This is a genomic window from Acinetobacter sp. SCLZS86 (genome assembly GCF_021560715.1).
Lineage (GTDB): Bacteria > Pseudomonadota > Gammaproteobacteria > Pseudomonadales > Moraxellaceae > Acinetobacter > Acinetobacter towneri_A.
The window spans coordinates 1,614,802-1,670,726 of the sequence record NZ_CP090864.1 but is presented as its reverse complement, the minus strand read 5'-3'; the positions used below and the strand labels follow the sequence as shown (position 1 = coordinate 1,670,726).

65 protein-coding genes and 1 pseudogene (2 of these 66 only partly in view) are annotated in these 55,925 nt (G+C 39.7%); 21 read left to right on the top strand and 45 right to left on the bottom strand.

Annotation, left to right across the window (positions count from 1 at the left end; all coding sequences use genetic code 11):
• The 3 genes and pseudogenes from LZP46_RS08045 to LZP46_RS08035 form a co-directional block, all read left to right on the top strand.
• A protein-coding gene (locus LZP46_RS08045; RefSeq protein WP_096901595.1) for a DUF4298 domain-containing protein crosses the window boundary here: on the top strand, window positions 1-21 show its 3' end. The gene continues 285 nt to the left of window position 1, outside the view; 21 of the gene's 306 nt are visible here — the last part of the coding sequence; its start codon lies beyond the left edge, outside the window; it ends in the stop codon at window positions 19-21.
• Window positions 22-258: 237 nt separating this feature from the next.
• Window positions 259-459: pseudogene (locus LZP46_RS08040) on the top strand (I78 family peptidase inhibitor); the annotation flags it as partial.
• A 188-nt stretch (window positions 460-647) separates the two neighbouring features.
• Window positions 648-1,832: an MFS transporter gene (locus LZP46_RS08035; RefSeq protein ID WP_236093507.1), complete on the top strand. Its 1,185-nt coding sequence runs from the start codon at window positions 648-650 to the stop codon at window positions 1,830-1,832.
• 99 nt (window positions 1,833-1,931) lie between these two features.
• Here LZP46_RS08035 and LZP46_RS08030 read toward each other — a convergent pair whose 3' ends face one another.
• Both LZP46_RS08030 and LZP46_RS08025 read right to left on the bottom strand, forming a co-directional pair.
• Entirely contained in the window at window positions 1,932-3,422 is a 1,491-nt protein-coding gene (locus LZP46_RS08030; protein WP_236093506.1) for an amidase, read from the bottom strand.
• Window positions 3,423-3,473: 51 nt separating this feature from the next.
• Complete coding sequence (locus tag LZP46_RS08025) at window positions 3,474-4,700, bottom strand: GGDEF domain-containing protein (protein ID WP_236093505.1); 1,227 nt, start codon at window positions 4,698-4,700, stop codon at window positions 3,474-3,476.
• Window positions 4,701-5,134: 434 nt separating this feature from the next.
• Here LZP46_RS08025 and LZP46_RS08020 point away from each other — a divergent pair, with 434 nt between their 5' ends.
• Entirely contained in the window at window positions 5,135-5,617 is a 483-nt protein-coding gene (locus LZP46_RS08020) for a hypothetical protein (RefSeq protein WP_236093504.1), read from the top strand.
• Between the two features lie 324 nt (window positions 5,618-5,941).
• On the opposite strand, the gene LZP46_RS08015 is transcribed toward LZP46_RS08020, so the two are convergent.
• The 8 genes from LZP46_RS08015 to plsB all read right to left on the bottom strand — a co-directional run bounded on the left by LZP46_RS08015 (window position 5,942) and on the right by plsB (window position 16,156).
• The gene (locus LZP46_RS08015; protein ID WP_178319681.1) at window positions 5,942-6,805 is read right to left on the bottom strand and encodes an IS982 family transposase; all 864 of its coding nucleotides are present in this window, start codon (window positions 6,803-6,805) and stop codon (window positions 5,942-5,944) included.
• Window positions 6,806-7,090: 285 nt separating this feature from the next.
• Window positions 7,091-8,377, bottom strand: coding sequence for a mechanosensitive ion channel family protein (locus LZP46_RS08010; protein WP_236093503.1), 1,287 nt, complete (start codon window positions 8,375-8,377; stop codon window positions 7,091-7,093).
• Window positions 8,378-8,638: 261 nt separating this feature from the next.
• Window positions 8,639-9,172 (bottom strand): DUF2058 domain-containing protein, encoded by a 534-nt coding sequence (locus LZP46_RS08005; protein ID WP_019837323.1) that lies wholly within the window; start codon window positions 9,170-9,172, stop codon window positions 8,639-8,641.
• A gap of 15 nt (window positions 9,173-9,187) precedes the next feature.
• Complete coding sequence (locus tag LZP46_RS08000; protein WP_019837324.1) at window positions 9,188-9,862, bottom strand: YoaK family protein; 675 nt, start codon at window positions 9,860-9,862, stop codon at window positions 9,188-9,190.
• 37 nt (window positions 9,863-9,899) lie between these two features.
• Window positions 9,900-11,096: a serine/threonine transporter SstT gene (gene sstT / locus LZP46_RS07995; RefSeq protein ID WP_236093502.1), complete on the bottom strand. Its 1,197-nt coding sequence runs from the start codon at window positions 11,094-11,096 to the stop codon at window positions 9,900-9,902.
• 212 nt (window positions 11,097-11,308) lie between these two features.
• Window positions 11,309-13,033: a SulP family inorganic anion transporter gene (locus LZP46_RS07990; protein WP_236093501.1), complete on the bottom strand. Its 1,725-nt coding sequence runs from the start codon at window positions 13,031-13,033 to the stop codon at window positions 11,309-11,311.
• 118 nt (window positions 13,034-13,151) lie between these two features.
• Entirely contained in the window at window positions 13,152-13,463 is a 312-nt protein-coding gene (locus tag LZP46_RS07985) for an ArsR/SmtB family transcription factor (protein WP_236093500.1), read from the bottom strand.
• A 188-nt stretch (window positions 13,464-13,651) separates the two neighbouring features.
• A complete protein-coding gene (plsB, locus tag LZP46_RS07980; RefSeq protein WP_236093499.1) occupies window positions 13,652-16,156 on the bottom strand; it encodes a glycerol-3-phosphate 1-O-acyltransferase PlsB in 2,505 nt (834 codons plus the stop codon).
• A gap of 242 nt (window positions 16,157-16,398) precedes the next feature.
• Here plsB and cysK point away from each other — a divergent pair, with 242 nt between their 5' ends.
• The gene (cysK, locus tag LZP46_RS07975) at window positions 16,399-17,397 is read left to right on the top strand and encodes a cysteine synthase A (RefSeq protein ID WP_236093498.1); all 999 of its coding nucleotides are present in this window, start codon (window positions 16,399-16,401) and stop codon (window positions 17,395-17,397) included.
• 180 nt (window positions 17,398-17,577) lie between these two features.
• Here the strand turns inward: cysK and LZP46_RS07970 are convergent, their stop codons facing one another.
• Complete coding sequence (locus LZP46_RS07970) at window positions 17,578-18,186, bottom strand: TetR/AcrR family transcriptional regulator (protein ID WP_236093497.1); 609 nt, start codon at window positions 18,184-18,186, stop codon at window positions 17,578-17,580.
• A gap of 439 nt (window positions 18,187-18,625) precedes the next feature.
• Between LZP46_RS07970 and LZP46_RS07965 the strand changes: the two genes are divergently transcribed.
• Window positions 18,626-19,795 carry a thiolase family protein gene (locus tag LZP46_RS07965; protein ID WP_236093496.1) on the top strand — a complete coding sequence of 390 codons (1,170 nt, stop codon included), beginning with the start codon at window positions 18,626-18,628 and terminating at the stop codon, window positions 19,793-19,795.
• 99 nt (window positions 19,796-19,894) lie between these two features.
• Here LZP46_RS07965 and pcaD read toward each other — a convergent pair whose 3' ends face one another.
• From pcaD to LZP46_RS07905, 12 genes are all read right to left on the bottom strand, one after another.
• On the bottom strand, window positions 19,895-20,677 hold the full coding sequence (gene pcaD / locus LZP46_RS07960) for a 3-oxoadipate enol-lactonase (RefSeq protein ID WP_236093495.1): 783 nt from the start codon (window positions 20,675-20,677) through the stop codon (window positions 19,895-19,897).
• 71 nt (window positions 20,678-20,748) lie between these two features.
• Entirely contained in the window at window positions 20,749-21,954 is a 1,206-nt protein-coding gene (gene pcaF / locus LZP46_RS07955; protein WP_236093494.1) for a 3-oxoadipyl-CoA thiolase, read from the bottom strand.
• Window positions 21,955-22,092: 138 nt separating this feature from the next.
• Entirely contained in the window at window positions 22,093-22,746 is a 654-nt protein-coding gene (locus tag LZP46_RS07950) for a 3-oxoacid CoA-transferase subunit B (protein ID WP_236093493.1), read from the bottom strand.
• Between the two features lie 22 nt (window positions 22,747-22,768).
• On the bottom strand, window positions 22,769-23,455 hold the full coding sequence (locus LZP46_RS07945) for a 3-oxoacid CoA-transferase subunit A (protein ID WP_236093492.1): 687 nt from the start codon (window positions 23,453-23,455) through the stop codon (window positions 22,769-22,771).
• 27 nt (window positions 23,456-23,482) lie between these two features.
• On the bottom strand, window positions 23,483-24,703 hold the full coding sequence (gene benE, locus LZP46_RS07940; RefSeq protein WP_236093491.1) for a benzoate/H(+) symporter BenE: 1,221 nt from the start codon (window positions 24,701-24,703) through the stop codon (window positions 23,483-23,485).
• A gap of 59 nt (window positions 24,704-24,762) precedes the next feature.
• Complete coding sequence (gene benD / locus LZP46_RS07935) at window positions 24,763-25,548, bottom strand: benzoate diol dehydrogenase BenD (RefSeq protein ID WP_236093490.1); 786 nt, start codon at window positions 25,546-25,548, stop codon at window positions 24,763-24,765.
• 38 nt (window positions 25,549-25,586) lie between these two features.
• The gene (gene benC, locus LZP46_RS07930) at window positions 25,587-26,603 is read right to left on the bottom strand and encodes a benzoate 1,2-dioxygenase electron transfer component BenC (protein WP_236093489.1); all 1,017 of its coding nucleotides are present in this window, start codon (window positions 26,601-26,603) and stop codon (window positions 25,587-25,589) included.
• A gap of 95 nt (window positions 26,604-26,698) precedes the next feature.
• Window positions 26,699-27,190, bottom strand: coding sequence for a benzoate 1,2-dioxygenase small subunit (benB, locus tag LZP46_RS07925; RefSeq protein ID WP_236093488.1), 492 nt, complete (start codon window positions 27,188-27,190; stop codon window positions 26,699-26,701).
• Window positions 27,187-28,575: a benzoate 1,2-dioxygenase large subunit gene (benA, locus tag LZP46_RS07920; protein WP_180005949.1), complete on the bottom strand. Its 1,389-nt coding sequence runs from the start codon at window positions 28,573-28,575 to the stop codon at window positions 27,187-27,189. The genes benB and benA overlap by 4 nt, the downstream gene beginning before the upstream one ends.
• Before the next feature lie 72 nt (window positions 28,576-28,647).
• Window positions 28,648-29,568, bottom strand: coding sequence for a catechol 1,2-dioxygenase (gene catA, locus LZP46_RS07915; RefSeq protein ID WP_236093487.1), 921 nt, complete (start codon window positions 29,566-29,568; stop codon window positions 28,648-28,650).
• Window positions 29,569-29,715: 147 nt separating this feature from the next.
• Window positions 29,716-30,006 (bottom strand): muconolactone Delta-isomerase, encoded by a 291-nt coding sequence (gene catC, locus LZP46_RS07910; protein ID WP_096901615.1) that lies wholly within the window; start codon window positions 30,004-30,006, stop codon window positions 29,716-29,718.
• A 13-nt stretch (window positions 30,007-30,019) separates the two neighbouring features.
• Window positions 30,020-31,129, bottom strand: coding sequence for a muconate/chloromuconate family cycloisomerase (locus LZP46_RS07905; protein ID WP_236093486.1), 1,110 nt, complete (start codon window positions 31,127-31,129; stop codon window positions 30,020-30,022).
• 116 nt (window positions 31,130-31,245) lie between these two features.
• Here LZP46_RS07905 and LZP46_RS07900 point away from each other — a divergent pair, with 116 nt between their 5' ends.
• The 3 genes from LZP46_RS07900 to LZP46_RS07890 all read left to right on the top strand — a co-directional run bounded on the left by LZP46_RS07900 (window position 31,246) and on the right by LZP46_RS07890 (window position 35,256).
• Window positions 31,246-32,160, top strand: a complete 915-nt coding sequence (locus LZP46_RS07900; protein WP_236093485.1) for a LysR family transcriptional regulator — start codon at window positions 31,246-31,248, stop codon at window positions 32,158-32,160.
• Window positions 32,161-32,451: 291 nt separating this feature from the next.
• Window positions 32,452-33,825, top strand: a complete 1,374-nt coding sequence (locus LZP46_RS07895) for an MFS transporter (protein WP_236093484.1) — start codon at window positions 32,452-32,454, stop codon at window positions 33,823-33,825.
• Between the two features lie 108 nt (window positions 33,826-33,933).
• On the top strand, window positions 33,934-35,256 hold the full coding sequence (locus LZP46_RS07890; RefSeq protein ID WP_236093483.1) for a DcaP family trimeric outer membrane transporter: 1,323 nt from the start codon (window positions 33,934-33,936) through the stop codon (window positions 35,254-35,256).
• A 75-nt stretch (window positions 35,257-35,331) separates the two neighbouring features.
• On the opposite strand, the gene LZP46_RS07885 is transcribed toward LZP46_RS07890, so the two are convergent.
• Window positions 35,332-36,756 (bottom strand): aminotransferase-like domain-containing protein, encoded by a 1,425-nt coding sequence (locus LZP46_RS07885; RefSeq protein WP_236093482.1) that lies wholly within the window; start codon window positions 36,754-36,756, stop codon window positions 35,332-35,334.
• A gap of 207 nt (window positions 36,757-36,963) precedes the next feature.
• On the opposite strand from LZP46_RS07885, the gene LZP46_RS07880 reads away from it, so the two are divergent.
• From LZP46_RS07880 to LZP46_RS07860, 5 genes are all read left to right on the top strand, one after another.
• Window positions 36,964-37,113: a hypothetical protein gene (locus tag LZP46_RS07880; RefSeq protein WP_236093481.1), complete on the top strand. Its 150-nt coding sequence runs from the start codon at window positions 36,964-36,966 to the stop codon at window positions 37,111-37,113.
• Window positions 37,114-37,300: 187 nt separating this feature from the next.
• Window positions 37,301-38,188 carry a DMT family transporter gene (locus LZP46_RS07875; RefSeq protein WP_236093480.1) on the top strand — a complete coding sequence of 296 codons (888 nt, stop codon included), beginning with the start codon at window positions 37,301-37,303 and terminating at the stop codon, window positions 38,186-38,188.
• Between the two features lie 141 nt (window positions 38,189-38,329).
• The gene (locus LZP46_RS07870; protein WP_019837562.1) at window positions 38,330-38,707 is read left to right on the top strand and encodes an immunity protein Imm33 domain-containing protein; all 378 of its coding nucleotides are present in this window, start codon (window positions 38,330-38,332) and stop codon (window positions 38,705-38,707) included.
• On the top strand, window positions 38,697-39,155 hold the full coding sequence (locus tag LZP46_RS07865) for a hypothetical protein (RefSeq protein WP_236093479.1): 459 nt from the start codon (window positions 38,697-38,699) through the stop codon (window positions 39,153-39,155). The genes LZP46_RS07870 and LZP46_RS07865 overlap by 11 nt, the downstream gene beginning before the upstream one ends.
• A 198-nt stretch (window positions 39,156-39,353) precedes the next feature.
• Complete coding sequence (locus LZP46_RS07860) at window positions 39,354-39,842, top strand: winged helix-turn-helix transcriptional regulator (protein WP_019837560.1); 489 nt, start codon at window positions 39,354-39,356, stop codon at window positions 39,840-39,842.
• A 31-nt stretch (window positions 39,843-39,873) separates the two neighbouring features.
• On the opposite strand, the gene LZP46_RS07855 is transcribed toward LZP46_RS07860, so the two are convergent.
• The 4 genes from LZP46_RS07855 to tusD all read right to left on the bottom strand — a co-directional run bounded on the left by LZP46_RS07855 (window position 39,874) and on the right by tusD (window position 41,356).
• The gene (locus LZP46_RS07855) at window positions 39,874-40,185 is read right to left on the bottom strand and encodes a TusE/DsrC/DsvC family sulfur relay protein (protein WP_236093478.1); all 312 of its coding nucleotides are present in this window, start codon (window positions 40,183-40,185) and stop codon (window positions 39,874-39,876) included.
• 58 nt (window positions 40,186-40,243) lie between these two features.
• Window positions 40,244-40,528, bottom strand: a complete 285-nt coding sequence (locus tag LZP46_RS07850) for a DsrH/TusB family sulfur relay protein (RefSeq protein WP_236093477.1) — start codon at window positions 40,526-40,528, stop codon at window positions 40,244-40,246.
• Window positions 40,529-40,593: 65 nt separating this feature from the next.
• Window positions 40,594-40,944, bottom strand: a complete 351-nt coding sequence (locus tag LZP46_RS07845) for a hypothetical protein (protein WP_236093476.1) — start codon at window positions 40,942-40,944, stop codon at window positions 40,594-40,596.
• 43 nt (window positions 40,945-40,987) lie between these two features.
• A complete protein-coding gene (tusD, locus tag LZP46_RS07840) occupies window positions 40,988-41,356 on the bottom strand; it encodes a sulfurtransferase complex subunit TusD (RefSeq protein WP_236093475.1) in 369 nt (122 codons plus the stop codon).
• 60 nt (window positions 41,357-41,416) lie between these two features.
• Between tusD and LZP46_RS07835 the strand changes: the two genes are divergently transcribed.
• From LZP46_RS07835 to LZP46_RS07820, 4 genes are all read left to right on the top strand, one after another.
• Complete coding sequence (locus LZP46_RS07835) at window positions 41,417-42,421, top strand: SDR family NAD(P)-dependent oxidoreductase (protein WP_236093474.1); 1,005 nt, start codon at window positions 41,417-41,419, stop codon at window positions 42,419-42,421.
• Between the two features lie 173 nt (window positions 42,422-42,594).
• On the top strand, window positions 42,595-43,989 hold the full coding sequence (fumC, locus tag LZP46_RS07830; protein ID WP_236093473.1) for a class II fumarate hydratase: 1,395 nt from the start codon (window positions 42,595-42,597) through the stop codon (window positions 43,987-43,989).
• Between the two features lie 133 nt (window positions 43,990-44,122).
• A complete protein-coding gene (locus tag LZP46_RS07825) occupies window positions 44,123-44,311 on the top strand; it encodes a type II toxin-antitoxin system HicA family toxin (protein ID WP_004973562.1) in 189 nt (62 codons plus the stop codon).
• A 2-nt stretch (window positions 44,312-44,313) separates the two neighbouring features.
• Window positions 44,314-44,697: a type II toxin-antitoxin system HicB family antitoxin gene (locus LZP46_RS07820; RefSeq protein ID WP_236093472.1), complete on the top strand. Its 384-nt coding sequence runs from the start codon at window positions 44,314-44,316 to the stop codon at window positions 44,695-44,697.
• A gap of 567 nt (window positions 44,698-45,264) precedes the next feature.
• Here the strand turns inward: LZP46_RS07820 and LZP46_RS07815 are convergent.
• The 14 genes from LZP46_RS07815 to LZP46_RS07750 form a co-directional block, all read right to left on the bottom strand.
• Window positions 45,265-46,386 carry a phage integrase Arm DNA-binding domain-containing protein gene (locus LZP46_RS07815; RefSeq protein ID WP_236093471.1) on the bottom strand — a complete coding sequence of 374 codons (1,122 nt, stop codon included), beginning with the start codon at window positions 46,384-46,386 and terminating at the stop codon, window positions 45,265-45,267.
• Between the two features lie 3 nt (window positions 46,387-46,389).
• The gene (locus LZP46_RS07810; RefSeq protein WP_178866749.1) at window positions 46,390-46,593 is read right to left on the bottom strand and encodes a hypothetical protein; all 204 of its coding nucleotides are present in this window, start codon (window positions 46,591-46,593) and stop codon (window positions 46,390-46,392) included.
• Window positions 46,590-46,961 (bottom strand): hypothetical protein, encoded by a 372-nt coding sequence (locus LZP46_RS07805; protein WP_236093470.1) that lies wholly within the window; start codon window positions 46,959-46,961, stop codon window positions 46,590-46,592. The genes LZP46_RS07810 and LZP46_RS07805 overlap by 4 nt, the downstream gene beginning before the upstream one ends.
• Complete coding sequence (locus LZP46_RS07800; RefSeq protein WP_236093469.1) at window positions 46,961-47,308, bottom strand: hypothetical protein; 348 nt, start codon at window positions 47,306-47,308, stop codon at window positions 46,961-46,963. The genes LZP46_RS07805 and LZP46_RS07800 overlap by 1 nt, the downstream gene beginning before the upstream one ends.
• Window positions 47,308-47,652, bottom strand: coding sequence for a hypothetical protein (locus LZP46_RS07795; protein WP_236093468.1), 345 nt, complete (start codon window positions 47,650-47,652; stop codon window positions 47,308-47,310). Before LZP46_RS07795 ends, LZP46_RS07800 begins: the two co-directional genes overlap by 1 nt.
• Complete coding sequence (locus LZP46_RS07790) at window positions 47,652-47,882, bottom strand: hypothetical protein (protein WP_236093467.1); 231 nt, start codon at window positions 47,880-47,882, stop codon at window positions 47,652-47,654. Before LZP46_RS07790 ends, LZP46_RS07795 begins: the two co-directional genes overlap by 1 nt.
• Window positions 47,883-47,953: 71 nt before the next feature.
• A complete protein-coding gene (locus LZP46_RS07785; RefSeq protein WP_049044790.1) occupies window positions 47,954-49,447 on the bottom strand; it encodes a 3'-5' exonuclease in 1,494 nt (497 codons plus the stop codon).
• A 52-nt stretch (window positions 49,448-49,499) separates the two neighbouring features.
• Window positions 49,500-50,510: a RecT family recombinase gene (locus LZP46_RS07780; protein WP_236093466.1), complete on the bottom strand. Its 1,011-nt coding sequence runs from the start codon at window positions 50,508-50,510 to the stop codon at window positions 49,500-49,502.
• An 11-nt stretch (window positions 50,511-50,521) separates the two neighbouring features.
• Window positions 50,522-51,508 carry a YqaJ viral recombinase family nuclease gene (locus tag LZP46_RS07775; protein WP_236093465.1) on the bottom strand — a complete coding sequence of 329 codons (987 nt, stop codon included), beginning with the start codon at window positions 51,506-51,508 and terminating at the stop codon, window positions 50,522-50,524.
• Window positions 51,505-51,828: a hypothetical protein gene (locus LZP46_RS07770; RefSeq protein ID WP_070152224.1), complete on the bottom strand. Its 324-nt coding sequence runs from the start codon at window positions 51,826-51,828 to the stop codon at window positions 51,505-51,507. Before LZP46_RS07770 ends, LZP46_RS07775 begins: the two co-directional genes overlap by 4 nt.
• Before the next feature lie 2 nt (window positions 51,829-51,830).
• Window positions 51,831-52,088: a hypothetical protein gene (locus tag LZP46_RS07765; protein WP_236093464.1), complete on the bottom strand. Its 258-nt coding sequence runs from the start codon at window positions 52,086-52,088 to the stop codon at window positions 51,831-51,833.
• Window positions 52,085-52,309 carry a hypothetical protein gene (locus LZP46_RS07760; RefSeq protein ID WP_236093463.1) on the bottom strand — a complete coding sequence of 75 codons (225 nt, stop codon included), beginning with the start codon at window positions 52,307-52,309 and terminating at the stop codon, window positions 52,085-52,087. The genes LZP46_RS07765 and LZP46_RS07760 overlap by 4 nt, the downstream gene beginning before the upstream one ends.
• A 64-nt stretch (window positions 52,310-52,373) precedes the next feature.
• Window positions 52,374-53,198 (bottom strand): DUF2303 family protein, encoded by an 825-nt coding sequence (locus tag LZP46_RS07755; protein WP_236093462.1) that lies wholly within the window; start codon window positions 53,196-53,198, stop codon window positions 52,374-52,376.
• Window positions 53,199-53,251: 53 nt separating this feature from the next.
• Window positions 53,252-53,581 (bottom strand): hypothetical protein, encoded by a 330-nt coding sequence (locus LZP46_RS07750; RefSeq protein WP_010112842.1) that lies wholly within the window; start codon window positions 53,579-53,581, stop codon window positions 53,252-53,254.
• 147 nt (window positions 53,582-53,728) lie between these two features.
• Here LZP46_RS07750 and LZP46_RS07745 point away from each other — a divergent pair, with 147 nt between their 5' ends.
• The gene (locus tag LZP46_RS07745) at window positions 53,729-54,220 is read left to right on the top strand and encodes a hypothetical protein (RefSeq protein ID WP_236093461.1); all 492 of its coding nucleotides are present in this window, start codon (window positions 53,729-53,731) and stop codon (window positions 54,218-54,220) included.
• A 2-nt stretch (window positions 54,221-54,222) separates the two neighbouring features.
• Here the strand turns inward: LZP46_RS07745 and LZP46_RS07740 are convergent, their stop codons facing one another.
• From LZP46_RS07740 to LZP46_RS07730, 3 genes are read right to left on the bottom strand one after another with little or no spacing between them, the layout of a single operon-like run.
• Entirely contained in the window at window positions 54,223-54,426 is a 204-nt protein-coding gene (locus tag LZP46_RS07740) for a hypothetical protein (protein ID WP_236093460.1), read from the bottom strand.
• Between the two features lie 10 nt (window positions 54,427-54,436).
• Window positions 54,437-54,859, bottom strand: a complete 423-nt coding sequence (locus LZP46_RS07735; RefSeq protein WP_236093459.1) for a hypothetical protein — start codon at window positions 54,857-54,859, stop codon at window positions 54,437-54,439.
• Window positions 54,860-54,911: 52 nt separating this feature from the next.
• Complete coding sequence (locus LZP46_RS07730) at window positions 54,912-55,586, bottom strand: LexA family protein (RefSeq protein ID WP_236093458.1); 675 nt, start codon at window positions 55,584-55,586, stop codon at window positions 54,912-54,914.
• Window positions 55,587-55,661: 75 nt separating this feature from the next.
• Here LZP46_RS07730 and LZP46_RS07725 point away from each other — a divergent pair, with 75 nt between their 5' ends.
• Both LZP46_RS07725 and LZP46_RS07720 read left to right on the top strand, forming a co-directional pair.
• Window positions 55,662-55,859: a Cro/CI family transcriptional regulator gene (locus tag LZP46_RS07725; RefSeq protein ID WP_236093457.1), complete on the top strand. Its 198-nt coding sequence runs from the start codon at window positions 55,662-55,664 to the stop codon at window positions 55,857-55,859.
• Window positions 55,860-55,870: 11 nt separating this feature from the next.
• Window positions 55,871-55,925: the beginning of a hypothetical protein gene (locus LZP46_RS07720; protein ID WP_236093456.1), read on the top strand. The gene runs 266 nt beyond the window's last position; 55 of the gene's 321 nt are visible here — the first part of the coding sequence; it begins with the start codon at window positions 55,871-55,873; the stop codon falls past the right edge of the window.

Below are 55,925 nucleotides of genomic sequence, written 5' to 3'. Positions count from 1 at the left end.
TTAAGTGTGATTGAGAATTAAACTTAATCCAAACTTACATCTAATTTATTTTGATCAATAAAACTATCATCACAGTTTTATTCAGTAAATTTACTGCATATTTAATCAGTTATGTTATTTTGAGTTGGTTTGAAGAAATTAAAAACGAGTATCAATATGAAAAAGTTATATAGTATTCTGACTGTTTTAAGCGTGGTAACTTTAGCTGCGTGTAGCAATCAGCCTATCAATGAACAAACTCAGGTGCCACAGACCATGCAAAATTGTGTCCCAGAATCTGCTGCGCAATTAGTCGGCAAAACAGGCTTGTCTGAAGCACAAATTAAAGCGCTTACCCGAGCTGAAATTGTGAGAATGGTTGCACCAGGGCAGCCTGTAACAATGGATTATCGTATGAATCGCGTCACTGTGGTGGTCGATCCGAAAACTAAAATTATTCTACAAGCGTCTTGCGGCTAAACAATTGTAATAAATCTTCTCAATATCACCCTGAAAATTTGATCTGATTTTCAGGGTTTTTTTTCGTTTTAATCAGTCAATGACTCAAAATTAAAGTACTACAGTGTTAATATATCGGTGTCTTAAAATTTTAGATCAGGTTAGATAATGCACTTATTTATGTGTTTGAAAAATCAAGGAAATATACGTTGAAGCAAGCCTTGAATATATCGACACGTTTAGGTGGATTCTACTTTTTCTACTATGCAATTGTTGGGACATTTTTGCCTTTTTGGAGCCTGTATTTAGAAGATCAGGGCTTTAATTATAAAGAAATTGGTGTTTTATCTTCTATTGCTATTTTAACGCGCTTTTTTGCACCTTTTATTTGGGGATGGATTGCCGATAAATCAGGCAAACGGATGCTTCTAGTACGCATCGCAACTTGGATGGAAGCCAGCATTTGGTTACTGATTTTTATTATTCCGAATAGTTTTCAGTCTGTTGCATTGCTCATGCTGATTTTTAGCTTTTTCCAAAACGCGATTTTGGCACAATTTGAAGGTGTGACTTTGTTTTGGTTGGGCGAGCAACGTGCGGAACTCTATGGCAAAGTGCGTAAATGGGGCTCTATAGGTTTTATTGTCGGGGTTTTTGGCATTGGTGCTATTTTGGAAATTATTCCTATTTCCATGTTACCTATGTTGCTCCTCTGCATTTCTTTACTGGCATTTCTATGGTCGTTCAGTATTCAAGAACCGAGCACCGCACCCATTGCACAAAAACAACTTGAACCCTTATTGCCTATTTTAAAGCGCCCAGTGGTCTATTCATTTTTTATTATTGAATTGATTTTGCTGTTTTCGCATGCCCCATTTTATAGTTTCTATAGTAATTTTTTAAGTCAGGCAGGCTTTAGCACAAGTCAGATTGGCTTATTGTGGTCTGTTGGAGTGATTGCTGAAATTATTATGTTTGCCTACGCAAGTTTGTTTTTAAAGCGTTGGTCTTGGCGTTCACTGGTTGTTGTATGTTTAATTTTGACAGGCTTACGTTGGGTAATTGTCGGTTTATTTCCATCCATATTTTTTGCGCAATTTTTTGCACAAAGTGTTCATGCTTTTAGTTTTGGCTTATTTCATATCATTGCCATGCGGGTGATTTTTCAAAACTTTTCAGCAGGACAGCAAGGTCGTGGGCAAGCACTTTACAGTACCATGTGGGGTTTAGGTGTCGCACTGGGGAGTATTTTGGCAGGGTATTATTGGGATATTGTTTCAGGCGAATGGATTTTTATTTTTGCAGGATTATCTACACTGCTTGGTCTATGTTTTATTTGGGGATTGCCAAAGCAATTAGAATCGCAGTTAATGTCGAGCGATATGAAAGCCTAGATTGGTGATTTTGCAGTGATACCGTTCTTTTATCAAAAATAGAAGCAAGCAAAGTTGGATGGGTATAGTTTGCTTGCTTCTTACTAATTGATTGCTACATCAAATACGTATTTTAGCGTATTGATGCCACCACGGTTGAGCCGCTTCAAGTTGAGCCGCCAGTTGTAAAAGTAGATCTTCACGTGCAAAAGGCGCGACAAACTGTGAACCCAATGGTAAATTATCTTTATTCCAATATAACGGAACAGACATTGCAGGCAGCCCTGTAATATTCGCGAGTTGAGTAAACGGTACCCATTTTAGGTTTTCTTTGACAATGCGATCGACCAATTTACCTTGCGCTAACCAATGTGCTTTACCCGCATGCACTAGTGTTTTTAAAATTGGTTTTTGCCATGCAGGAGTTTTCACTTCGCCATTTTTCGGTGCAACTGAGGCAGTTGCAGGGATGAGGTATAAGTCATAACGCTCAAAAAATTCATTCATTTGCGCAACGTATACCCCCCAATTATTCAAATTGCGAATGTAATCTACTGACGTGGTTTTTGCGCCAAAGGCAGCCAAAGCCAAAGAATCTAGCTCAAAATTATCGGAATGATTTGGTAGGCGAGTTTGAATTTCAGCAATTAAATAAGCAAATTGGCTAAACCATGTGGTAATGAAATCTTTGGCCAATTGCATGCCATCAATAGTAGGACGGTCTTCAACAACTTCATGCCCTAAAGATTCTAAAAGCTGTACGGTTTTTTGAATGGCATTGATAGCATCTTGTGAAACAGCTGTACCAATTGGAGATTGGGTAGAATACGCGATTCTTAATTTTTTTGGTGCTTGCTGAATTACATCTAAATAACTGCGTTCAGGAGCTTCAATTTTGAAAAGTGAATGACCATCTGCACCATGTGTTGCGTCGAGCATTGCTGCGCTGTCACGTACACTTTTACTTAAAATATGTTGCATCGCTGCACCATGCATAGCTTCACTGAGTTGCGGCCCCCATGGTGTGCGTCCACGACTGGGCTTTAAACCAAACAAACCACAGTAAGATGCAGGAATACGAATAGAACCACCGCCATCACTTGCCCCTGCAATTGGGACAATACCTGCCGCAACTGCAGACGCAGAGCCACCTGAAGAACCACCGCTATTATGTTTCAAATTCCAAGGGTTTTTACATGCACCCCAAGCATCTGGCTCAGTAATGCCTTTAATCCCAAATTCAGGCGTATTGGTACGTCCAAAGGTAACAATGCCGCTATTTTCCCAACGATTTACAATTTCTGCATTTTGTTCTGCAAGATGATGCGCACGTTTTAAACCCTGACAGCCAAATGAAGTTGGATAGCCTGCATATTGTTGAAATAAGTCTTTGACTAAAAAGGGCACACCTGCAAATGGACCTGTTAATTGTGTTTGTGTGCGTTGACGTGCATGTTCATGCATAGGAATAATAATGGCATTTAATTGAGGATTCGTTTGTTCGGCACGTTGTAATGCAATATCTAATAATTCAGAAGCTTGAATATCCTTTTTGGCAACCAACTCTGCCAAGCCTAAAGCATCATATTGGAGGTATTCTGCAAGTTTCATTTCAATCCTGAAAATCTTTATTGTCAAATTTATGTTGTATGCTATTTTTGTTTAAGAAGCAAGAATGACCCGATTACGACCTTGCATCTTTGCCTGATATAGCGCCTGATCTGCTTGAATAATTAATTCTTGTAAAGGGAGATTGGTTGGCAAGTGTGTATGTAACACGCCCATGCTTACTGTAAAATGAATGGGTTCAAGGTTTTCTAAATGTAATGATTGATGTTCAATACACATACGAATACGTTCCGCAATACGTTGAGTTTCATTTAAGTTAATATTGTTTAGTAAAATAATGAATTCCTCACCGCCAATACGACAAAATAAATCATGATTACGTAAATTGCCTTTAACGATGTTAGAGAGATGTTGTAGAGCACAGTCACCCACATAATGTCCATATTGATCATTCAATTTTTTAAAATCGTCGATATCTAACATAATTAAAGACAATGAATGATTGTCTTTGTGCTTTAAAGCTTTTTCACTTAACTGGGTAAAACTGCGGCGGTTTAGTGTTTCAGTTAAACTGTCATGATTTGCCAGATACAATACTTCTCTATACAACTGATTTCGGTTTTGGTTAATCACACATAAAATTAACGTGGCAAGACCTAAAATAATTAAACCCACACGAATAGAAATAATGTTGATTAAATAACTCGAATTCACTTGATCTATAAACAAGCCTGTGACGCTATGATACAGAGTTAAACAGACCAAGCTATTGATCAGTGCCAAATTAAAAAGTTGATAGCTGGCAGCTGCCCAAATTAATGCAGCCAATGGATACAACAATGCACCTGGTCCATAAAAAATATGGGTGCAGGCGATAGAGATCAGCAATGCAAAAAAAGGCAAGATATCCTGAATTTGAGTTTCTTTAGCATATTGATTATTTATAAGTTTTTTGAATTTAGACCAGCGTGGGGCAGCCAAAATTAAAGGTAAGACAATTACCGCATTTAAAATTTCACCAGACCACCAAGTAAAAAAATCAATCCAACGATTTTCTGCCAACATAAAGGTGTGCGGCAAATTTGGCAGCAGAAGAATGGCAAATAAAGCCCCAAAGAAACAGCCTAAAGTTACAACAATAATATGTGGATATAGCTCTGACACATTATTATTGCTCGCTGGAAGTTTAGCGCGGGCATAATTAAAGAAAAACAACCCACTAAAAACAGCTACAAAGTTGGAAAGCGTTAAACCTAGCGTCATCAGGAAAGTATTGCCTGTGACCAAATCGGCGCCCATATAGCCAAAAAACGCACCCATAATTCCACCAAAACTTTTTAAAGATGGAAAGCAAATGAGTAGACCCAACAAGAGGGCGTTGCTTGGCCAAAAAAAAAAGTAGCTAAGCGGGCGAGTAAAAATACCCAATAAACAAGCAAAAAATACCACAACGGCTAGCAGCCCAAAGGCAAATATTTGCTTTTGAGCCGAAGATATAGTTTGTGGTATGCTAAAGTTTTGCAAGTATTAAACTCACTTTTGCAATGGGTTGATAATTAAGAAAAAAACTTGAATGAGTGTGACGTTCACAACAGAAAGGTGATCATATCAAATAACCATTACCTACAAAGTCGATTAAATGTAAACTAAGTCACACTTTCGTTAAATAAAATTGTTGTGTTATGTTTATGCTTGCAGATTTGGATTAAAAATATGCTAAGTTGTCTAAACGGTTTATATCTTTAAATAAATGTATGAAAAAAATATATCTAACCACAGTTTTGAGCTTATGTTCTGTCTGCGCGATTGCGAATGAAAATACAACAATAGATTCAGCCAAGTTAACGCCAGTAGCAGCAGAAACGACCAATAAATTTCGTGTGGTGACCCGTCCAGAAATTGTGGGGCTGTGGGGCATGCAAATCCCCAATAATCGTAAATGTATTGAATATTACAACTTTAAAAGTAATAGCGATGTGGTGATTAAAAGCGGTCAAGAATGGTCTGCGGGTGTATATGATTATCAACCTTCACAAGACCCTGTAAATTCGTTACCGGCTTTAATTTTGCAAGTTAAATATGACAATAATGAAGTGGATTGTTCTGGTTATCAGGAAGACCAAACAGGGGATATTTCACAATATTTTGTAAAATGGAAAAATGCACATACCATTAATTTCTGCAGTAATGAAAAAGCAGAACAATGTTTTGCGACGTTGTACCGCGTCCTGCCTTAAACTTTTCATTATTTGGTCTATTAGAGATCTTTTATAAACTCATATCCCTCATCCTCTAGCGAGTGTATTGATCATCTAGAGCGTTAAAGCACAAAAGTAGTGAATTTCAATATTTCATCAGACGCATTATTGATGATCATTTTTGGAATCCAGAATCAATTAACAAGAGCGACACATTTTAGTGAGTTGAAAAGTTAGGTGAACTCTTAGAATTATTAGACTTTTTCAACCGGCAATGACCTTATTACATAAATTTGGAGCAAGCTGTGATTTAAAGGTTTGAGGAAATTTAAATATAATTAACCTGAGTTCGATGAAATCCATTTAGCCTTTTAGCATATTTTGGAAAGTTGGCTTATTGGGATTCAAACAATAAGCCACTACAGCAGCCATGATATTCACCATGAAGTTATTTACCGAACGATGACGTGAATGTTCAAGTTGATGTAAATTTTTTAATTGATCATTCACTGTTTCGATCAATCCTCTTCTGCAAAGCAATTGTTTTTCTTCTTCTGTTTGGATAGGTTTGTTTTTCATATTTCGACGTGATGGGGTCAATATTTTCAGTCCTCTTGCTGCTAAAGCTTCGGCTTTGGCTTTGCTCAAATAGCCTTTGTCTCCGAGTAGGATCCCTTTTAAATCTTGAGTTAAAGAGTCCAATAGAGCAACATCATGAACATTTCCAGATGTCAGTTTGAGTTTAATAATTTCCCCCAAATTATTGATAACCAAATGTAATTTAAAACCATAAAACCACCCCGTACTACTTTTTCCTCGACCAGCCAAACCTTTAAATACACGATGTCTTTTAATCCGAAGATTATGGCAAACCACCAATTTAGTGGAGTCAATGATACTGATTCCCGTATCTTTTCCTTTCACTTGATGGAAGAAACTACTCAGCGCTTGCAAACAACGGGGCATGATTTCAATAAATCGGTTGTAGCTAAGCAGTTTAGGAAAAGCAGATTTCCAGAATGGAACGATCATTTGGCAATAAAAATATTTAAAGAATCTAAACCCAGATTGATGAAATAAAATGACAATGGTCATTGCTTCAGACAAGCTTAAAGCTGACTTTTTCAACCTAGTTTTTTGATCAGAAATTAAAGCTTTCTCTAAAGATTCATTAAATTTTTTGCAGAAATCATCCAAAATACAAAATAATTCGGTAATATGATCCATTGAAAAGCCTTGTTTTATAACATTTTGTCTTGAGAACCAATATGTTACAAATACAGGGCTTTTTTTCTACTCTTTTTTTATATCGAACTCAGGTTAATTAAAACATAGTGTTAGATATTTGTTTCAACAAAGCTCTTACAAATAAGACTTTATTTTCTCTTATTCATATACGAGTGTACGAGTGCATTTTAATTTAATGAAAATTTTATCGTCTTGCTGAAAATAAAAACGGCTACTGAGCCATGCAAGCATTTTGCGACACATGGCTCAGCAATAAATCCGTAATTATGCCTCGTCAATTTCTACAGGATTTAGACTTTTGGCAGAACTTGCTTTAAATGGTGCGCCAATTTGCTTTAAATCTGAACCCGATGGGGCTTGATACACTTTTAAGCCAAACTCAGGAATAATTGCCAGCAAATGATCAAAAATATCGGATTGAATACTTTCATATTCTTTCCATGCAGTGGTTTTGGTAAAAGCATAAATTTCTAGCGGTAAACCTTCACTGCTCGGCTGTAGTTGGCGAATAATCAATGACTGAGATTCATTAATACCTGGATGTTGTTTCAGATAAAACTCAACATAGGCGCGGAAAGTCCCTAAATTGGTTAAACGGCGATAGTTGTATTGAGATTGGTTTGCTAACTGTTGATTAAACTGTTCAATTTCTTCATTTTTACTATGCAAATATTGATCCAATAACAAGAATTCTTTCAGTTTGCTTTGTTCTTGTTCAGTCATAAAGTGCACAGAACTTTGATCAATTAAAATGGCACGTTTAATACGTCGGGCACCTGCTTCCTGCATGCCACGCCAGTTTTTAAAGGTATCGGTAATGAGTTTATTGGTAGGAATGGTGGTTAGAGTTTTATCCCAGTTTTGTACGGTAACAGTATGTAATGACATATCAATGACATCGCCATCGGCATTTAATGACGGCATTTCAATCCAGTCACCAATCCGTACCATATCGTAGGAAGAAATTTGTACTGAAGCCACCAAAGATAAAATGGTATTTTGGAAAACCAACATCAAGACAGCAGCCATTGCACCAAAACCCGCGAGTAAGGTAAACACATCTTTTTTCAGGAAAGTGCCTAAAATCATGAGGGCACACACCACATAAATAATGAGTTTAACTAACTGCAAATAGCCCTTAATTGGCTTATTGCGTGATTTAGGATTGCGTTGATAGAACAGGTTAAAAATATTTAAAAATTCAGAAATTGCTAAAGCAATGGTCAGGAATATAAAGGCTTGTGCAGCCATTTGCACAAAGCTTTCTACTTTATCTGATAAGTGCGGCACGGTGGTAATGCCATTCATAATCACGACAGCAGGGACAATATTGGAAATACGACGGATGACACTATGCTGTGAAATAATTTCGCTATTGGCAAAGGTCATTTTAGAAATGAGTTTACGAATACCACGCACCACAATTTGTTTGGCGATAAAGTTGGCTAAAATTGCCAGTAAAATCACAATACTGAGTGAGGTCAGCATTTCTAACCAAGGGTATTGGTTATACCATTCCTGAATATTTTGAATAAAATTAAATTCTTGCAAAAGATCCTCGCTTTAAGGTTACTGTTTTTCGTCTGCATGGCACTTAGAATCTTAGCCTGCAATCCACCTTAATTTTTCAGTGATGTTTGAAATTGCTAGATAGTGTATCGACTAAAGTTTAAATTTTAAGGCTGAGTAACTTTTTGCTACATTTTAATTATTTGTTTTTACTGTAAGTTTTCAATCAAGTTGCAGTCATAATAAAAAAGCCAGTACAGATACTGGCTTTGAATAGATACCTAGCATAAATACTTGCGTGGCCTACCACATCAAATCATCTGGAATCACATAGGCTGCATATGGATCTTCTTCATCTGTCGTTGCTTCATTTTTCTCGGCATTATTGACAATAATAAAGCCTTCCATTTTGCTATTAATACGTTCAGCCAAAGCTTTCGGTAGGAAGGCATAGCTGTCATTTTCTTTGGCAATCACCAAACTACCTGCCACGAGCGCATTGTAAATTTGTTGATTGATATACACTTTTTTAATTTTTCCGTCTAAAAATTGATAAGCAACTTCACCATCGGTATCACGAATTTTGTGCTGATGAATCATTTGCATAATTGCAGCTTTCAATTCTTTTTCCTGTAAAGCTGCTTTCTTTTCTTGCTCAATGGCTTGGTCTTTGGCCAGTTTTTCTTGCTGTGCCTGTGCAATTTTGGCTTTCACTTCAGCATCTTTACTTTCGCCTGTGCGCTGTTCGTGTACGGCTTGTTTAGACAGTTTTTTTGCCTTTTTATTATCGACTAAACCCGCTTTGAGCAATTGTGCCTGTAGTGCATTTTTAACCATGATAATTTCCAAAACTTAATGTTGAAGATGTCGATAGCGAAAATAAATAATCCAATACACCAAACTCAAGCTTAGGCTGAGTCCAGCAGGTACCAGAAAAGAATTCAGTTTAAATGTAGGATAAATGGCTGCAGCGAGCAATCCACCAACAAAGAAACCAAGTAAAATCAGTAAGTGCAAAACAATACGCTTTTTTTCGACTTGTAAGCCCCGCACTCGATAACCGAGAGCTAAGCCTAAATCGGTCAATACCCCAGATAAATGTGTGGTACGGATGATGGTACCTTTATAGTAGCTGACCATGGCATTTTGTATGCCCATGGCGACTGACGCCCAAAGCAGGGCATAACGTGGGAAATAAGGCAATAACACCCAGCAAATTAAAATAAATAATGCCACCAAACTCATGGGTAAACCATAACGGCGCCCTAAGCGAAAATTACTATTTCCTAAAATAACTCCGCTATAAAATGAACCGATGACATAGCACAAAATCACGAGAAACAAGAAAATCATCGCTTCTGGTTTCCAGTTGATTAGCGCCATCGCCAAGATACTGACGTTTCCAGTCATGTGTGAAACGGACTGATGTAATACGGTCACCAATCCGAGTACGTTAATAATTCCAGCGTTGACTGCCAGAAAAAAAGCACCAAATTGCACCCAAAGTGGTAAAGTTTGAAAAGGCATAGTCGATGATAGTGTAAGTTTCCTAACGCATTGTATCTTAACTCAAACCGCGGCCAACCGCAGTAGTAAATAGCACATCGGTAGATGAGTTGAGCGCAGTTTCTGTTGAATCTTGCAACACGCTAATGACCATACCAACCGCAACCACTTGCATGGCGATATCTGAAGAAATACCAAATAAGCCACACGCTACAGGAATGAGCAGTAATGAGCCGCCAGCAACACCCGAAGCACCGCAGGCAGATACCGTTGCAACTACAGATAAAATCAGCATGGTGCTAAAATCAACAGAAATCCCTAAAGTGTTTACTGCAGCTAAGGTTAAAACGGTGATGGTGACCGATGCGCCTGCCATGTTAATTACTGCGCCTAAAGGAATTGCAACACTCGCCGTTGATTCCTGTACACCTAAGCGCTTGGCTAAGTCTAAGTTGACAGGAATGTTGGCTGCAGAACTACGAGTAAAGAATGCGGTAATGCCACTTTCGCGTAAGCATTGAAAAACCAAAGGATAAGGATTGCTGCGGGTCACAAATGCCACCATGATTGGGTTGATGACCAGCGCAACAAAGAACATTGTCCCTAATAAAACTGCCAATAATTGAGCGTAATTAGCTAAGGTACTTAAGCCTGCATCGGCAAATGTCACGGCAACCAAGCCAAAAATTCCGAAAGGCGCAAAATTAATCACTAAGCGAATGACGCGATTGACTGCATTGGCAGCATCATTCAGCAGTGCTTTGGTGGACTCTGTAGCATGACGGAAAGCAACCCCTAAAGTCACAGCCCAAGCCAAAATACCAATAAAGTTGGCTTCGGCAATAGCAACTACAGGGTTGGCGACAAAACTAAGTAAAAGGTTTTTTAAAATTTCAGCAAGACTGCCTGGCGGGGTTAATTCTGTTTGTGTTGCAACATCTAAAAACAGTGTGCTTGGGAAAAGTGTACTTGCAATAACTGCACTGAGTGCAGCTAAGAACATACCAATCGCATACATCAGCATAATTGGTTTGATATAAGCATTGCTGCTTCCGATTTTAAAATTAGCAATCGACGCCATCACCAGAAGAAACACTAAAACTGGCGCAACAGACTTTAGAGCTTTAATAAATAAATCACCCAAAAGACTTAAATAAGGCGCAGATTCCGGGAATAAAATTGCAACAACCACGCCGAGTACAATTGCAATCATAATTCGGGAGACCAAGCTCAAACGCAAAAAAGCTGAAAACATACTAAAACAAGGTTAAAGAAAAGCGGCTATTCTATACTGAAATATCCATGGGCTTAAAAATAATTTTGATATAAAAGTTAAGTCTGTATTTTTAAAAGTGATATTTATCAAACTGTTTAAATTTCAGGAAGATAAAAGTACTCTTTGATTAAAAAGGATGTATATTGATTATCCAGTTATAAAGATTAAATTAAAGACCCATTTCTTGCTCTTTAAGTCAGTTCAGGCGCAAGTTCTTTCATGGCTAAATAATGTGACAAATAAACTTTTCCATTTAAATGCTGTAAAAGTTTTGAATGCTGTAATTTGTCCATTACAGGGCCTTTAATTTCTGAAAAATGCAGACAGATATTTAATTTTTTTAGTTCAAGATTTAAATCTTCCAGCATTTCGAGTGCGCTTAAATCAATACTGCTAATACTCGAACAATTCACCACAACATGCTTTAACTCAGGGTTTTGACTGACTTGATTAATAAAAAAGCCTTTTAAAGTATTGGCATTTAAAAAAGTTAGATTTTCGTCAATTCGCATAGAAAGCACATGTGGCGCGGTACGTACTTTATGTCGCTCAATATTACGAAAATGTTGTGTGCCTTCAAGTAAGCCAATTACTGCTATATGTGGTCGGCTAATACGCCACAACATTAGAATAAAGGTAGACACTATCCCAATAATTAAACCTGTCGAAATATCAATTAACACAACACTAAAGAACGTTACCCACATGGCCAGACCATCGGCTTTGGAATAACGCCAAGTTTCTATAAAAGATTGGAACTCGACCAGTTTCCAAATTGAAACAATAATGGTTGCAGCCAAAACGGCCAGTGGTAAGTCTTGGAAAAATCCCGTGAAGTATAAACTGACAATAACAATCAGGATGGAGGTGAATATACCTGCCATTTGTGTTTTTGCACCTGCGTCGGCATTGACAACGGTACGTGACAAACTCCCCGTGACGGGAAAAGAGGAGCTGACACCTGCACCAAGATTGGCTAATCCGAGTGCAATGAGTTCCTGATTGCTATTTAAGTGACTGCGTTGCTGTAAGGCAGTGGCTTGCGCAATAGACAGAGATTCTACAAAACTAATCATGGCAATCATGGCTGCGCCTGGCAGAAGTTGGAAAACGAGTTGTGTATTCCATTCAGGGAGTTGAATAGGCGGGAATCCTGAAGGAATTTCTCCTACTGTTTTAATGCCGATTTGTTGCAAATGCAGTGAATAAACCAAAGCAATTGAACCGATCACCAATACCAATGGCAAGGCTTTTAAGAGAAAACCACTACCTCGAACACGTTCACGAATGACATTACTGTTGATGATTTTAGGCGCATAAATTAGAAATAAAATGGCAGCAACACCCAAGAGCACGCTATAAAGATGGGTTTGTCCCACATATTGCCAAAAGCTGTGTAAGAATTCAGGTAAGTTATTGGCTTTAAGGGGGATGTCTAAAACAAATTTAAGCTGCCCAATCGCAATCATTAATGCAGAGGCAATAATGAAGCTTTTAATAACAGGATGGCTAATGAGTTGAATTAAAAAACCGAAACGAAAAACACCTAAAAGTAGTGAAATAATGCCGACCATCAGGGCAAGTAAACAGGCTGCTTGAATATAAGCGGCTGAACCAACTTCAAATAATGGATTGAGTGTCGCAAAGGTCATCATGGAAATAATGGCGACTGGGCCAATGGACAAGGTTGGGCTGCCACCAAACAAGGCGTACATGATCATGGGGATCACGCTCGCATATAAACCCATGACAGGAGGTAAACCTGCAAGCATGGCATAAGCCATCCCTTGAGGTACCAACATGGCTATGACGATAAACGCAGACAACAGGTCAGTTTTAAATGTTTCTGCATTGTATTTTCGCAGCCATTGCCAAGCAGGTAGTACACGTGCCAAACGTGAATTGAAATCTGACATACTGAAATCTAAATCATAAATTTAGATATATTATGAACAAAAAATGCTAAGAAGTCTTTGAAATAGCAGGAGAGTATTCAAGTTTTATGGTGATGCCTGATAATACAGGCATTATCATTTAGACCTGCGGGCAATAAAGTGCATAGAGGGTATTAAGTACCTGCACCATTTTGTCATCTTTAATTGAATAAAAAATTTGCTTGCCATCACGACGGGTATTCACTACATCACTTTTACGCAGCATCATTAATTGTTGCGATAACGTAGGCTGATGAATTTGGGTTAACTCTTCAATTTGAGAAACATTTAATTCTTGCTGAGATAAATGACAAAGAATTAAAAGGCGGTCAGTATTCGCCAAAGATTTTAAAATTCCAACAACGGTATCCGCAGATTCACGCATTGATGTGATTTCAAGCCCATCGTTCATTGTTTATTCTCTTAATTTACAGCTAACCCAATATATTAGGCGGGAGTGGAAGATAAATGATATAACATAAATCATTGGTTATATATGAGAATAATTATCATTTAAGAAAAGATATCAGCCCATCATAAATAATGGGCTGATATTCTAATCAAAAAATTGATCAAAATGTGGTTGAGTTACAATTAAACCTATTTTTTCACTTGTTCAAAATTTTTTAATTCTTTCTCACTAAATTCACTAGACGCAGTTAACAATTCCTGAATTTCTGGGTTGTACCAAGCAAAGTATTCTGACATTTTTGCACTAAACGTATCATCTAGGCTTATCTGCGTAGCATTGTGTTGTAAGATGCCTTGTTGATCTAAACTGCTAACAAAACTTTTTAAGGTTGCACTATCAAAATAATATGCAGACTTAAATTGTGCAGAATCTGCAGCGCGTTGTAATACGGTTTTTGCCATTTTTTCCAAAACTTTTAGATTTAAAGGAATGTGTGCGCTATAATGCAGCAAAAGTCCTTGAATCAATACGAAATTATTTATACTTGGTTTTGCCAGTTCAGCTAAGGCATAGAATTCATGCTGGGTAGCTGGGTTCGGCAGTAGTTGTTGATTTGTTTCTGTAACCCAGTTTTGTTGGATAAAGTACGCCACAATTTTTTCTATTTCTTGAGAAAGTTCTTGCGCCGTCCATGCCAAGAAAAACTCTTGTTTCAAATATGGATAAATCGCCTGCATTTTTTGAATTAATTCTGCGCATGATAACACTAAGTTTTGTTCATTAAACTGCTGCACAATTAATGCGACACACGCCGGTAAAATAAAGCAATGTAAAATATTATTGCTAAAATAGCTCAATAAGATTTTTTGGCTTTCAGCGACTCGAATCTGTTCTATATCATCTTGTTTAAAATGCTCAACTTGTTTAAGTTTTAGTGCATATTCAATAATTTCTTGTGGATTTAATTCCGTAATAATCATACGGGGGTCATAACACAATTGTTTGAGCAAACGTCGATATTGTTCAATTCGGGCGAGTAGCTCATCTTGTGTCAAGGCATGCTGATCGGCATTTAATAAAATCAGAGAGATGAGTGCAATTGGATTAATCACTACGGCTTTATTGATATTTTCCAAAATCGCATGCGCAGTATGATCTACCGTATGAATTACAGAGCTCGGTAGTTCGTCATTGATATTCAGTTTTACATCGTGTGCTTGGTTGGCAGTTAAAACATCATCTAAAAATACAGGTTCACCAAAGTTGACATAGACCTTACCAAAGACTTTTTCAATTTTACGGGCAGAGTTTAAAATGCCCCATAAAGATTCGGCTTCTTTGGGTTTGCCGTTCAATTCATTTAAATAAGATGTACCCTCAATCAGTTTTTCATAACCAAAATACGTCGGAATAAATGCAATAGGTTTGGTTGCTCCGCGTAAATGACTTTGAATAGTCATCGACAACATGCCTTTTTTCGGTGGTAACAATAAACCTGTACGTGAGCGTCCACCTTCAATGAAGTATTCGAGTGGGGTGTTGCGTGACAATAAACTGTATAAATATTCTTTAAATACCGAGGTGTATAATTCATTGCCGCTGAAAGTACGGCGAATAAAATACGCACCTGCACCACGCATGAGTTGACCCACAATTGGTAAATTTAAATTAATACCTGCTGCAATATGCGGCACCATCAAGCCACGATTAAAAATCACATAAGACAGCAACAAATAGTCGATGTGGCTACGATGACAAGGGGTATAGACAATTTCATAGTCTTTGGCGAGTTCGCGTACCGTGTCAAAGTGATGCACTTCAATGCCATCATAGAGCTGTGTCCAAAGCTTGGTCAGTGCCAGTTCAGCAAAACGCAAAGTCGAATAAGAAAAGTCCGATACAATTTCAGTTAAATAGCTTTTAGCACGGTTTTCTGCTTCAAACATACTGACTTTTTGTTCGATACTTTCTTTACGAATAGCTTGTTGTACTGCTTCACTTTTCATCAACGCATAAATCAAATTACGGCGGTCAGATAAGTCTGGGCCTAAAATCGCTTCTTTGTGTTGATTAAAATTGTGTTCCAGATGTTGCTCAATAAAGTGCGCAGGAGATAAGTGTGGCTGTTGTTGTGTGGCTTGTTCAATAAGCTGACGTAAGGAAATTGCTTTATGAAACTCGATGTAGTTATCACGTGAATAGAGTGAAATATTAATGGTTTGTTTAAGCTTGTTTGGCGTAGACCATGCATCGGCAAATAATGCTTTAAACCAAGAGTCTTCATATTCTGGTGGACGTCCCCAAAGTACAGTTACGGGAACTAACAGCACATCATGTTCAGGATGTTGCTCTAAGGTTTCAATGAGTCGAATCAATTTGGCAGAGTAGTGATAAGCACTGTGCTGTGGGTTTTTCTCATGCAAGACTAAAATGGAATCATCTTCCTGATGCTCGGCAATGTTTAAAGGCGCATATACGGAAGGTAAACCACGAGATTGCGTCTGCTGATCAATCAATACGGTATTACTGAGTGAAGCATCTTGTAGCACATAACAAAATTGTGTTTTTTCAGAGCTTTGTGCAACACGATGTTCTAATTCTGCAGTCGTGCCTAATACTTGTGGCGTCACAATCTTATTTAAGATTTTTTTAGTGAAATTACGATAAAGCTGACTGTAACGTTTATTAGACATTGCATTCCCTACATTTTGTTATGTGTTGCTATTGTCAAAAAATAAATAGCGAATTTCAAACCCAAGTGCCGAGAAAATCGACAATTAAACTGAGGTTGTCATCTCTTTATTCTAATTCGCATTTTGTTGAAAGCTAATCATATTTTTGTATAAAACAATTTTCGTGAAACATCGGCAAAAATTTTATAAAAAGGTATGATAATTTAAATTTTGTTTATACAGATATAACTTAGGGAATAATCATGACCACAGATGCAGCTTTTCCAACACCAGCAAATTTAGGGATTGCCGTATATAGCAATAATGCAGAAGCGATTGGTAACACGCCATTGGTACGCATTAACCGTTTAATTTCTGGCGGTGCAACGGTTTTAGCCAAGGTGGAAAGCCGTAACCCTGCATTTTCTGTGAAATGCCGTATTGGAGCAGCTTTAATAGCAGATGCAGAAAAACGTGGCGTGTTAAAAGCGGGCATGCATATTGTCGAACCGACCAGCGGTAATACAGGAATCGCTTTGGCATTTGTAGCTGCAGCAAAAGGTTATGAAATTACACTAACTATGCCTGCAAGCATGAGTATCGAGCGCCGTAAGGTTTTGAAAGCTTTGGGTGCAAATTTAGTGCTGACTGAGCCTGCAAAAGGCATGAAAGGCGCGGTGGATGAAGCAGAGCGTTTAGCAACTGAACATCCAGAAACTTATTTTTTGCCGCAGCAGTTTAATAACCCTGCCAATCCACAAATTCATGAAGAAACCACAGGCCCAGAAATTTGGGCAGCAACAGGCGGCAAGGTCGATATTCTTGTTGCAGGTGTAGGTACAGGCGGTACGATTTCTGGTATTTCGCGTTATTTCAAAAAGGTAAAAGGTCAGGCATTGCATACTGTTGCAGTCGAGCCTGCTGAATCTCCAATTATCGCTCAGGCCAAGCGTGGTGAAGCCATTACGCCTGCACCACATAAAATTCAGGGGATTGGCGCTAACTTTATTCCAAAAAACCTAGATTTAGATTTGGTGGATGAAGTGATTGCGATTGAAAGTGCTGAAGCAATTGACTGGGCGCGTAAAACAGCAACCCAAGAAGGTATTTTAGTCGGTATTTCAAGTGGTGCAGCAATGGCTGCTGCTGCAAAATTGGCGGCACGTCCTGAAAATGCAGGTAAAAATATTGTGGTGATTTTACCTGACAGTGGTGAGCGTTATTTATCTTCAGTATTATTTGAAGATATTAGTGCAGAATGATGTGTCTTTAGACAGTCAAAAGAATTTGAAAAATCCCAAAGTTTGAACTTTGGGATTTTTTATTTAGAGAATAAATTTATGAGGTGAGTTAATACGTTCTGAAAAGCAAATTTCTTTCTACTTAGACGCTAATATTTAGCGGGATCAGCAATGAATCCAACGAAGCTAACTATGTAAAAATCAAACAATCGCAGATACTTTATCTGGCGTCATCAGTGCTTGATTAATATATAGCTTGATTAAGCGTTCACGTGACCCAATAGCTTTTTGATAATGGGTAGAATTGAGTAATAACGACGCACCATAAGTTACTGTCCAAATATAAGACAGATAATCACGGATCGACATCGCGCTGTTAAAGGACTCTAAATAGGCTTGGGTGATGTCCTTAATTTCTAAAATACGCTGCTCACGAATATCGTATAACTGTTCAAACAATTCATTTAGTTTACGTTCATTATTGGTTAAGCGTTCTTCAATCGAGTGCAGCAAAATCGTACGGTTGGAATTAAGCATGTTATACAGCATGTACTGCGAAACATAAGTTTTAAAGTTATGGTGATATTTTTTGGAAATTTCCAATAAACGCTGTTCATTTAAAATAATTAACTCCAAATACAGCTGGTTTTTGCTTTTAAAATATTTATAAATTGTACCTTTGGCGATGTCTAATTCTGCTGCCAACTCACTTAATGTAATCTCGTTATGATTTTCAAGTAATAAAATCTCAGCCATTGCCAAAATTTTCTCTTTGCGACGTCGGAAATTTTCTTGGCGTAGGGTCGTCATCAATCAATATTCCAATTACAACCAATTAAGCATGTTGGAGTCTAGTGCAGTTTGAGCAACTTGAAAATAGCACCAAGGTCTTGAAAAGGTAAGTTTTAACGTATGTTCATCAGTGAACCAATGAATTTAAAAAATATCATGTGAAAAATAGCACAATCCATAAGCCAAATCGGTTGTCAATAAAACTGAACCAAAGAGGTCATTTTGGTGAAATAAAATTGGATTTCTAAAACTTTTATTCTATTTTTCATAAGCAAGGCCTAAAAGTCTAAGATCAATCAAGCATAGCAATTCAGCACTTTGCGAGATTGCAATGCTCATCTTTTGATTTACATTTAACGTGAATTACTTGCTAACTCACAGGGATGTTATTTGTAATTTTAAAAAGCATGGCTTTTACGGTAATCACTTTAAAAAGACGGTAATAAGGGACTAAAAAATGATTGTCATTGTAGATGCTGTACGTACCGCAATGGGCGGCTTTCAAGGTTCATTGGCCAGTTGTACTGCACCAGATTTAGGCGCGGTTGCGATTCAGCACGCAGTTGCACGTGCAGGTTTAAGTGGGACTGACATTGATGAAGTAATTTTTGGTTGTGTATTGCCAGCAGGTTTAAAACAAGGGCCTGCGCGTCAGGCGATGCGTCAAGCAGGTTTACCCGACAGCACAGGTGCAACCACCATCAATAAAATTTGTGGCTCTGGGATGAAAGCTGTTATGCAAGCTGCAGATGCAATTCAGGCGGGTTCAGCGCAAATTGTGGTTGCTGGCGGTATGGAGTCTATGTCAAATGCGCCGTATTTGTTAGATAAAGCACGTGCAGGTTTCCGTATGGGGCATGGCAAAGTTACAGACCACATGTTTCAGGAAGGTTTAGAAGATGCTGAAACAGGCTTGTCGATGGGCGTATTGGCGCAAGAAATGGCAGACAAGAAAAACTACACCCGTGAACAACAAGATGAATACGCCATTCGTTCTTTAAACCGTGCGGTAGATGCGATTAAAAACGGTTATTTTAAAAATGAAATCGTGCCTGTCACTGTTCATTCACGTAAAGGTGATGTGATTGTCGATCAGGATGAGCAGCCTTTAAATGCCAAAGTCGATAAAATTAGCAGTTTACGTCCCGCATTTAAAAAGGATGGCACGATTACAGCAGCCAATGCCAGTTCCATTTCAGATGGTGCATCTGCTCTGGTGATTACATCAGATGTGGTTGCGGCAGAGCGTGGCTTAAAACCGCTTGCAAAAGTTGTGGCATACGCGACTCATTCACAGCATCCCTCTGAGTTTACTCTTGCTCCTGTAGGCGCGATTCAAAAAGTGCTAGATAAAGCAGGGTGGTCTGTTGCAGATGTAGACTTATGGGAAATTAACGAAGCCTTTGCCATGGTGACTATGCTTGCGATAGATGCGTTCGATTTAGACCCTGCTAAGGTGAATATTCAGGGCGGAGCGTGTGCTTTGGGGCATCCTCTGGGTTCTTCAGGCTCACGTATTATTGTGACACTTATTCATGCATTGCAACGAATTGGTGCGAAAAAAGGCGTGGCGTCATTGTGTATTGGTGGCGGTGAAGCAACAGCGATTGCTGTGGAGCTAGTTTAAGTCCAGCTCGTCTAACTGCGGATTCATCTATAAAAAATAGAGCTCTCGAAAGAGCTCTATTTTTTTAACTTTTAACTTATTAACAATAACAATGAAGTTTTATGCTTGGATAAATTGCTTCACCGCTTGGTTAAATTCGTTTGGCAATTCCACATTAGAAATGTGTGATGCATTGATTTCAAACAATTGGCTGTTGGTAATACGTTCAACCATAAACTGACCATCGACAACTGTAGTGACAGGATCTTGCTGACCAGCAACCACTAAAACAGGTACAGTAATGTCTTTAAGTTGTTCACGTACATCCGCTTTAGCCAAAGCTTCGCAACAGCTCGCATAACCTTCGGCGCTGCCAGCTGCCAAGTCGTTTTGAAGATTGTTGACCACTGTCGCGTTGCTTCTTTGGATAAAGGGTTCAGTAAACCAGCGTGATGCTGCAGTAGATGCAATCGGTTGTAAACCTTGTTCACGTACCAATGCAGCGCGGTCGTTCCAAGCCTGTTCCTGACCAATTTTTGCTGCAGTATTACACACCACCACCTGATTAAAGCGCTCTGGACGATGAATCGCTAACCATTGACCTGTTAAACCACCCATGGAAATACCACAGAAAGCCGCTTTTTCAATATTCAAGTGGTCAAGTAGATTTACAACATCTTGCCCCAATTGATCAATGCTATATGGGCCTTGTGGCGCAGATGAAGCACCATGACCACGGGTGTCATAACAAATCACAAAAAAGTCTTGCTGGAAAAAATCAATCTGTGCTTGCCACATTTTGAAGTTGGTTCCGAGCGAGTTTGAAAAAATCAGTGCAGGTTTTGCAGCATCACCAAAAGTTTGGTAATTGATTTGTGCATCATTTGATGTAAATGTTGGCATTTTTTTTTAAATCCTTAATCTTATAAATCCCCCTAAATCCCCCTTTATGAAAGGGGGACTTTTAATGAGGATTAAACACGTTCAATGATCAAAGCAATACCTTGACCGACACCAATACACATTGAACATATACCGTATTTACCGCCTGTTTGTTCAAGTTGGTTCAGCGCAGTCGTCACCAGACGCGCACCTGATGCACCTAGTGGGTGACCTAGAGCAATTGCGCCACCATTTGGATTGACTTTCTCTGAACCATCTTCAATGCCTAAGTCACGAGTACATGCTAATGCTTGTGCAGCAAAGGCTTCGTTCAGTTCAATCACGTCCATTTGTTCAATGGTCAAACCTGTTTGTGCCAACAATTTTTTGATTGCAGGCGCAGGACCAAAACCCATAATGCGTGGTTCAACACCCACAACAGTCGAACCAATAATTTTGGCACGTGGTTTTAAACCGTGTTGTGCTACCGCTTCTTCAGATGCAATGAGTAGGGCAGCTGCACCATCGTTAATGCCTGACGCATTACCCGCAGTTACAGTACCTTCAGCTTTTACCACTGGCTTCAATTTTGCCAAAGCTTCTGCTGTGGTTGATGCACGCGGATGTTCGTCTGTAGCAACAACTACAGGTTCACCTTTACGTTGTGGAATTTCCACCGCAATAATTTCTTTATCAAAGAAACAGCGTGCTTGTGCAGCTGCTGTACGTTGCTGGCTAGTTAAAGCAAACAAGTCTTGATCGGCACGGTTAATATTGAACTGTTCCGCTACGTTTTCAGCGGTTTGCGGCATAGTTTCTACGCCGTACATTTCTTTAAGTTTTGGGTTAATGAAACGCCAGCCCATAGTGGTGTCTTCAATTTTTTGACTACGACCATAAGCAGATTCTGATTTGCCCATTACAAATGGTGCACGGCTCATTGATTCAACACCACCTGCAATAATTAAGTTGGCTTCACCTGCTTTAATTGCACGTGCAGCCATCGCAATTGCGTCTAGCGATGAGCCACATAAACGGTTCACTGTGGTTGCAGGCACTTGGTACGGTAAACCTGCCAAAAGTGCAGACATACGACCTACGTTACGGTTATCTTCACCAGCTTGGTTGGCACAGCCGTAAATCACGTCATCAACTTGTTCCCAGTTTACAGATGGGTTGCGTTGCATAAGGGCTTTGATTGGGAATGCGCCTAAGTCATCTGCACGGACTGGTGCTAAACCACCTGCATAACGACCAAATGGGGTACGGATGGCATCAATGATATATGCGTTTTTCATATTTTATTTTCCAAATATCTTAATCTCTCCCAACCTCCCTTTAAAAAAGGGAGGAGATTCCCACCTAAAATTACTTGATGGAAGTCCCCCTTTGAAAAAGGGGGATTTAGGGGGATTAAAAATTATATTTAAAGACGATTAAGCCTGAGTCGCATCAATCAGCTTTGCACCAGTCAATGACTGTAATTCTTCAAAGCTTAAGCCTTCAACTTTCTCAAGAACTTTCATGCCTTCAGGAGTTACGTCAATCACACACAAGTCTGTGTAAATGCGGTCTACACATTTTAAACCTGTAGCAGGATAAGTCAGTTCAGCCACAATTTTAGCTTCGCCTTTTTTGGTCACGTGGTCAGTCGTAATAAAGACTTTTTTCGCACCAACGGCCAAGTCCATTGCACCACCTACGGCAGGAATGGCATCTGGCGCGCCAGTGTGCCAGTTTGCTAAGTCGCCATTTTCAGCGACTTGGAATGCACCTAGTACTGCGATGTCTAAGTGACCACCACGCATCATGGCAAATGAGTCACCATGATGGAAGAATGAACCGCCTGTGAGCATGGTGACGAACTCTTTACCCGCGTTGATTAACTCAGGGTCTTCTTCGCCTGCAGGTGGTGGTGGACCGAAAGCCAATAAACCATTTTCAGAGTGTAAGAATACGTCTTTGTCTGAAGACAGGTAGTTAGAAATTTTAGTTGGTAAGCCAATGCCAAGGTTGACATAAGCACCGTCTGGAATGTCTTGCGCCACACGTTCAGCAATTTGATCACGTGTTAATTTGGTATAGCTCATGATGTTCTCCTTCACGTGACAGTTATGCAGATTGTTCAGGTTGTTTTGCGCCAACGGCAACAACGTGCTGAACAAAAATACCTGGGGTGATAATGTGTTCAGGGTCTAACGCACCCAACTCTACCACTGCAGAAACTTGCGCAATGGTCACATCTGCCGCCATAGCCATGATTGGGCCAAAGTTACGTGCAGATTTGCGGTACACCAAGTTGCCCCAACGGTCGCCTTGCTGTGCTTTAATTAAAGCAAAGTCCGCACGAATTGGGTTTTCAAGAACGTAATCTTTACCTTCATAATTTAGGGTTGGTTTGCCTTCTGCAAGCAACGTACCAAAACCTGTAGGGGTGTAGATTGGCCCTAGACCCATACCAGCAGCCTGAATACGGCATGCCAAGTTACCTTGTGGCACAAGTTCAAGTTCGATTTTGCCTGCACGATAAAGTTCATCAAACACCCAAGAGTCAGACTGACGTGGGAATGAACAGATGATTTTACGTACTGCACCCGCTTTGAGTAATTTAGCTAAACCGTAGTCGCCATTACCTGCGTTGTTGTTCACAATAATTAAATCTTTGATGCCAAGTTCAATCAAACCATCAATGAGTTCCGCTGGTTGACCTGCGGTACCAAAACCACCAATCATGATGGTTGAACCATCTTTAATTTGCGAAAGAACTTCTGTTAAAGAAGTTTGACTTTTATCAATCATAATGTGTCCTAGACAATTGCCTGTCCATTAACTTTTGGAACTTTGAGTTGAAGGTAGGGGCGCTGCTGAGTTGTCACGTTTGGTTAAAACCAAATGAGCGATCAAACCAATACAGATCCCCCAAAATACAGAACTTAGCCCTAAAAACTGCATGCCAGAGGCAGTTGCTAAAAAGGTGATGAGGGCTGCATCACGTTGTGATTCCTGACCCATTGCAACAGAAATATTGGTGGCAATAGCACCTAACAGTGCCAGACCCGCCAAAGCTGCAATCAGTTCTTTGGGCAATAAGCTAAATAGCATGACGATGCTACCTGCAAATAACCCACCTAAAATATAGAAAATACCGTTTGCCACACCTGCGATATAGCGCTTTTCTTTCAGTTCGTGCGCATCTTTACCTAAACATAATGCTGCGGTAATTGAGGCAAGTACAATGGTAATACCTCCCACACACGCCACCGCAAGCGAAGCAATACTGGTCGCGCTGATGATCGGTTTGGCTGGCATGTCATAACCGCTGATTTTCATAATTGCCATACCTGGTAAAAACTGTCCGGACAGGCTGACTAAAATCAAAGGTAATGCCAAGTTTAAGGTAGAATTCCATGTCCATTCAGGCGCAATAAACTGTGGAATTGCCAAACTAAAATTGGTGGTGACAGGGTTAATTTTACCGAGCATTAAGCTGAGTATAATGCCTGCAGCAAGCACCCAAATCATGGCATAACGTGGACTAAAACGCTTTGCCAATAAAAATACCGCTAGCATCCCAAATACAATGTATGGCAGGGTATCGGTTGCAGTAAATAAACCTAAACCAAACTGCACCAAAATTCCCGCCATCATGCCTGCAGCAACTTCTTGCGGAATCCATGACAAGAGTTTGTCAAAATAACCTGTAATTCCAATCAAAAAAATCACCACGGCAGAGGTGATGTAAGCAGCAACGGCTTCATTCAGGGTAATATCTGGAAACAGCGTTACCAGTAAGGCTGTACCCGGTGCAGACCAAGCGGTCACCACAGGTACTTTATACTTAATTGATAAAAAGATACCTGCGACTGCAGCACCAATAGAAATTCCCCAAATCCATGAAATCATCATGTCTGGGGAAACTTGGGCTTGCTGTGCTGCCTGAAAAAAGATGATCAATGGCCCTGAATAGGAGATCAGCACTGCTAAGAATCCTGCAACAGTGGCTGAAATTGACCAGTCATTTTTTAAAGTTTGGAACAGGTGACTCATTGAATATTTGCCTCCTTGCATCAAGCAATGATCCTGTTAAAGTTGGTCATGATCTTGGCTTAACCCTGATCACCACCACCTACAGGTACAACAGTACCTGTCATGTACGATGATTCATCAGAAGCAAGGAATAAAATAGCATTCACCTGTTCCTGAATAGTGCCGTAACGACCCAAGAAAGTACGATCAATTGTTTGATCTACAACTTCTTGCATCCACGCTTGTTCTGATTCAGAAAGCGGGTTGGCGTTACGTGGTACTTTGCGTGGTGGTGCTTCTGTACCGCCTGTGGCAATTGCATTGACACGAATACCGTCTTTGGCGTGTTCAAAGGCAAGGGAAGAGGTTAAACCGTTTACACCACCTTTAGACGCCGAATATGGCACGCGGTTAATACCACGTGTTGCAATAGAAGATACGTTTACAATCGTACCTTTCTGGTTTTTCACCATTTCAGGCAATACTGCGCGGCAGCACCACATAGTAGGGAACAATGAACGATTCACTTCCTTGATAATTTCTTCTTCAGAAAATTCTTGGAAAGGTTTCATCCAAATTGCACCACCGACGTTGTTGATGAGTACATCGACACGGCCATAGGTATCGAGTGCTTTTGCAACAACAGATTCTGCGCCTGCAAAAGTTTCAAGATTGGCTTTTACAGTAACAGCATCGCCACCGTGTTCTTCAATTTCAGCCAACACTTCTTCTACATAAGGAGAAAGGTCGGCCATGACTACTTGTGCGCCTTCGCTAGCCACTTGTAAAGCCACACCGCGACCAATGCCTTGAGCGGCACCAGTCACGATTACAACTTTGTTTTCAAATCTTTTTGAGCGATTCATTGTATTCTTCGACTATGTTTCTAGACTGTCTAACAAACTTAGTTGGCAGAGAATTTTTCAAATAGGAAGCTTGCAGGTTTAATACCTTCTGCATCTAACCAGCCACGCACCGCTTCTACCATTGGCACTGGACCACATAGGTAGATGTCTACATCACCACCGTTGAGCCATTCGTTTTCGATATGACCAGTAACATAACCTTTACGCTCATGTGCAGATTCTGGATTTGCCACTACAGTGCGATACTCGAACCAAGAGAATTTTTCTTGTAGTTCGTTTAATTTTTCAATTGCGACTAAGTCAAAGTCATTGGTCACACCAAAGACTAAACGTACAGGGTGCTCAGAACCTTTTTCTTCAAGCACTTGCAGCATAGACATAAATGGCGCAATACCTGTACCACCCGCTAACATCACCACAGGGCGTGCTACATTACGTAGGTAGAAGCTACCAAATGGACCAGTAAAGGTCATTTTGTCGCCAGCTTTAGCGTTTTGGCTTAAGAATTCGCTCATTTTTCCGTTTGGTACGTTACGTACCACAAAGCCAGTTAAGCGGTTACCAGGCTTAGAGCTGAAAGAATACGAACGAGTTTCTGTTGTACCAGGAATACCCACATTCACATATTGACCTGCAAGGAAGTGAATGTCTGGTTGACTTTCATCTAACTGAATATCAAAGGTAATAGTCGAGTCAGATAAGTTTTCAACACGTGCCAATGTACCTTCAAATGCATGAATTTCAGTTTTACATACATCAGAAGTGGCTTGAATTTGGAATACTGCGTCTGAAGTTGGTTTACATTGGCATGCAAGAATATAGCCTTGTTCAGCTTCTTCTGGTGTCAATGCATCTTCAATATAAGTTTCTTCAGGCATGTCATACGAACCTGATTCACAAAACGCACGGCACGTTCCACATGCACCGTCACGGCAGTCCAAAGGAATATTGATCTTTTGACGGTAAGCTGCGTCTGACAGTGTTTCACCATCTGTAACAGAAATAAAACGTGTAACGCCATCTTCAAATTGAAGTGCAACATTGTGGTTTGACATGGCTGAATATCCTATAGAAATCTTTAAAACTTGACCTTTCAGCCAAAATTCCATCTGGCTGAAAGGTTTTTACCTAGCTGTAAATCAATACAGTCTTAGAGGTGATAAATGTCGATTACTTGGTTGATGTAATCGTTTTTCAGCACCACGTACTTGCTTAAAATTTGTGGTTTGTCGCCAGAAAAGTCGATTTCGTAGCGTGACATACCAAAGTAGCTGTAGTTGGTTTTGTAACGGAAACTCAAGGTGTTCCAGTTAAAACGTACAGTCACTTTATCGCCATCACGTTCAACAATTTCAATGTTGTTGATGTTGTGGCTCGTACGTGTGTCTGGCATGGTTGCAGACGAACGTTCAGTTTTGATACGGAACACACGGTCTTCCAAACCTTGACGGTCTGGGTAGTAAATCAAAGAGATTTCAGACTGTGGATCTTGAGTTAATTGGTCATCGTCATCCCAAGCTGGCATCCAGAAAGAAGCAGTAGGAGCGTAGCACTGTAACCACTCATCCCATTGCTCATCATCTAAAAAGCGAGCTTCTTGATAAAGGAACTGTGCAACTTTTTCTAAAGTGATGTCGCTCATGCGTTTTCTCCTTCAGTAGATGCCGCAATTTCTTTTTCAGTTGCGATGCCTTGTTTGATGAGTTCTAACCAGTGTTGGTGCTGAGCAAGGTATAAACCTTCGTCTTCAGTTTTAATACCAGAAAGTTTTGGTTTTAAACCAATTTCGTTGGCTGCATCGTCTGGACCTTGGATCCAGTGCTTAGAGCCACGGCACATATCGTTCCACTCAAGTGCGATACCTGCGTAACCTGCTTGACATGCACGGAATTCTTCAAGATCGTCTGGGGTTGCCATACCTGATGCGTTAAAGAAATCTTCGTATTGACGGATACGGCGTGCGCGTGCTTCTGGCTCTTCACCCACAGGTGCGATACAGTAAATAGTCACTTCAGTCTTATCTACAGACAGCGGACGTAACACACGAATTTGTGAACCGAACTGATCCATGAAGTACACGTTTGGATAGATACACAAGTTACGTGAACGTTCGATCATCCATTTCGCCATCGCTTCACCGTATTGCTCGGTGTATTCATCTTTCTTGGCAAAGTTAGGACGGTCTTCTGGGTTAGCCCATTGTGTCCAAAGTAGCATGTGACCATTTTCAAAGCCGTAAGAACCACCGCCTTGTTTGCCCCATGAACCTGCGCTCATAGCACGAATGTTGTCGCCAGCTTCTTTTTCTTTACGTTGCTGAGTTGTTGCAGCGTAGTTCCAGTGTACTGCTGACACGTGGTAACCATCGGCACCGTTTTCAGCAGTTAACTTCCAGTTACCTTCATAGGTGTAAGTTGAAGAACCACGTAAAACTTCAAGACCTTGTTGTGATTGACCTACAATCATGTCAATGATTTTAGTTGCTTCACCTAGGTATTCTTCTAAAGAAGGAACATCTGGGTTTAAGCTACCAAACAAGAAACCTTTATAGCTTTCAAAACGGGCAACTTTTTTCAAGTCGTGTGAACCGTCTTTGTTGAAGCAATCTGAATAACCCGCATCGGCAGGGTCTTTCACTTTTAACAACTTACCAGAGTTGTTGAAAGTCCAACCGTGGAATGGGCAAGTATAAGTTGCTTTGTTACCACGCTTGTAACGACATAACTGTGCACCACGGTGTGAACACGCATTGATCATGGCATTTAATTCGCCATTGCGGTTACGTGCAATGATAATTGGCTGACGGCCAATGTAAGTGGTGTAGTAGTCATTGTTGTTTGGAATTTGGCTTTCGTGTGCCAAATAAACCCAGTTGCCTTCAAAAATGTATTTCATTTCTAGGTCAAACAGGGCTTGGTCTGTGAATACTGAACGGTGTAGTTTAAATTCACCAGATTCAAAATCATCAACCAATAGCTCATCAATGCGGTCTAAGTGGCTGGTGTTAATTACAGGAATACGAGGCATGTCCTTTCTCCGACTTTCCAAGGAGGGCAGTCATCGGGATGGGGCAACGACCACATCCCGATTCCATTCAAATTATGCGCTTGCGCGGCGACGTTCAACTTCAGTAGAAGGAGCGCCTTCTTTATCTTTCTGAAGAACAACGTTGAATTGGATGTATTTGAAAGGACCTTTCAAACCACGTTTTGCGATTTCAGCTTCGTCAGTCACGTCAACCGCAGTTGCCACCAGACCTTCACGAGTCGCGAATGCAAAGTCATCCCACAGGTATTGGTCGCCTTCAATATTGAATTGAGTAGTCAGCTTGCGGTAACCCGGTGCAGATACGAAGTAATGTACGTGCGATGGACGGTTACCGTGACGGCCTAGCTTGTCCAGTACAAACTGAGTTGTACCTTCTGGAGGGCAGCCATAACCCACTGGCATTGTCGTCAATGCAGTATATTGACCATCGGCAGCGGTAATGATGCTGCGACGCAGGTTAAAGTCAGACTGTGACTTGTCAAAGAATGAGTAGTTGCCCAGGCTGTTGGCATGCCAGATTTCAACTTTAGCACCTTCAACACGGTTGCCGTCAGTATCAGTCACTGTACCTTCAATGATCAGCGTCGGGATTTTGCCTTCTTCAGAACCATCGTCCATACGAGCAAAGCTTACTGTTTCAGGTGCGCCAGAGACATAAAGTGGACCTTCAATCGTACGTGGCGTACCACCAGTAATGCCTGCTTTCGCGTCAGCTTCGTCAGCACGTAAGTCTAGGTAGTGTTCCAGACCCAAACCTGCAGCCAATAAACCTAATTCGTTCGCTTGACCGGCATCAGTAAAGTATTCCAGACCTTTCCACAGTTCTGACTGAGAAATATCAAGATCTTCGATCGCTTGGAAAAGGTCACCCAATAAACGCACAACAACTTGTTGTACACGTTCATCTACAGGGCCTGTCGCTGTATCAACGTTCATTTGCTTAACTAATGCATCAATTTCTTGGCGATTCATTTTCATTCTCCTTGGAGGTGTGCTTTGGTGGCGAATATCTCTGGACTAAAAACGAGATAATTGGCTGCCACTTTCCTTGTTTACTTGGTTTGCTAAATGTTTACTTTGGTGCTGGAGTAAGGTGCTTACTCCAGTTTCCGAATTAAATCAGGTGTCATCTTCACGAATTGAAGATGGGTGGCGGTTCAATGCCATCACTTCAATATTCATGTAAGGGTAGAGTGGAAGACCTTGTAAAATGTTGTGCAGTTCTTCGTTGCTCTCTACATCAAAAATACTGATGTTTGAATATTGGCCAGTAATACGCCAAATATGACGCCACTTGCCTTGACGCTGTAATTCCTGTGAATAGGCTTTTTCAACAGCTTTGATTTCGTTGGCTGTTTCAGCAGGCATATCCAATGGAATGTTTACATCCATACGTACGTGGAAAAGCATGGGTTTCTCCTAATTACTGACGACGCAAGTTGTCAATTTTGTCTTCATCCAGTTCAATGCCTAGACCTGCACCTGTTGGAAGGTGTAATTCAAAGTCTTGGTACTGAAGCGGAGTTTTTAAAATTTCTTCTGTCAGCAATAACGGGCCAAATAATTCAGTGCCATAAGCTAAATTTTGGAAGGTAGAGAACACGTGTGCAGATGCAATTGTGCCGACTGGGCCTTCAAGCATGGTGCCGCCATAGAGGTCGATACCTGCCAACTGTGCAATCGTTGCCACTTCACAGCCTTCAATCAGACCAGCAGACTGTGCAACTTTTACTGCAAATACAGATGCCGCATTGCGTTTCGCCAATTGATAAGCACTTTGTGGGCCCATCAATGATTCGTCTGCCATGATGGCAATATCAAATTTGCGAGTTAAACGCTCCATTGCATCAATGTTGTCAATTGCACATGGTTGTTCAATCAGGTCTACACCACCATCTTGTAGAAGTTGAATACCTTTAATAGCTTCAAGTTCTGACCAAGCACGGTTAACGTCCACACGAATAGAAACGTCTTTACCTAAAGCTTGTTTAATGGCTAATACGTGTTCAACATCTTGCTCAACAGGGCGTGAACCGATTTTGAGTTTGAAAGTGTTGTGGCGTTTTGCCGCAATCATTTTTTGCGCTTCAGCAATGTCTTTTTCTGTATCGCCAGACGCAAGCACCCATAACACAGGAACAGAGTTGCGTAGACGACCACCTAAAATTTCACTTAAAGGTTGGTTTAAGCGTTGTGCTTGAATATCTAATAAAGTAGTTTGAATGGCACATTTCGCAAAACGGTTACCATTGATATTCTTTTTAATGATCTGTAAAGTTTGCGCAACGTTCAAGCCAGCTAAAGTTTTTAGCAATGGTGCGAAATATGTTTCAATATTGGTTTTCACACTTTCTGGGCTTTCTTCACCATAGCCCAAGCCACCAATTGTGGTCGCTTCGCCCCAGCCAACAAAACCATCTTCAGTGGTGATTTTGACTAATACCAGGGTTTGGGTTTGCATGGTTGCAACCGCCATCTTATGTGGACGGATGGTTGGTATTTCCACCAGCAAAGTTTCTACTGACTTATACATGGTTTGCCCTTCATATCATTGCTTTATTACAGTTATGTGATATACCTTAAAAGAATAAATTGCATTGGTCGAAGATCAAATTTGCATTTTTTTATACTTAAAAGGTATTTTGAGCTATGGAACTCAGACATTTACGTTATTTTGTTGCTGTTGTAGAAGAGCAAAGTTTCACCAAGGCAGCAGAAAAACTCTTTATTGCTCAACCACCTTTGAGCAGACAGATCCAAAATTTAGAACAAGAGCTTGGAATTCAACTATTTGAGCGCGGGAGCAGACCGCTTAAGACCACGGAAGCAGGCCAATTTTTTTACCAGCATGCTGTTAAACTTTTGTCTAATGCTGAAGAAATTAAGTCGATGACTAAACGGGTAGGTATTGCTGACCGTACCGTGACTATTGGCTTTGTTGGTTCTTTATTGTTCGGTTTATTGTCAAGAATTGTATATTTGTTTAAGCAGCAGCATCCGCATTTAAAAATAGAAATGGTGGAAATGACCACCAATGACCAGATTCAGGCCTTAAAAGAAGGGCGTATAGATGTCGGATTTGGTCGTTTGCGTATTTCCGATCCTGCGGTGAAACGCATACTATTACGTGAAGAAAGATTAATGGTTGCTGTGCATTCAAGTCATCCTTTTGCGATGCAAAAAGAAGGTGTGTATTTGGCCGATGTCGTTGATCAGCAACTATTTTTATATCCGAATCACAACAAACCGAACTTCTCTACGCAAATTCGTGGCGTGTTTTCTGAGTATGGACTAGAACCAAGGAAAATTCGTGAAGTACGAGAACTGCAACTGGCTTTAGGCTTTGTTGCAGCAGGTGAAGGGGTGTGTCTGGTGCCTGAAAGTGCAGAAAATATTCATTTGGCACATTTGCACTTTATACCTTTATTAGATGATGCGGCGGTGAGTCCAGTCTTTATGGCTATTCGTAACATGGATGAAAGTGAAGATATTCGTTCTTTATTTGACTGTATCTATCAAGTCTATGACTTGGAAGCTGTGACCTATGACCGTAATGTTTTCTAATAAATTTAATTTAAATCAATGGTTTGAAAATTAAATCGCACATCAATTTATCATGCTATTTATTTGTATTTGCCGTCATTTGAATTAGAGAGAAAAACTTTTTCACTCTTTCAGATGACGGCATTTTTTATACACTTTCTATTTTATTTTATAAATATCAATAATTTATATTTTCTTAGACTTTTTAGGTATGTATCCATGCCTATTCAGTTTTGGACAAATTTTAACTTCTTATTCATTGTGTGCATCTGAGTTGGAGTAACGGACTTCACAATTAGGAGGTGAAGCAAGATGCAAAGCAATAAAATTAATATCAATACCTTGATTGATGATGCCAAGTTCACGCCATTTCATTGGGGCGTATTGTTTTGGTGTCTGATGATCATTATTTTTGACGGTTATGATTTAGTCATTTATGGGGTTGCATTGCCGCTGCTCATGCAAGAGTGGGCTTTAAGTGCAGTTCAAGCTGGCTTACTGGCTAGTACCGCATTATTTGGCATGATGTTTGGTGCGATGACCTTTGGTACGCTTTCTGACAAATTGGGGCGTAAAAAGACCATTATGATTTGTGTGGCTATTTTCAGTGGCTTTACATTCTTAGGTGCGTTTGCAAGCAATCCAGTTGAATTTGGTATTTTACGTTTCCTTGCTGGACTTGGTATTGGCGGTGTAATGCCAAACGTTGTGGCCCTTATGACAGAATATGCGCCAAAGCGTATTCGTAGTACTTTGGTTGCGCTGATGTTTAGTGGTTATGCCATTGGCGGTATGACTTCAGCATTGTTGGGTGCATGGTTAGTGCCAGAGTTTGGCTGGAAAATCATGTTCTACATCGCAATTATTCCATTGGTGGCTTTACCGTTAATTTGGAAATTCTTGCCTGAGTCACTTATGTATTTGACCAACAAGAAAGAAATTGAGCAAACCCGCAGTATTGTGCAAAAAATTTCGCCAAGCCAACAATTAAATGGTGACACTGAGTTTGTATTGAATGAAGTGACTAAAGGCGATGAAGCACCTGTAAAAGCATTGTTCCAGCAAGGTCGTATGTTCAGTACCTTCATGTTCTGGATCGCATTCTTCATGTGCTTGTTAATGGTTTATGCTTTGGGCAGCTGGTTACCAAAATTAATGATCCAAGCGGGTTACTCATTGGGCGCAAGTATGATCTTCTTATTTGCACTGAATATTGGCGGCATGATTGGCGCAATTGGAGGGGGTGCATTGGCTGACCGCTTCCATATCAAAAAAGTAGTGACCATTATGTTTATCTGTGGTGCAGCAGCATTAATTTTGCTTGGCTTTAACAGTCCACAAATTGTGTTGTATACCTTAATTGCAGTTGCAGGTGCAGCAACCATTGGTTCACAAATCCTGCTTTATACTTTTGTCGCACAATATTACCCATCTACTGTACGCTCTACAGGTATGGGCTGGGCGTCAGGTATTGGTCGCATCGGTGCAATCGTTGGGCCAGTCTTAACTGGTGCACTATTAACCATGAATTTACCGCACCAAATGAACTTCTTTGCTATTGCGATTCCAGGTGTAATTGCTGCCTTAGCAATCTTCATGGTGAATTTAAAAACATCTGTAGAAGCGAAAGCCCTTGCAGAGCCTGCGGTAGAAAGCAATCAAATTGCACAAAAAGCAACCCAATAATTTCTATACCTTTCAATTAATCTAAAGTCATCAATGATATAGATCGCCATCTTAAGCGATGGTGATCTGTTGCTAGATTTTGATGGCACAATAATAAGTGAGTTTAGGATGAACACGAAAACATTAACCCAATCTTTAAATTTTCAACCTACAACGGTTCGACCAACAATGCAGCGCACGCTCATGATGAGCATGATTGCATTGAGCATGGGCGGTATGAGTGTTGCAGCACAAGCGCAAACTCAACAGCAAACGGAAATTGAACAACTTAGACAAGAGGTTCAGGCTTTACGTGGTTTGATAGAACAGCAAAAAGTACAAAATACGCAAACAGCAACGGCAATCGCCAATGTCCAACGCAGTTCAGCAAGCCCGAGTCCAATTCTGAAAACAGCCAAAGGTGCTGAGTTCAACTTATATGGTAATGTGCGTTTAGATGCGTCTTATCAGGTTGAGGGTAGTAGCCGAGATTTGCCATATAACCACATTAATGCAGTGGCGTTAGAAGGTAATAATGAAAGTAGTGATCGTTTAAGATCAACACTTTCAGCAACCCGTATAGGTTTAGATTTTAAAAGCCCAGTGGGTGATCAAGACGTAAAAGGTAAAATCGAAGTCGATTTCTTGGGCGGTTCTAATTTTGATAATTTACGTATTCGCCATGCTTATTTGAACTACGGAAATTGGTTGATTGGTCAAACTTGGTCAAACTTTGCGATTCCAGACTATATGCCAGAAACCATTGATGCTTTGGCATTTGTTGGTGGTGCTGTAAAACGTACACCTCAAGTACGTTATACAACAAAGTTTAGCCCGCAAACCAATTTGGTACTCGCAGCTGAAGATCCTAAAGATGCCACAATCAACCAGCGTTTACCTGCATTAACTGTGCGTTTAAATCATCAGTTTGCTGATAATTTAAATGTCAGCGTACGTGCGATGGGACATGAAAAACGTGTCAATTCGGATGAAGAAATGGCTTGGGGCGTCGGTGTCGGTGCAAAATATGATGTTGTACCAGGCACGACTCTAAAAGCCGATTATTACCATGTAAAAGGTGATAGTAGCTTTGTGTCATTCACGAATAAAGGTGTTGTTGCTCAGACAAATGGTAGTCTTATTCAAAGCGAGTTTGACTCAATCATGGTTGGTATTACACAAAAATTTAGTGACAAAGTGCATGGTACTTTAGGTTATGGTTATATGAGTTTTGATAAAGACCCTAACTATATTGCAGCTACGAAAGACAAAACTACGATTAACAAAGATTTATGGCAAACTTGGGCAAACGTATTCTATAGCCCTCGTAAACCGTTAAGCTTTGGTTTAGAATATGTTTATGGTGAGCGTGAAGCATTCGGTGAAGCAGCAAATGGCAGTAAAACAGGTGAAGATAACCGAATCAATGCAGTCGCAATTTATAACTTCTAAAATTGCACTTTAAATCACAAAAGAGCTGAGCCAAAACTCAGCTTTTTTTATTGTCGGGTGATCGGCTCTGTAATTTTAGGCATGAGTATATTGCGTGATGTGCTGTTGTATCACCTCAGACAAAACATCTAGTGCAGTCGCAATATTACTGTTCCAAGCAAAAGAACAGTTTAAACGCATAAAGTTTTGGCTGACTTGTTCAGAACGGAACAGTTGGCTTGGCGCAATGCCAATCTTATTTTGAATCAATTGCTCATAAATTGTATAGCCATCTAAATATGCAGGCAGTTCAATCCATAAAAAATAACCACTAGAATAGTAGTGAATTTTGCAAGCTGGATTTAAGCGCTGTTTCAATTGCTGATAAAACACTTTCTTATGTTTTTCCAGTTCTTTGCGTAATTGGCGCAAATGTTTTTCGTAATGATGGTGTGAAAGAAAATCGACCAAAGTATTTTGGAGTAAGGGACTTGCCGAAACCGTGCTCATTAGCTGAAAATGCTGAATAGCATTGGAAAATTGTCCTGCATAAACCCAACCGACCCGCACAGCAGAACCCAAAGTTTTAGAAAAAGAAGCGCAATGCAGTACCCGTTGTTGTCGGTCAAAATACTTCATGGATAGAGGTTTTTGCGTCCCGTAATACAATTCTTGATAGACATCATCTTCAATTAAATACACTTGATATTCTTCAAGCAAACTTGCAATACGTTGCTTAATTTCATCTCTGACACTAAAGCCAATGGGGTTATGAATATTCAACATCAACCAGCAGACTTTAATCGGGTATTGTTTTAAGGCTTGTTCAAATGAGTCTAAATCGAAACCTGAAACAGGGTGTTCTGGAATGGTGATCACCTGTAAACCAAGACGTTCAGCTGCTTGCCATGCACCATAAAATATAGTTTCTTGTAATAAAATAAAATCTCCAGGTTTGGTCAACGCTTGTAATGACAAATTGAGCGCATCTAAAGCACCTGATGTGATGACAATATCATTTGCATGGGTAGGTATGCCTTGCAAACAGTAGCGATTTGCAATTATGGTTCTTAATTCATAATTGCCTGGTGGCATGTGGTCATGGCTCATATAACTGCTTTTTCGCTTGGCATGCTGCGCTAAAATTTGCATGAACTTTGGGTTAAACAGCAATTCTGCATTGGGGAAGGCAGAACCCAAAGGGCTGACATCTGCAGGCTGAATTGATTTTAAATAGCCAAAGACCAAAGAGTTCATTTGAATATGTGAATTTAAACTCAAGCTGCTTGGTACAGGTTGCTCCGTTTGATTGAGACGTTCTGCAACATAAAAACCTGACTTTTGTTTAGCGTAAACCAATCCCTGCGCTTCAAGTTCTTGATAAGCGTTCAGTACGGTCATTAAGCTATAACCACTGATTTGTGATTGTTCTCTTAACGAAGGCAACTTACTATGTGCTTTCCATGCGCCATTTTCAATGAGTTGCCGAATGTTTAACGCCAATTGTTCAGATTTATACATGGTACGACTCAATCATTTTTTGCATCTGTTAATTATTTTGATCTATTTTTAGGTTTAAAACACCAAATAATTTCTGTTTTTATAACAGATGGGTATGAATCTAAAATCAACTGTTATAGTTTTTAATGAATATTTTGTATCTATAGTAATGCTTTAGAATTTTGCATAATCTGTATATCCCCAAAATCTGGTTAGATTGGAGTTGATATGCAAGAAGATAACTCACGCAAACCTCAGAAATATGCCGATAGCAGTATTTCAGATAAAGCATTTAAGCACATGATTATTTGGTTTACCGTGTACGTGGCTTTATTTTGTATTGGCGTAGCTGTAGTGATAAATTTAGATAAGTTCTAAACAGTTTTTGAATAACAGCACACCTATAATCGCTTCAAGATATGAAAAACATTCATTTGAATTTTAATGAATGTTTTTTTTGTTGATAAAAGAGATCATAAGCGTATAACTCAAAAGCAATAAAGATCGCAAAAATAATAGAATAGGCGTAAATTATAACTTTATTTGTAACGCATTTGTGGTTGTAATGATTTCGAGTTGGGTGCTCTTTACCTTAATGGCTGCATTTATGCAGGCATGGCGCAACGCCTTTCAAAAACAACTCAGCACAAGTGTCGATATTTATGGCGTGACTCTGGCGCGTTTTATTTTTGCCTTGCCTTTTGCACTGGCGTATTTAAGCATTTTACAATGGCAGCAGCCTGTTCAAGCAGAACTACATTTTAGTTCGATGTTTTGGCTGTATATCATCATTGCAGCAGTGTGTCAGATTTTAGCCACGGCTTTAATGGTAAAACTGTTTCAACAAAAAAATTATGCAGTAGGTGTCGGGCTTGCCAAAAGTGAAGCAGTTTTAGCTGCAATTGTAGGCGTGATTTTCCTACAAGAACATTTAAGCGCATTGGCTTGGTTAGGTGTTGCGATTGGTGGGATTGCGGTATTTCTACTGAGTAAAGGCAGCCAACGTAGTGATTTTTCATTCACGACTTTAGCCATTGGAATCGGAAGTGGACTCAGTTTTGCGGTGACTTCTTTATTGGTACGAGAGGCCAGTTTAGAACTCGATTTCTTACCGGTTATTCATCGCGCTGCATGGGTTTTGGTTTGGGTCATTGGTTTTCAATGCTGTATTTTATTGGCGTATTTAGGTATGTTTAGACGACATACCTTGTATGCCATGTGGCAGCGGGTGGGATTAACTTTTAAAGTGAGCGTCTGCAGTTTTTTAGCATCATTAGGTTGGTTTAGTGCCATGAGTATGCAAACTGTAGCGATTGTGAAAACACTCGGACAAATTGAAATATTATTCAGCTTACTAATTTCAGCCTATTTCTTTAAAGAAAAACTTGCTCGTACCGATCATTGGGGATTGGGATTGGTCGTGCTTGCGGCAATCTTGGTGATTTGGGCGTAGGGTTATATTTCAAAGCTATGTAATTTCAAATTCATGTTATATCCTTTGCATTTGATTTAAGGATCTCAGAAATATAAAAATAAAGATTCTCTATCCGTACAATCTCGTTAGAATACTCACAGCTTATCTTAGAGAATTGTCATGTCTAAACCACAGCAAAAACAAAAAAACTCAGCCTTGGCAGAGTTGATAGAAGAACAAAAACTGCTCTGTGAAGAGTTTGGTTCAGCCTATATTGCAGTGAGTGGCGATGATGTTATCGCAGTTGCAGTCCAGACCTTAAATAAAGACCCAATTGTGGGATTGCGTAAAGCGCCAGAAGGGGAAGAAAAAGTTGCGTGGTATATTTATGGCGGTGAACTGGGTGAAGATGAAGTGAGCTTTGAAACCATGCCTGTACGCGAGTTGCAAGACATTTTGCCTGATGTGCTTCCATATCTGGCTTTAGAGCAAGGCTACCGATTTATGATTGATGCAGATGACTATGAAGATGTCTGGAAAGAAGGCGATGCGTCTTAAGTTTATTCGTATGTCGAACATGGCAAAAATATTGGTGAGCATTATGCTTGGAATGCAAGGTCTGAGTGTCATGGCACAAGGTATTCAAGCACAGCAGTTGGCACTTGAAGCATCATCTACACCAATTACAATTCCACATGCATCCAATGGATTGACTCAAACACAATATCAAGACTTATTAAATCAATACACGCAGATTGTGAATGACAGCAAAAAAGTATTGGATGATCCTGCTAGCCAAGCAACGGCAGAACAACAAAAACAGGCATTTTGTGCACGCTATCAAGCCTATAAAAATATTGCTGAAATTTCCGAGCACAATCCAAACTTGTATCCTGCACCTATGATGTTAATGGTGGCAAAGCGTTATTTAGAGCAGCAGCACAATAGTTTCACGGCTTCAGGGATGACCGAACAAGTTTTTTGTGCAGGAGCTACATCTAAATAGTGTGATCTGCCTTATAAGTGAATAGCAAATTTAAAGATTGAAGATGCAGGCGTATAAAACCCCAAAAACTGGGGATTCCTTTTATGCAGATTGTGAAGTCATACTTCATTTTTTATCAATTTTCATGTAAAACTGACTTTGCAAAGCCTGTAGAATCTTTTAACTTTCAGGTAGTGGACTGCGGGATAGGCGACACAGATGAAATGGGATGAAATTGGTGAGCAGCCTTGTTCGATTGCACGAACTTTGTCGGTGATTGGTGACCGTTGGACAATGCTGATTATTCGTAATGCCTTTATGGGCATGCATCGTTTTGATGATTTTCAACAACATTTGGGCGTCACGCGGCATGTATTGTCTGATCGTTTAAAGCGTTTGGTGGAACATGAAATTTTAGTCAAAGTACCTTATGTAGAACGCCAAGAACGTTTTGAATATAAATTGACTGAAAAAGGCTTGGAGCTTTATCCCTTAATGCTGTCTATGGCAAATTGGGCAGATAAATGGATGGATCAAGGTTTAGGTAAGCCTGTGGAATACATCCATAAAAATTGTGCTAAAACGTTTCAGCCTGTCGTGGTATGTTCAGAATGTGGCGAAGAACTACATGCCAAACAGGTGAAGCCACAATTTACCTCAGTGTATTATCAGTACATCCAAGCACAGCAGAATTTAAAACAAGTCTAAATCAGTGCTGTATTCATCAGCAACAGTTTGTCTATAAGCAGTTCGCTGGTTTAGGAATACCCGCTAAACGGCTTAAATGACGCGCCACTAAACCTGTATTAAATTTATCCTGCAAAACGGCATTGTTAATTTCTGGGCTTACAGTTTTCATTAAAAATTTGATTAAAGGGCGGGTTGCAGGTGAGTGTCCAAATTGCTGATAAAATTGGCGTACAGCGTGCAAAACTTCAAAATGCCAAGCCGTGAGATCGAGCGCTAAACTTTGCGCCAGTTCTTGTGCAACTTGTTCATTCCAGACAGTGTAATCCAGCAAATGTCCATCTTGATCTAATTCTAGTGTCATCTCTTGTTTCATTCACCCTTAAAAATGCTTTGCATTGGTTTCATATCATTACGGCGTGTTATTTTAAGCTAATACAGCGCTGATGTGCTAAACACAGCGTTGCAAAAGCTGCATAATCAATCGGATGTACATTTTCTGCCAAATGACCATTCAATATTTCTACATCATTTTCCAGTACATATATTTTGTCTAGCTGGGCACAAAGCGGATGGTGTTGATGCAATACCGCATCACCCATCAGTACAACGCTATCTTGCGGAGCGTACAAGGCATTTAGCTCTGCTAAAATTGCTGCTGTGCTATCAAATCTCGCTTGGATTAAATATAAATTTGCGTTAGTCATGCTTTTCTCTTTAGATGTTTAGATGTGGTCAAATGATCAATCAAACTGTTAAACCACCAATCAAACTACCAATATAAAACCCGATCAAAGGTTTGAATCAGCTCGCGATTCAGTTCCACCCATTCAATCTCATGTACCGTATTTTTGATAAACGGTGAGTGAGCATGTTTATGTTCAATCAAAATTGGGCTGAGGTCATAAAACTCAAAGCTATCGACCAAGTTGGATGCCACTTTAAAGGCATGTTTAAGTGAATCAAAAGCCAGTTCCGACTGTAATAGGCTTAATGCCGCATCTTGTAATAATACTTTGACTTCACAACCAAAAGTTGCCAGTACCATTGTTGCTGACAAGCTTTCATGTACTTGTAAGCTGTTTAAATTGGCCTGACGTAAAACCACGAGTACAGTTTTCACACAATTTACCTTTTAAATGCAACAGATTTACAAAATGAATCGCTTAAAATTGAATCAGGCGTTCTGTGGTTTGCACTGCATCGGCCAGTTCGCCCAAGCCAACCAATTCAAAGCCTGCAGCTAAATTGTGTTGGCTTAGTTGATGGCGTTTGACATTGTCTGCATCGCTAATACCACGTGCCAGTGCTGCACTTACACATACCGGTAAACGAATAGACAATTTTTGCCATTCTGTTTTGAGATTGCGTTGATCATCGGGTACCCATTGCAACTCATTCGCTACAGCAACGCCATCTTGATAAAAAAACACACGAAAAGCCTCATTTTTCTGTTGTAAGGCTTGAGCAAAACCAAGTGCATGCCATGCATGAATAGAGGTTGGTGGGGAGGTTATTAGTAATAAGGTGCTCATCAAAATTCACTAATGCAATGTGCTAAGGCGCATTCAGACTTTATAAAAAAGGTAGTATAAATGATTTTAGTGACTGGTGGTTTAGGCTTTATAGGCTCACACATTGCATTAAGCCTCATGGCTCAAGGGCAAGAGGTCATTATTGTAGATAATTTATCCAATGCAAGTATGCAGACCTTAGAGCGACTTGAATATATTGCAGGGCGTTATGTGCCTTTTGCCAAATTGGATGTTAGAAATACGCCCGCGCTGAACAAAGTTTTTGAACAATATTCAATTACTGCAGTGGTGCATTGTGCAGGGTTTAAATCTTTAGAAGAATCGGTGCTTAAACCACTGGAATATTATAACGATAATGTCAGTTCTATTATGAGTTTATTACGTTCTATGCAACGTACAGGCGTGCGTCGTTTGGTGCATCTTTCAAGTATCGCGGTCTATGGAAAGTCTGGATTGAATCTAGAAGAAAGCCAGAGCTTTAATTACAGCTACGCCAATCCCTATGTGAAATCTCAACAGATGGTTGAAGAAATCATCCGCGATACTTTTAGAACTGATAATGAATGGAACATTGCTATTTTGCGCTTGAGTAATATAGCAGGCGCATTTGAACACGGAATTTTAGGCGAAGTCGTTGCACCATTACCTAAAAATATTGTTCCTTTGGCGATGCAAGTTGCAGTAAAACAGCGTGAAGCAATTGAATTACGTCAGCAAGCCAATACTGCAGATCAAACCGTAGAACGCAGCTTTGTGCATGTACTAGATGTCTGTGAGGCTGTCATCGCAAGCCTGCATTGGTTATTCGAACAAACACATAGCTGCGAAGCCTTTAATATTGCAGGAGAAGTCGTCTCAATTCAGCAGTTACTTGCACGTATTAGTGCAGTCACTGACACTGAAATTGCTACAGTCCCTGCAATTCATTATGAATATCCTGAGTTAGATCAGTTAGGTGCAGTCGTAGATAAGGCACAACAGTATTTACACTGGCAGCCAAAACGTAGTTTAGAAAAAATGCTAGAGGATGAGTGGCGTTTTTATCAAAATACGCTCAAGCATTAAAAGTAAGCGCTATAAAATTCGTTGAGATGCGATTCACGAAGCCTTATAGCTGAAACAAATACAACGCAATGGAATTATTGATAATAATTATCATTTACTAGGCTGTCTGTTTTTTATAAGATCGATATAAGAGCACATGACATCATTGAAATCACGAAGGAATGAGGCTGAACATGCAAACACGTATTGAACATGACACCATGGGTGAGGTTCAAGTCCCGAATGATGCACTTTGGGGCGCGCAAACTCAGCGCAGCTTACAAAATTTTAAAATAGGTAATGAGCGTTTACCTCGCGCCATGATTCGCGCGATGGGTTTAGTTAAAAAAGCGGCGGCAATAACCAATGCAAACTTAGGGCAAATCCCTCAAGAGTTGGCGCAGTACATTGTTGGTGCGGCAGATGAAGTCATTGCAGGGCAGTGGGATAGTCAATTTCCTTTGGTGGTGTGGCAAACAGGTTCGGGTACGCAAAGTAACATGAACTGTAATGAAGTGATTGCCAATATCGCCAATCAAAAACTGGGGAATCCTTTAGGTGCGCAAAAGACTGTACATCCGAATGATCATGTCAATCGTGCCCAATCGACCAATGATTCTTTTCCAACTGCAATTCATGTAGCAGCGAGTTTGCAAATTAATGAACTGCTCATTCCTGCAGTAAAGGGTTTGCGTGATACGTTGCATGCCAAAAGTGAAGAATTTTCTGAAATTGTCAAAATTGGACGTACACATTTACAAGATGCGACACCATTAACTTTAGGGCAGGAATTTAGTGGCTATGTATCTCAATTAGATCATAGTTTAAAGCGTTTGGAACAGGCTTTAACAGGCTTGTATGAGTTGCCATTGGGCGGTACAGCAGTCGGTACAGGCTTAAATGCACATCCTGATTATGCGGTACAGGCAGCGGAGCAATTGGCACAGCTAACAGGCTTAGCATTTGTGACTGCACCCAATAAGTTTGAGGCTTTGGCAGGGCGTGATGCTGCAGTATTTGCTTCGGGTGCATTAAAAACTTTGGCGGTGAGTTTAAATAAAATTGCCAATGATATTCGCTGGTTAGCCAGTGGCCCGCGTTGTGGTTTTGGTGAGTTGCGTATTCCAGAAAATGAACCTGGTTCAAGTATTATGCCGGGTAAGGTTAATCCAACACAAAGCGAAGCGATGACCATGGTAGTTGCACAGGTATTGGGCAATGACACCACGATTAACGTGGCAGGTGCATCGGGCAATTTTGAGCTGAATGTATTTATGCCAGTGATCGCATATAACTTATTGCAATCTATTCAACTCTTGGGTGATGCCTGCAATAGCTTTAATGAGCATTGTGCCGTTGGCATTCAAGCAAACCGTGAAAAAATAGATCACTTTTTGCATGATTCACTCATGTTAGTGACCGCTTTGAATCCTGTAATTGGTTATGAGAATGCAGCGAAGGTGGCTAAAACAGCTTATAAGGAAAATAAAACCTTAAAGCAAGTTGCAGTAGAGCTGAATTTGGTCACAGCAGAGCAGTTTGATGAAGTGGTACGTCCTGAACAAATGATTGCACCGAATATCAAGTAATCAGTTTTAAACAAATTCAGAGGTCTGTGTTTGTCTGCACATGATGACAGATAGACACAGACTTTGTTTATGAAAATCAGGGAAACTTTGAAGTATCCTTCCTTATTAAAATTATGTTGTGTATAATTACACAATGAACAGCAAAGACATTATTAAGCGTCTTGAGCAGGAAGGCTGGTACAAAGTGGGTGGTAAAGGCGACCATGAAAAGTATAAGCATCCTGAAAAGCCTGGGCATGTTGTGGTACCACATCCACGTAAAGATATGCCAATAGGAACTCTACGCAATATATATAAACAGGCTGGTTGGGAGTGGAGGTAAAAATGTTATATCCAGTATATGTTCACAAAGATGAAGATAGCGCATACGGTTTAACCTTTCCTGACTTTGATGGATGCTTTAGCGCAGCAGATGAGTTGCAAGATATTCAGCGCATGGCACAGGAAGCGGTTGAAGTTTACTTTGATGGTGAAGATATTCCGTTACCAGAACCATCAAGCCCAGAGCAATGGTTAGGTGATGAGCGATTTGAGGGTGGTTTTTGGTTGTTAGTTGATATTGATACAACAAAAGTAAATACAAAGTCTATTCGTATTAATATCAGCATGCCAGAAGCTTTAGTAAAACGTATTGATGCTGTTGCAAAAAAACAACATTTAAGCCGTTCGGCATTCTTAGCTAAAAGTGCGGAAATGGCGTTGCATTAATCAAGTAAAAATATACTAAACCCAGCCTAAATGCTGGGTTTTCTATTGCACTTAATTTGAATGCAGTGGGGTAATTCATCCTAATACGATTTTAAATTTATGTGTTGGTGTAAAGACATAATTTGCATAACGGCAGAATAGGCTACAAGGTGCTGTCTAAATGTAATAGTTCAAAACTCGTCATTTAGTCACACCAACCGCTTTTGGGTGCTTTCTTTTATGCCCATTCCTTATTCAACTTCCATTGAATAAGCTGCCATAATTGCTAGAATACGCAATACTTCAAAATACTGTTTTGCTAAAGTTTTGCATTTATTTTGCAAAATTTAATTTTTTTATAAGCAACTCAATATCTTAACTACGGAAATTTTCAATGCTCTCAATTTATTTATTGTATCGTTCATAATAAATTAACTATTTGATTTTAAAAACAAAAATAGGGTTAAAATTATTGAAAAATATGTCAATTTGGGTGCTTATGTAAACTATGTAAAACAAGGACTTATAATATAGTTTTGCAAGGCTATTTTGTGTCAGCACAGCCAATAAAAAAGCTCCCGAAGGAGCTTAGTTTGAAAACGGTAAATCGATTCCTATATCTGCATCATTCCATATAATTTCATGACCAGATGCATATCTCTCTGTCATTTTTTCTGAGGCATGTCCTGCTAATGTTTGAGCGGATTTTCCTGCTTTTTTATGCAAGTGAATTGCTAATGCTCTGATCTCATGGAAGCTTGGTAACTGTCTACCGCTTAATTCAGGATAGGTATTTGCTTTCTTAACAGCATTAAGAAATTCGCGTGAAACATATTGCGCTTCGAGTTGCGTCCAATGTGCTTTGGTTTGGCTTTTATTTTTGGTTTTACCTTTTGGCACACGATGGATGATAAAAGGACTAACCACATCGTCTTTACATCGATCTAAAACTTTTTGAAGTTCAGCATTAATTTTTATGCGAACGTATCCAGCACCTTCGAGTAATTCGAAATCGTCCTCGGGGTCATCGGTGGTTTTCGCTTGGGCGACATGCAAATATCCATCCCAAATGTCTGACCATTTCATGTTGACAATATCAATACGTCTTTGCGTTGTTAAAAGCGCAAGATCGATTGCATTTTTTAACCATTGCGGCGCTACATTACGAATGGCTTCAAGACCTTCAAGCGTATGGCGTTTACGCTGCTTAATTCGATAACGTTTAATCGTTTGTGCAGCTGGATTGTCAGGGACCAAACCTTTACTGATTGCTAAATCGAAAATTTGAATAAGCAGGCTACGTGTTTCAATACTTGTTGACGCTGACAAACTATCAAGAAGATTGTTCACCATCAAAAGAGTGATAGAACTTAGTGGTAATTTTTCCCATTCATCACAACGGCTTAGGCTGTGAGTGTATGTTCGCAGAGAATTTGGGGCAAGTGGTCTGCCGTCTTTTCTGCGTTTTTCAGCTAAGAACTTTTTAGAAAATTCACCGAATGTCACTTCACCCATGACAGATGCAACTAAATCGGTAGCAGGGGTTAGCAGATCATTAAGTTTACGTGCCGCAATAATTGCTTTGGACTTATCATCACCCATACCGTGAAATTTACCCGTAATAGGGTGGCGGTATCTCCAAGTGTTGACACCGCTTCTATATAGGTTGGCAGGTAAATCCTTATTGCGCTTGGTGCGAGGACGAGTCATTTCTTAGTTTCCCAAGACCTTATCAACTAAATCATTACCAGTTTGCTTTTGATAAACGTTCCAGTTGATATACCACAGTTTGCCTTTTTGTTCGGCAGGGAGTCTACCTAGTTGACATTGTCGCACAATTGTTTGGCGAGTAGGAGGTGTTCCATCCTCTCCATATACCCGCTTAATAAATTCAGAAACTTTAATTAAACAGGTCATGGCTTTGCTCCTGTGCTTTGCTCCTGTGCTTCGATCATGGCTATGTATGCACAATGAATCGACTGACCGCCTGTTAAACCATTCTCGAAAGCGCCAACAAAAAAATCTTGCATTTTGTTTAATAGCTCCTGTGTCGGCTCTTTCGGCACAACCACAAATCCTTCAGGAATGGCTTGGGCTTTGGCTGCTTGCCATGTGCACCAGCTTGAATTAATTTCATTCAGAGCTTTGCTATATTCCTCATCCCATTCAATTAGCTCATAAATATTTTCCAATTCGTTATATTGAATATTCGGCAAATATTTGAAATCCACACCTTGTGAAAGCAGGTGTTTTTCATGAGCAATTTTTTCTTCCCGAATATCCATCACGCCACCTCATTCCGCTGAAAGCACTTAATTTCAACATCCTTAGGTGCTTCAATTACTAATCTTGGTTGGAATCCATTACGATAATCTTGTGGCTCAATGCGCATCGGCCACTTTGGAAAATCAACATCCTCGCAATCTGGGTCATGGTTGGCGACTCCAATCATCCATGTTCCAGAGTTGTTAGGGCAAAAGTGACCAGTTACTACAATTGCGTATTCACCTGAGCTCACCAAATATTCAATAGGCTTTCCAGAAGCACAGTTATCATAATCATCATTAAAGTGATTAGTTTCACCGAATGTATCATCTGAATAACCTTCAAAAATTAATTTCACTGAATCCATCACGCCACCTCACTTTCATATTTATTTCGAGCAAAAATGGCATAGGCGTCATCTTCACTAAAATTAATGTCAATTAAGAAAAAGCCATTTGGTGCAATCGGGTCCCACTTGGTGATATCACAATCATCCATCATAATTTCCCAATCATCAGGATTAACAAGGCTCTCCATCCAGAACACCACAGTGTCTACACCAAAGTGGCTTTTAAATTTTTCCCAATCTTCACGACTTACATATTCTTCATTTTCCAGATGCTCATTCATGTATTTTGAATAAACCGGATGTGTCCAAGTTCCCATTTCGCCACGAACAATTTCAGTTGGCTCTAGTTTGTTATCTTCCATCACGCCACCATCAAATAATTAAATTTCTTAGCACGGCTAACTTCTACATTTGCTTCACGTTCTAAACGTGTTAAAAAACCAGCTGCTTCATTTAAATAGCATCTGCAAAACTGTCTAAATTTGCGCTGACACGCTTCATTCATTAAATAGTCTTGCTGTGCTTGTCCTTTGTGACAGAAGATTTTCAAAACACTATCGCCACGACGCATAACCACAGCATCTTTTTTCACTTGTGGCCTGTATCCATCACAGTACAACCAGTAAGTGAATAAGTTTGTAAATCGGCAAGGTAGGCGAGTGATCATGTTGCTACCTCAGCTTGAGTGTTATATCCAATCTTTTTAAATAGTGGGTTCAATGCAGAAATATCTAACTGCTTTTTAGCTCGAGTAGCAGCAACATATAAAAGTCGAGCTTCATCTTCGGTTAGGATTTTTTCACCAGGTGCAGCAGCTTCTTTATAAAAGAAATCACCACCAAGTTTGACCTTGTTAAACTCCAAGCCTTTAGACTTATGAGCTGTGGTCACAATGCAGTCATAATCACTAGAATTACTTTTTAGTAATGAGCTGATTAGAGCTTCTTCACCCACTTTATTGATTAGGCTAACAAGTGCTTTTAAGTCATTTCCAGAGACTTCATTTGTGTATTCAATGACTTCTTCCCAATTGCTAAAGCCTTCAAATACACTTCCATCGTGGACTTTTATTCCAGATTTAACTTTTTTGGCATCTTCAATGTTTTTTAATAAAGAACCTGTATCAACTTCCAAACGTGGTTCACGTCCAATTTTTACCAGCTCAACCATGTTGGAAAGGGCAGCAGCATTGGTACGATAGATAAATGCATCTGCAACCATATCGGTGACTTCACCAACATTGGAGTCAATTTGTTCAAAACCACGTAATGGAATTTCTTCATCCAAAACATTGAACAAAATTTTATTCGCAAGATCAGCAATGTTTTCACCAAAACGAAATGATTGACTTAAACGTGTTTCAGCAATATCTAGGGATTGCATCGCATTGACAGCACCACGAAACGCATAGATTTGCTGGTGACGATCACCCACATAAATTACCTGAGCACGCTGCTTACTCAAAACATTCAACATAATAGGATCAGCATCTTGTGCTTCATCAAATAAAATAAAGTCAGCATTAATCACTGGATTGCTCAATGCCCAATATTTTAGGTAATGGTCATGTTCGAGACGGTTAATACCAGCAGGATTTAAAATGTCATTCCAGTAATCATGTGCCTTAGGTAAAAGGATATTTGCCAATTCAGCACGATATGTATCATCCATCCAATCAGGTAAAGCAGCGTAAACTTGTGATAGTTGAATTTCGCTGTAATTAGAACGGCAGAAATAACCAACGGCATTCATCATAGATGTGGCCATACGTTTTGAATTAAATAAACGCTTCTGGTCATCCTCACCACGTTGTTTAACCAATGCCACTGGTACTTGATAATTCTCAAGATCATGGCGAGATGCCAATTGGTTTGACATCAAGCGACGATTTTTTAATTTATTAGTCAGCCAGCGTGGAACTGAGTTATAAGCTAGGCTGTGAAATGTTTTGCACTTAACATTATGGTTAAATTTAGACTGTGCTTCTGTTGCAATCGCCTTGTTAAATGCCAAGTACATTCCATGTTGGTGATGCTTTGCATTACCAATCAGTTTAAGGGTAGAAGTCTTACCAGCACCGGCGTATGCGGTCACTTTACAAGACTGACCATGTAATGCCATATCAATGGCATGTTGTTGTTCAATAGTTGGATTCATATTTCTATCTCACTACTGGTACCCTCATGTGTGAGGGCACCACATGCCAGTGTTATGCTGTTAATTCAGCTGCTTTGCGTTCGTAAATCGAATTGATCTTGTCGATTTGAACATCAGATAAGCCAGAAGTGTGAGGCTCAAAACGCTCACCCATAATCTTATTGATGGTTTCAACATCCGCTGCGTCTTCAAGATCAACAACCAACTGAAGGTAGAACTTCTGCCAGCCATGAGCATTTTTAATATCAGTTTGATCTGGTTCACCTAAGTTAGTAGGTACTGTGTTGCTGACTTCTTTTAGCTGTTCCAGTGTTTCAGTCGCATAAATTTGTGCAATTAATGCTGCTGTATTGAACTCGGGTGCCATATCAATAACAGTTTCTTGAGACTGTTCACGTTCAGCCATCTGAGCTTTTAAACCCGATGCACCTTGATGTTTTTTTACCGTTGATTGAACTGGGGTAACATCAAGTTCTTCACGTTCAGCAATTTCATCTGGGGTATAAACACCTAGAATTACATCGGGTGTATATAAGCGTGACCAACGTTTAATAGCAAGATACGCAAGTTGTTGGCGTGGATCACTTACCCATAAAGGTGAATTGCGTACTGAGCCTACTTGTCCCATAGAAATATCAATTTCACGTGGAGAAGTTTCACCTTTTAATGTTGCCCAGACTTTAATGCCTTTATCCCATGATTTATCTTCCTTGCCGTTGATCTTTGCCCAATCGCCATACCATTCAAAATTTAAACGACCTGTGATAGGTGCACGATTGGTAATCACAGCATTCACAAGTTGCGCTTCATACCCTAATACACCATTAATTTGATGAGTTTTTTGAGCTACGGCAAAAGGGTCCATTTGCCACTGTGCTGATTGCATAATGATGGCTAAACAATCTCCAGTATTGCCCTGAAGATGTTTCGGCACTGCAAATTTTGATGAAGCCATGACACTTGCAATACGCTCAAAACGATCCATAATTTCAGGATTCATCATGATGTCAAAAGCAGTTAAGTGGGCAATCTGACCATTTTGTGGGGTTGTTAATGCGTTCATAATAAAATTCCTTAAATTGTTTCTTTAAACTTGTTTGAAATACGGAAAACACGTGTGCTGGAGGTTTTGCTATATTTCGCAAATAAATCAGGTTCTTCTTTTTTCAACAGCGTACTGTCGATACGAGTAGAGGATTGTTCTTTGTAGGTGCAGATGGACTTGCCCTGGCTAATCATCATTTCCGCATCCTGCATTGTTGAGACAATCTTTAATTTGATTTCATCTTCACGAGCCTTGTCCGCTTTTTGGCGACCTTGAACAGTGATAAGTTCTTCAGCAAGCTTGATATGTTCAAAATCAGCTTCGACTTGTTTACCCACAACATGATTTGACCAGCGATGTAAAACATCATCAAAACAAGTAGGATCTGGTGGAACATCAGCAATGACATGGTTGAACCAAAATGCTTTAACCTGTTTAAAGATTGATTCAATTAAATCGTCATCACGTTCAATGCGATACATACGGAACTTATTGCCACCAATGAGAACGGCAAGGTGCCATACTTGGAAGCCTGTAAGCTTCATGTACCAAAGGCATTGAGTAAGGTAATAGTCTGGAATTTGGTCTGTTCCTTCTTCACCAAATAACTTGGACAAATATTCCGAAGCTGTTTTACATTCCAAGCCTTGGTCTGTAGTTAGTTTCCCATCTTTAAAGAAAACACGACCTGCGATTTTAGGATTTACAACAGCACGGTCAATGTTACCGATAGCCCAAGACTCTCCGATGTTTTCAAGAGATAATTGCTGAGTAACACGTTGAACTTTCATACCTGAACGACGTGAAAACTCTTTAGCAACAACGTCTTCAAGTAGGTTGCCGAAATGCGCAGACTCATTTTGTGATTCTTTACGTTCACTGCGACCAGTTTTGTCTAACCACAATTGGTATGGTGATTTGTACGGACTAAAGCCAAGGATTGCAGCAACGTCTGAACCACCGATACCTTTTTTACGACCTGCTAAGAATTTTTCGTGATTTACTTGGGTATTCACTGTTCAACTCCTTTTGAAATAGAGTGAGTTCTTGTTAGTTTGCAAATAACAAGATTTTTGGCGAATTTTTCATAATTTTGCTGTGCATCTTTTATGTAATATTCAGAATCATCATCGGCTCTAGCAGCTTCCGTTTCCTTGCTTGTAAAAAATACACGGATCGTATCAATTGCATCTCCTGCACATTCAAATGTTTGAAAGCATTTAGCAGAGGTAAGCAAACGTGTGAATGCTGCTTTATGTTTTTCAGAGCCAACATTGCAAACAAATTGACCTGTAGTTAAATTTTTAACCACGAAAAATTGTTCTTTAATTTTCATGATCAATCTCCCTGATATGCGACAGAAACGTGTTTACGAGGATAAATTTCAGAACGCACATAACCACGACTTACTTGTGAAGGCATTTGGTTGATAGGCGCAACCCATGTCGGGAAAAACTTAGAATTCAGATCAACCCACACACCGCAATCAAACTTTTGGTTTGTGTCTTCGCGGTAATACTCCAGCGTTTCACCATTGACCAAAATGTGGTGCGTTGCTTCCTTAGGGGTAGCAACTTTAGGAATGAAAGCCATCATCGCATAGCCTCCAAATGCGCTTTGGTTGCATTAACCTGTGAAACTTGTTCCGCTTCACAAGCTTTTAAACCAACACCAAAAAAGATGAATGTGCTTACTGCAATCAGCGCAGATGCAGCAGCATTTGAAGCAAAGCCTTTAAGCTTAGAAACAAAACGTTTTTTGTCTTGACGCTTAATTAGCGTTTCGACTAGCTTGTTTTGGGATGTGTTTGTTGCCATAATGACCTCGTGTAGTTGAAGCCCGCTAGATTTCCAGTCCCTGCGGGCTTTTTAATGCCCACTGTTAAGCTGCAAACGTACCAATACGGACAGGGTTTTCAGGAAGCAAGGCAATCACTTTTTCCTTGAATTCTTGAATAATTTCATTACGCAAGAGTTCTTCTTTAACGATTTGCAATGCAAACGATGGCTCACCATCTGAGCTATTTACTACAAGACGCAAGCGAATAGTTTTGTCATCAAGACCGACATAAGCTGGATCAATGATTTCAAAATAACTTGGTAATTTCCCTGCTGTGCTTGAAGCTTCAACTTTGTCAAAGACTGAGCGAGTTTCTTGCATGTTTGATACTGACGAGTCAGTAGTTGAAGATGCGCCAACTTTCATGTTGCGAACTGCATTAATTGCTTCCGCAATATGGATCGTTTCACCAGTTTCACTTGTTGCAGCGAATACACTTGCCCAATCTTCAAGTAATGTTGCAAAACGCTTTTGATTAAGTTTGTTATCTTTAAGCTGATTGAGCTTTTCCCAAACTACAGTTGGTTCAAGCTGTAACACTGCTTTATGGTCACAATGACCTTGAGCCAATCCAACAACTTTGAAGTTTAAAATTGCCGTTGCTGATACATTTTTGTGGTCAACAAATACAGGGGCATAAACTTTTACTTCAGGAACAGAATTTTCAGACTGCGTATTACCTAAAACATAACTTTTGAAATCTTCAAAAGATGGGGTTTTTAAAACACCGCGTGCACGGTTACGACCAGCTTGAAATTGTTCTAAATCATGAACTTTGAAATTTTCGTGAATGGCAACAAGTTGACCACGAGATAAATCATTTACAGGTAACGCAAGTTCAACGATTTCTTTAGCAGAGTTTTCCATTTTCAGTACCTTATGGATGGTTGGTAAAATTGTTGTAATGAGAAGGGGGCTGTTTAAGCGTCTTCAGTGAATAATTGGCTTGTATGGTTAGCGAACAACGTGACATCACCACCAGCATTCAAATGCATTGGAGTTTTTGAGGTGGTGTCCTCTGCACGTTTACCTTTTGCTGTTGGTTCAACAAAAGCGAGTGTGTGTGCAATTTCGACCTGGCTTGAATCACCGATACGAGCAATATCAAGTGTGATTTTGATTTGCCCTTTTTTGTTGTGCTGAACAGCACCTTGAGAAACCATGCTGATAGCTGCACCGAGTTGGTTAGCAAAGGTTCCTGCACCTAAGTCAGCAACAAATTGCTGTGCGTTGGTTGGTTTGGTAGACATAAAATTCACCAAGTAGATTTGTTGTTGGTGAAATAAATATAAGAAAACTTATTTTTATTGTCAATAGTATTTGTAAGAAAACTTATTTTAATGATTTAATAAGCAAAAGAAAACCTGCACAGGGCAGGTTGTATGGAGTTTATTCAGATGAGTAAAGATGCTGAAAATTCAGGATATGGTGTAATCCCCGAAGGTACTTGGATTAAGTTATTTGAGGGATCAGTTATTACATTACAGGATGTAGCCATAAAAGCAGATCAAGCATGGATTGATCAGGCAATTATTGATGAAAATAATTACCGTAATGGCATTGGAGTTGTTGGCGATGCACCAGTGCAACTGGCAGCAGGTGCTATGTCTGCTATGCACGTATCAGCAAGTATAGGTAAAGGTGAAATTGATTCAGAATCTATACAAAAAGCCATTCGAGATGCCGCCAAGACTTTAAACGTTGCGTACAATGCAAAATTTATTAACCGTGTGGAATGGCGTACTGAAACGATCGATCGATTACTGTCTTCCGTTCACATAAAATCAGTAGATGAAGCTATTGTTGAATGTCAAAAGGTTGAAAAATATGTTTTCGGGGAAAATGAAATCCCAAAAGATATTGATCCACTAGCTTCTTGGTATTTGTAAAATTATCTTTTAATTTTACTCTCAATATTTTGAAGTCTAGCTTCAATTTTTTGAAGTTGGGCTTCATTGTTTAGATTTTCCAAAATCCCAATAACAGTATTACATTCAGAGCATTGAATGAAATCAATGTGAATATTACAATTTTCAACTGATTGTGTGACACGTTTAAATTTTGTATTGCCACAGCTACATTTTGATATAGACATGTAAAATTCCTTATCGAACATTATTAAGCCTATGATGTAATGCAAGTTCTTGCAGTGCATCAATAAGACTTTTACCTTTTTGTTTTGCAATCAAGACAGCTTTTTTATCATGTGTTGCTATTCCAGCAGGTTCAATAAGAGTGCTTTCGACCACTCCTTGACCTTCCTTAACTTCGATAGCAAACCCTACATGCTCACCATTAACTTTCTCACCAATACCAACCAGTATGATGACTATGCCATGGGTTTTTGCTAAATATTTGTCTGTATAGGAATTGAATTTAACGGAGTTTTTAACAATCCCTTGTCTATCAAACCAAAATTTTGCTTCATCAAAAGCATCAAATGCCTGAGAAGAATCAGCTTTGGACTTAGCAGAAAAGAAAGCCCATAAAATCAAAATTACAATTACACCAAGTACAAATCCACCCATTTAAATTTCCCCAACCCGATCTATTATAAAAAACTGCGTCGGGTTCGCAGTTTTAACTTTTTCTAACACGCTTTGGTCTTGATCCACCAAGTGGTCTAAATGCATCAATTACCAAACCTACTAATTCCATGCCTTCTTCAAATTCAATGATATTAGGTTGGAAATTTGGATTAAGAGCTTGTAAATACTTACGATCATCACTTTCAATAATTAATTTTTTAAAAGTAGCGTCTGTATTGTTTCTAACAACAATCAAGTCTTCTGATAATAGATCGCAGACCTGAAAAGCAGGGTTAATTAAAATATAATCGCCATCTTGATAGGTTGGAAAATTACTAATACCAACAACTTTTAAATAAAAACATCCATCAGGATCATCTGAACTTAGTGGTGGTAACCACTCTGTAATCTCAGACGGATTAATAAATTCTATTGAGGTCATTGTCCCTGCTTGAACCCAAGATAAAACTGGTAATAATTTCGTAGTAACTGGAACAATATTGTTATCTAAAACCCTATCAGGTTTTCCAGTCAGAATATATTCAGCTGTAACCCCAAACTCATTTGCCATAGCTTCAAGTGAAGCTGCTTTAGGCAAATAGCCATCCTTTTCCCATTCTGTTACAGCAGGTGAGCTTACCCCCGCAATCTTCGCTAATTGCGCCTGAGTTAATTTTTTCGAACGTCTTAACGCACGTATGCGCTGACCAATAGTTTGATTTTCCATATAAGTTATCTTATATATTGCTTTTATAAGTTATCTTTGATTAAATAGTAAGAAATCTTACTTTTAAGGCGTATTATGACTAAGAATGAGGCTTTCGAATTACTGCAAGTAAATGGTGTTGAGTTAGCCAATTTGCTTGGTATTGAGCCGTCAGCCGTTTATCAGTGGGCGGAAGACAAAATCCCATTAGCTCGTGAATATCAAATTCTTGACTTAGCGAAAGGAAAGAAGCCAATAACAGTGGAGAGAAAATCACCACAAACAACACATTAGGAGTATCACCTATGCAAACAATAATTAATTTCAGTCGAAAACTGTTGGCACCCATGTCAACACGTG

Excerpts from the sequence above, each read along its gene's own strand:
- LZP46_RS08030 (WP_236093506.1), bottom strand. The coding sequence starts at position 3,422 with ATGAAACTTGCAGAATACCTCCAATATGATGCTTTAGGCTTGGCAGAG.
- LZP46_RS08025 (WP_236093505.1), bottom strand. The coding sequence starts at position 4,700 with ATGGGTGCGTTTTTTGGCTATATGGGCGCCGATTTGGTCACAGGCAAT.
- LZP46_RS08020 (WP_236093504.1), top strand. The coding sequence starts at position 5,135 with ATGAAAAAAATATATCTAACCACAGTTTTGAGCTTATGTTCTGTCTGC.
- LZP46_RS08015 (WP_178319681.1), bottom strand. The coding sequence starts at position 6,805 with ATGGATCATATTACCGAATTATTTTGTATTTTGGATGATTTCTGCAAA.
- LZP46_RS08005 (WP_019837323.1), bottom strand. The coding sequence starts at position 9,172 with ATGGTTAAAAATGCACTACAGGCACAATTGCTCAAAGCGGGTTTAGTC.
- LZP46_RS08000 (WP_019837324.1), bottom strand. The coding sequence starts at position 9,862 with ATGCCTTTTCAAACTTTACCACTTTGGGTGCAATTTGGTGCTTTTTTT.
- sstT (WP_236093502.1), bottom strand. The coding sequence starts at position 11,096 with ATGTTTTCAGCTTTTTTGCGTTTGAGCTTGGTCTCCCGAATTATGATT.
- LZP46_RS07990 (WP_236093501.1), bottom strand. The coding sequence starts at position 13,033 with ATGTCAGATTTCAATTCACGTTTGGCACGTGTACTACCTGCTTGGCAA.
- LZP46_RS07985 (WP_236093500.1), bottom strand. The coding sequence starts at position 13,463 with ATGAACGATGGGCTTGAAATCACATCAATGCGTGAATCTGCGGATACC.
- plsB (WP_236093499.1), bottom strand. The coding sequence starts at position 16,156 with ATGTCTAATAAACGTTACAGTCAGCTTTATCGTAATTTCACTAAAAAA.
- cysK (WP_236093498.1), top strand. The coding sequence starts at position 16,399 with ATGACCACAGATGCAGCTTTTCCAACACCAGCAAATTTAGGGATTGCC.
- LZP46_RS07970 (WP_236093497.1), bottom strand. The coding sequence starts at position 18,186 with ATGACGACCCTACGCCAAGAAAATTTCCGACGTCGCAAAGAGAAAATT.
- LZP46_RS07965 (WP_236093496.1), top strand. The coding sequence starts at position 18,626 with ATGATTGTCATTGTAGATGCTGTACGTACCGCAATGGGCGGCTTTCAA.
- pcaD (WP_236093495.1), bottom strand. The coding sequence starts at position 20,677 with ATGCCAACATTTACATCAAATGATGCACAAATCAATTACCAAACTTTT.
- pcaF (WP_236093494.1), bottom strand. The coding sequence starts at position 21,954 with ATGAAAAACGCATATATCATTGATGCCATCCGTACCCCATTTGGTCGT.
- LZP46_RS07950 (WP_236093493.1), bottom strand. The coding sequence starts at position 22,746 with ATGAGCTATACCAAATTAACACGTGATCAAATTGCTGAACGTGTGGCG.
- LZP46_RS07945 (WP_236093492.1), bottom strand. The coding sequence starts at position 23,455 with ATGATTGATAAAAGTCAAACTTCTTTAACAGAAGTTCTTTCGCAAATT.
- benE (WP_236093491.1), bottom strand. The coding sequence starts at position 24,703 with ATGAGTCACCTGTTCCAAACTTTAAAAAATGACTGGTCAATTTCAGCC.
- benD (WP_236093490.1), bottom strand. The coding sequence starts at position 25,548 with ATGAATCGCTCAAAAAGATTTGAAAACAAAGTTGTAATCGTGACTGGT.
- benC (WP_236093489.1), bottom strand. The coding sequence starts at position 26,603 with ATGTCAAACCACAATGTTGCACTTCAATTTGAAGATGGCGTTACACGT.
- benB (WP_236093488.1), bottom strand. The coding sequence starts at position 27,190 with ATGAGCGACATCACTTTAGAAAAAGTTGCACAGTTCCTTTATCAAGAA.
- benA (WP_180005949.1), bottom strand. The coding sequence starts at position 28,575 with ATGCCTCGTATTCCTGTAATTAACACCAGCCACTTAGACCGCATTGAT.
- catA (WP_236093487.1), bottom strand. The coding sequence starts at position 29,568 with ATGAATCGCCAAGAAATTGATGCATTAGTTAAGCAAATGAACGTTGAT.
- catC (WP_096901615.1), bottom strand. The coding sequence starts at position 30,006 with ATGCTTTTCCACGTACGTATGGATGTAAACATTCCATTGGATATGCCT.
- LZP46_RS07905 (WP_236093486.1), bottom strand. The coding sequence starts at position 31,129 with ATGTATAAGTCAGTAGAAACTTTGCTGGTGGAAATACCAACCATCCGT.
- LZP46_RS07900 (WP_236093485.1), top strand. The coding sequence starts at position 31,246 with ATGGAACTCAGACATTTACGTTATTTTGTTGCTGTTGTAGAAGAGCAA.
- LZP46_RS07895 (WP_236093484.1), top strand. The coding sequence starts at position 32,452 with ATGCAAAGCAATAAAATTAATATCAATACCTTGATTGATGATGCCAAG.
- LZP46_RS07890 (WP_236093483.1), top strand. The coding sequence starts at position 33,934 with ATGAACACGAAAACATTAACCCAATCTTTAAATTTTCAACCTACAACG.
- LZP46_RS07885 (WP_236093482.1), bottom strand. The coding sequence starts at position 36,756 with ATGTATAAATCTGAACAATTGGCGTTAAACATTCGGCAACTCATTGAA.
- LZP46_RS07880 (WP_236093481.1), top strand. The coding sequence starts at position 36,964 with ATGCAAGAAGATAACTCACGCAAACCTCAGAAATATGCCGATAGCAGT.
- LZP46_RS07875 (WP_236093480.1), top strand. The coding sequence starts at position 37,301 with ATGATTTCGAGTTGGGTGCTCTTTACCTTAATGGCTGCATTTATGCAG.
- LZP46_RS07870 (WP_019837562.1), top strand. The coding sequence starts at position 38,330 with ATGTCTAAACCACAGCAAAAACAAAAAAACTCAGCCTTGGCAGAGTTG.
- LZP46_RS07865 (WP_236093479.1), top strand. The coding sequence starts at position 38,697 with ATGCGTCTTAAGTTTATTCGTATGTCGAACATGGCAAAAATATTGGTG.
- LZP46_RS07860 (WP_019837560.1), top strand. The coding sequence starts at position 39,354 with ATGAAATGGGATGAAATTGGTGAGCAGCCTTGTTCGATTGCACGAACT.
- LZP46_RS07855 (WP_236093478.1), bottom strand. The coding sequence starts at position 40,185 with ATGACACTAGAATTAGATCAAGATGGACATTTGCTGGATTACACTGTC.
- LZP46_RS07850 (WP_236093477.1), bottom strand. The coding sequence starts at position 40,528 with ATGACTAACGCAAATTTATATTTAATCCAAGCGAGATTTGATAGCACA.
- tusD (WP_236093475.1), bottom strand. The coding sequence starts at position 41,356 with ATGAGCACCTTATTACTAATAACCTCCCCACCAACCTCTATTCATGCA.
- LZP46_RS07835 (WP_236093474.1), top strand. The coding sequence starts at position 41,417 with ATGATTTTAGTGACTGGTGGTTTAGGCTTTATAGGCTCACACATTGCA.
- fumC (WP_236093473.1), top strand. The coding sequence starts at position 42,595 with ATGCAAACACGTATTGAACATGACACCATGGGTGAGGTTCAAGTCCCG.
- LZP46_RS07825 (WP_004973562.1), top strand. The coding sequence starts at position 44,123 with ATGAACAGCAAAGACATTATTAAGCGTCTTGAGCAGGAAGGCTGGTAC.
- LZP46_RS07820 (WP_236093472.1), top strand. The coding sequence starts at position 44,314 with ATGTTATATCCAGTATATGTTCACAAAGATGAAGATAGCGCATACGGT.
- LZP46_RS07815 (WP_236093471.1), bottom strand. The coding sequence starts at position 46,386 with ATGACTCGTCCTCGCACCAAGCGCAATAAGGATTTACCTGCCAACCTA.
- LZP46_RS07810 (WP_178866749.1), bottom strand. The coding sequence starts at position 46,593 with ATGACCTGTTTAATTAAAGTTTCTGAATTTATTAAGCGGGTATATGGA.
- LZP46_RS07805 (WP_236093470.1), bottom strand. The coding sequence starts at position 46,961 with ATGGATATTCGGGAAGAAAAAATTGCTCATGAAAAACACCTGCTTTCA.
- LZP46_RS07800 (WP_236093469.1), bottom strand. The coding sequence starts at position 47,308 with ATGGATTCAGTGAAATTAATTTTTGAAGGTTATTCAGATGATACATTC.
- LZP46_RS07795 (WP_236093468.1), bottom strand. The coding sequence starts at position 47,652 with ATGGAAGATAACAAACTAGAGCCAACTGAAATTGTTCGTGGCGAAATG.
- LZP46_RS07785 (WP_049044790.1), bottom strand. The coding sequence starts at position 49,447 with ATGAATCCAACTATTGAACAACAACATGCCATTGATATGGCATTACAT.
- LZP46_RS07780 (WP_236093466.1), bottom strand. The coding sequence starts at position 50,510 with ATGAACGCATTAACAACCCCACAAAATGGTCAGATTGCCCACTTAACT.
- LZP46_RS07770 (WP_070152224.1), bottom strand. The coding sequence starts at position 51,828 with ATGAAAATTAAAGAACAATTTTTCGTGGTTAAAAATTTAACTACAGGT.
- LZP46_RS07765 (WP_236093464.1), bottom strand. The coding sequence starts at position 52,088 with ATGATGGCTTTCATTCCTAAAGTTGCTACCCCTAAGGAAGCAACGCAC.
- LZP46_RS07760 (WP_236093463.1), bottom strand. The coding sequence starts at position 52,309 with ATGGCAACAAACACATCCCAAAACAAGCTAGTCGAAACGCTAATTAAG.
- LZP46_RS07755 (WP_236093462.1), bottom strand. The coding sequence starts at position 53,198 with ATGGAAAACTCTGCTAAAGAAATCGTTGAACTTGCGTTACCTGTAAAT.
- LZP46_RS07750 (WP_010112842.1), bottom strand. The coding sequence starts at position 53,581 with ATGTCTACCAAACCAACCAACGCACAGCAATTTGTTGCTGACTTAGGT.
- LZP46_RS07745 (WP_236093461.1), top strand. The coding sequence starts at position 53,729 with ATGAGTAAAGATGCTGAAAATTCAGGATATGGTGTAATCCCCGAAGGT.
- LZP46_RS07740 (WP_236093460.1), bottom strand. The coding sequence starts at position 54,426 with ATGTCTATATCAAAATGTAGCTGTGGCAATACAAAATTTAAACGTGTC.
- LZP46_RS07735 (WP_236093459.1), bottom strand. The coding sequence starts at position 54,859 with ATGGGTGGATTTGTACTTGGTGTAATTGTAATTTTGATTTTATGGGCT.
- LZP46_RS07730 (WP_236093458.1), bottom strand. The coding sequence starts at position 55,586 with ATGGAAAATCAAACTATTGGTCAGCGCATACGTGCGTTAAGACGTTCG.
- LZP46_RS07725 (WP_236093457.1), top strand. The coding sequence starts at position 55,662 with ATGACTAAGAATGAGGCTTTCGAATTACTGCAAGTAAATGGTGTTGAG.